The organism is Paenibacillus antibioticophila, from assembly GCF_000455265.1.
GTDB lineage: Bacteria > Bacillota > Bacilli > Paenibacillales > Paenibacillaceae > Fontibacillus > Fontibacillus antibioticophila.
In genome coordinates this window covers 460,167-517,837 of the sequence record NZ_HG005142.1, presented here as the reverse complement: position 1 = coordinate 517,837, position 57,671 = coordinate 460,167, and the positions used below count along the sequence as shown (strand labels likewise).

General features: G+C 41.5%; 48 protein-coding genes and 2 pseudogenes (2 of these 50 cut by a window edge). 29 read left to right on the top strand and 21 right to left on the bottom strand.

Annotation, left to right across the window (positions count from 1 at the left end; genetic code table 11):
• Both TX85_RS22715 and TX85_RS27850 read right to left on the bottom strand, forming a co-directional pair.
• Positions 1-97, bottom strand: partial view of a site-specific integrase gene (locus tag TX85_RS22715; protein ID WP_044482126.1) — the 5' portion only. 1,121 nt of this gene lie to the left of the window's left edge; 97 of the gene's 1,218 nt are visible here — the first part of the coding sequence; it begins with the start codon at positions 95-97; the stop codon falls past the left edge of the window.
• Between the two features lie 76 nt (positions 98-173).
• Entirely contained in the window at positions 174-392 is a 219-nt protein-coding gene (locus TX85_RS27850; RefSeq protein WP_262362718.1) for a helix-turn-helix domain-containing protein, read from the bottom strand.
• Positions 393-1,378: 986 nt separating this feature from the next.
• On the opposite strand from TX85_RS27850, the gene TX85_RS27845 reads away from it, so the two are divergent.
• The 5 genes from TX85_RS27845 (at position 1,379) to TX85_RS27090 (ending at position 3,688) form a co-directional block, all read left to right on the top strand.
• The gene (locus TX85_RS27845; RefSeq protein ID WP_233500834.1) at positions 1,379-1,564 is read left to right on the top strand and encodes an NAD(P)/FAD-dependent oxidoreductase; all 186 of its coding nucleotides are present in this window, start codon (positions 1,379-1,381) and stop codon (positions 1,562-1,564) included.
• Positions 1,565-1,620: 56 nt separating this feature from the next.
• The gene (locus TX85_RS27840) at positions 1,621-1,704 is read left to right on the top strand and encodes an NAD-binding protein (RefSeq protein ID WP_233500842.1); all 84 of its coding nucleotides are present in this window, start codon (positions 1,621-1,623) and stop codon (positions 1,702-1,704) included.
• 475 nt (positions 1,705-2,179) lie between these two features.
• Positions 2,180-2,818 carry a phosphatase PAP2 family protein gene (locus TX85_RS22705; protein WP_049895191.1) on the top strand — a complete coding sequence of 213 codons (639 nt, stop codon included), beginning with the start codon at positions 2,180-2,182 and terminating at the stop codon, positions 2,816-2,818.
• A 420-nt stretch (positions 2,819-3,238) separates the two neighbouring features.
• Positions 3,239-3,319, top strand: a complete 81-nt coding sequence (locus TX85_RS28255; protein WP_392391860.1) for a hypothetical protein — start codon at positions 3,239-3,241, stop codon at positions 3,317-3,319.
• Positions 3,320-3,550: 231 nt separating this feature from the next.
• Complete coding sequence (locus tag TX85_RS27090; protein ID WP_187375188.1) at positions 3,551-3,688, top strand: hypothetical protein; 138 nt, start codon at positions 3,551-3,553, stop codon at positions 3,686-3,688.
• Positions 3,689-3,936: 248 nt separating this feature from the next.
• Here the strand turns inward: TX85_RS27090 and TX85_RS22695 are convergent, their stop codons facing one another.
• Complete coding sequence (locus TX85_RS22695; RefSeq protein WP_044482124.1) at positions 3,937-4,509, bottom strand: class I SAM-dependent methyltransferase; 573 nt, start codon at positions 4,507-4,509, stop codon at positions 3,937-3,939.
• Between the two features lie 344 nt (positions 4,510-4,853).
• On the opposite strand from TX85_RS22695, the gene TX85_RS22690 reads away from it, so the two are divergent.
• A complete protein-coding gene (locus TX85_RS22690) occupies positions 4,854-5,048 on the top strand; it encodes a hypothetical protein (RefSeq protein ID WP_044482123.1) in 195 nt (64 codons plus the stop codon).
• A 264-nt stretch (positions 5,049-5,312) separates the two neighbouring features.
• Here TX85_RS22690 and mprF read toward each other — a convergent pair whose 3' ends face one another.
• Positions 5,313-7,961: a bifunctional lysylphosphatidylglycerol flippase/synthetase MprF gene (mprF, locus tag TX85_RS22685; protein ID WP_044482122.1), complete on the bottom strand. Its 2,649-nt coding sequence runs from the start codon at positions 7,959-7,961 to the stop codon at positions 5,313-5,315.
• Positions 7,962-8,730: 769 nt separating this feature from the next.
• Here mprF and TX85_RS22680 point away from each other — a divergent pair.
• Complete coding sequence (locus TX85_RS22680) at positions 8,731-9,036, top strand: hypothetical protein (protein ID WP_049895190.1); 306 nt, start codon at positions 8,731-8,733, stop codon at positions 9,034-9,036.
• A gap of 572 nt (positions 9,037-9,608) precedes the next feature.
• Here the strand turns inward: TX85_RS22680 and TX85_RS26900 are convergent.
• The 5 genes from TX85_RS26900 to TX85_RS26105 all read right to left on the bottom strand — a co-directional run bounded on the left by TX85_RS26900 (position 9,609) and on the right by TX85_RS26105 (position 12,709).
• Positions 9,609-9,758, bottom strand: coding sequence for a hypothetical protein (locus TX85_RS26900; RefSeq protein ID WP_158297369.1), 150 nt, complete (start codon positions 9,756-9,758; stop codon positions 9,609-9,611).
• An 86-nt stretch (positions 9,759-9,844) separates the two neighbouring features.
• Positions 9,845-10,933: a sensor histidine kinase gene (locus TX85_RS22670; protein ID WP_044482120.1), complete on the bottom strand. Its 1,089-nt coding sequence runs from the start codon at positions 10,931-10,933 to the stop codon at positions 9,845-9,847.
• Positions 10,926-11,606 carry a response regulator transcription factor gene (locus tag TX85_RS22665; RefSeq protein ID WP_044482119.1) on the bottom strand — a complete coding sequence of 227 codons (681 nt, stop codon included), beginning with the start codon at positions 11,604-11,606 and terminating at the stop codon, positions 10,926-10,928. The genes TX85_RS22670 and TX85_RS22665 overlap by 8 nt, the downstream gene beginning before the upstream one ends.
• Positions 11,607-11,658: 52 nt before the next feature.
• Positions 11,659-12,210, bottom strand: a complete 552-nt coding sequence (locus tag TX85_RS22660) for a class I SAM-dependent methyltransferase (RefSeq protein ID WP_044482118.1) — start codon at positions 12,208-12,210, stop codon at positions 11,659-11,661.
• 25 nt (positions 12,211-12,235) lie between these two features.
• Complete coding sequence (locus TX85_RS26105) at positions 12,236-12,709, bottom strand: DedA family protein (RefSeq protein ID WP_233500833.1); 474 nt, start codon at positions 12,707-12,709, stop codon at positions 12,236-12,238.
• 208 nt (positions 12,710-12,917) lie between these two features.
• On the opposite strand from TX85_RS26105, the gene TX85_RS22655 reads away from it, so the two are divergent.
• On the top strand, positions 12,918-13,208 hold the full coding sequence (locus TX85_RS22655) for a glycoside hydrolase N-terminal domain-containing protein (RefSeq protein ID WP_233500841.1): 291 nt from the start codon (positions 12,918-12,920) through the stop codon (positions 13,206-13,208).
• Between the two features lie 117 nt (positions 13,209-13,325).
• Positions 13,326-13,511, top strand: a complete 186-nt coding sequence (locus tag TX85_RS25570; protein ID WP_049895189.1) for a hypothetical protein — start codon at positions 13,326-13,328, stop codon at positions 13,509-13,511.
• A gap of 1,106 nt (positions 13,512-14,617) precedes the next feature.
• Here the strand turns inward: TX85_RS25570 and TX85_RS27835 are convergent.
• The 5 genes from TX85_RS27835 to TX85_RS22620 form a co-directional block, all read right to left on the bottom strand.
• Positions 14,618-15,637 carry a hypothetical protein gene (locus TX85_RS27835; protein WP_233500832.1) on the bottom strand — a complete coding sequence of 340 codons (1,020 nt, stop codon included), beginning with the start codon at positions 15,635-15,637 and terminating at the stop codon, positions 14,618-14,620.
• A gap of 185 nt (positions 15,638-15,822) precedes the next feature.
• Positions 15,823-16,836, bottom strand: a complete 1,014-nt coding sequence (locus TX85_RS22640; protein ID WP_044482115.1) for a zinc-dependent alcohol dehydrogenase — start codon at positions 16,834-16,836, stop codon at positions 15,823-15,825.
• Between the two features lie 154 nt (positions 16,837-16,990).
• The gene (locus TX85_RS22635) at positions 16,991-17,575 is read right to left on the bottom strand and encodes a TetR/AcrR family transcriptional regulator (RefSeq protein WP_044482114.1); all 585 of its coding nucleotides are present in this window, start codon (positions 17,573-17,575) and stop codon (positions 16,991-16,993) included.
• Positions 17,576-18,004: 429 nt separating this feature from the next.
• Positions 18,005-18,205, bottom strand: a complete 201-nt coding sequence (locus tag TX85_RS22625) for a helix-turn-helix domain-containing protein (protein WP_044482111.1) — start codon at positions 18,203-18,205, stop codon at positions 18,005-18,007.
• 72 nt (positions 18,206-18,277) lie between these two features.
• A complete protein-coding gene (locus tag TX85_RS22620; RefSeq protein WP_044482110.1) occupies positions 18,278-18,658 on the bottom strand; it encodes a sigma-70 family RNA polymerase sigma factor in 381 nt (126 codons plus the stop codon).
• Positions 18,659-19,776: 1,118 nt separating this feature from the next.
• On the opposite strand from TX85_RS22620, the gene TX85_RS22615 reads away from it, so the two are divergent.
• Complete coding sequence (locus TX85_RS22615; RefSeq protein WP_233500831.1) at positions 19,777-21,066, top strand: glycoside hydrolase family 1 protein; 1,290 nt, start codon at positions 19,777-19,779, stop codon at positions 21,064-21,066.
• A gap of 27 nt (positions 21,067-21,093) precedes the next feature.
• On the opposite strand, the gene TX85_RS22610 is transcribed toward TX85_RS22615, so the two are convergent.
• Positions 21,094-22,779, bottom strand: coding sequence for a sensor histidine kinase (locus tag TX85_RS22610; protein WP_044482108.1), 1,686 nt, complete (start codon positions 22,777-22,779; stop codon positions 21,094-21,096).
• Positions 22,780-22,881: 102 nt separating this feature from the next.
• On the opposite strand from TX85_RS22610, the gene TX85_RS22605 reads away from it, so the two are divergent.
• On the top strand, positions 22,882-24,486 hold the full coding sequence (locus tag TX85_RS22605) for a response regulator transcription factor (RefSeq protein ID WP_044482107.1): 1,605 nt from the start codon (positions 22,882-22,884) through the stop codon (positions 24,484-24,486).
• Positions 24,487-24,700: 214 nt separating this feature from the next.
• On the opposite strand, the gene TX85_RS22600 is transcribed toward TX85_RS22605, so the two are convergent.
• A complete protein-coding gene (locus TX85_RS22600) occupies positions 24,701-25,936 on the bottom strand; it encodes a helix-turn-helix domain-containing protein (RefSeq protein WP_044482105.1) in 1,236 nt (411 codons plus the stop codon).
• Between the two features lie 111 nt (positions 25,937-26,047).
• On the opposite strand from TX85_RS22600, the gene TX85_RS22595 reads away from it, so the two are divergent.
• The 18 genes and pseudogenes from TX85_RS22595 to TX85_RS22510 all read left to right on the top strand — a co-directional run bounded on the left by TX85_RS22595 (position 26,048) and on the right by TX85_RS22510 (position 52,959).
• Entirely contained in the window at positions 26,048-28,441 is a 2,394-nt protein-coding gene (locus TX85_RS22595; protein WP_199558853.1) for a glycoside hydrolase family 3 N-terminal domain-containing protein, read from the top strand.
• A gap of 73 nt (positions 28,442-28,514) precedes the next feature.
• A complete protein-coding gene (locus tag TX85_RS22590) occupies positions 28,515-29,474 on the top strand; it encodes an alpha/beta hydrolase (RefSeq protein ID WP_199558852.1) in 960 nt (319 codons plus the stop codon).
• A gap of 530 nt (positions 29,475-30,004) precedes the next feature.
• Complete coding sequence (locus TX85_RS22585; protein ID WP_148444400.1) at positions 30,005-30,292, top strand: hypothetical protein; 288 nt, start codon at positions 30,005-30,007, stop codon at positions 30,290-30,292.
• A 423-nt stretch (positions 30,293-30,715) separates the two neighbouring features.
• Entirely contained in the window at positions 30,716-33,160 is a 2,445-nt protein-coding gene (locus TX85_RS22580; protein ID WP_044482102.1) for a glycoside hydrolase family 2 TIM barrel-domain containing protein, read from the top strand.
• A 467-nt stretch (positions 33,161-33,627) separates the two neighbouring features.
• The gene (locus TX85_RS22575) at positions 33,628-36,102 is read left to right on the top strand and encodes a glycoside hydrolase family 3 N-terminal domain-containing protein (RefSeq protein WP_044482101.1); all 2,475 of its coding nucleotides are present in this window, start codon (positions 33,628-33,630) and stop codon (positions 36,100-36,102) included.
• 397 nt (positions 36,103-36,499) lie between these two features.
• Positions 36,500-38,038, top strand: a complete 1,539-nt coding sequence (locus TX85_RS22570; protein WP_044482100.1) for an ABC transporter substrate-binding protein — start codon at positions 36,500-36,502, stop codon at positions 38,036-38,038.
• A 209-nt stretch (positions 38,039-38,247) separates the two neighbouring features.
• Positions 38,248-39,198, top strand: coding sequence for an ABC transporter permease (locus TX85_RS22565; protein ID WP_044482099.1), 951 nt, complete (start codon positions 38,248-38,250; stop codon positions 39,196-39,198).
• 17 nt (positions 39,199-39,215) lie between these two features.
• Entirely contained in the window at positions 39,216-40,103 is an 888-nt protein-coding gene (locus TX85_RS22560; RefSeq protein WP_044482098.1) for a carbohydrate ABC transporter permease, read from the top strand.
• A 5-nt stretch (positions 40,104-40,108) separates the two neighbouring features.
• Entirely contained in the window at positions 40,109-42,361 is a 2,253-nt protein-coding gene (locus TX85_RS22555; protein ID WP_044482199.1) for a glycoside hydrolase family 3 C-terminal domain-containing protein, read from the top strand.
• A gap of 56 nt (positions 42,362-42,417) precedes the next feature.
• Complete coding sequence (gene bglX / locus TX85_RS22550; RefSeq protein WP_049895187.1) at positions 42,418-44,943, top strand: beta-glucosidase BglX; 2,526 nt, start codon at positions 42,418-42,420, stop codon at positions 44,941-44,943.
• A 151-nt stretch (positions 44,944-45,094) separates the two neighbouring features.
• The gene (locus TX85_RS22545) at positions 45,095-46,252 is read left to right on the top strand and encodes a YhgE/Pip domain-containing protein (protein WP_044482097.1); all 1,158 of its coding nucleotides are present in this window, start codon (positions 45,095-45,097) and stop codon (positions 46,250-46,252) included.
• A 128-nt stretch (positions 46,253-46,380) separates the two neighbouring features.
• Positions 46,381-46,619: pseudogene (locus TX85_RS22540) on the top strand (IS110 family transposase); the annotation flags it as partial.
• Entirely contained in the window at positions 46,616-46,831 is a 216-nt protein-coding gene (locus TX85_RS22535; RefSeq protein ID WP_044482096.1) for a hypothetical protein, read from the top strand. The pseudogene TX85_RS22540 and the gene TX85_RS22535, both read left to right, overlap by 4 nt.
• A gap of 82 nt (positions 46,832-46,913) precedes the next feature.
• Positions 46,914-47,449, top strand: a pseudogene (locus TX85_RS22530) (Gfo/Idh/MocA family protein); the annotation flags it as partial.
• Positions 47,450-48,071: 622 nt separating this feature from the next.
• A complete protein-coding gene (locus tag TX85_RS22525; RefSeq protein ID WP_222860724.1) occupies positions 48,072-49,580 on the top strand; it encodes an ABC transporter substrate-binding protein in 1,509 nt (502 codons plus the stop codon).
• Between the two features lie 317 nt (positions 49,581-49,897).
• Complete coding sequence (locus TX85_RS22520; protein WP_044482094.1) at positions 49,898-51,058, top strand: Gfo/Idh/MocA family protein; 1,161 nt, start codon at positions 49,898-49,900, stop codon at positions 51,056-51,058.
• Between the two features lie 33 nt (positions 51,059-51,091).
• Positions 51,092-52,105: a Gfo/Idh/MocA family protein gene (locus TX85_RS22515; protein ID WP_044482093.1), complete on the top strand. Its 1,014-nt coding sequence runs from the start codon at positions 51,092-51,094 to the stop codon at positions 52,103-52,105.
• The gene (locus TX85_RS22510; protein WP_044482092.1) at positions 52,102-52,959 is read left to right on the top strand and encodes a sugar phosphate isomerase/epimerase family protein; all 858 of its coding nucleotides are present in this window, start codon (positions 52,102-52,104) and stop codon (positions 52,957-52,959) included. The genes TX85_RS22515 and TX85_RS22510 overlap by 4 nt, the downstream gene beginning before the upstream one ends.
• Before the next feature lie 368 nt (positions 52,960-53,327).
• Here TX85_RS22510 and TX85_RS22505 read toward each other — a convergent pair whose 3' ends face one another.
• From TX85_RS22505 to TX85_RS22485, 5 genes are all read right to left on the bottom strand, one after another.
• The gene (locus TX85_RS22505) at positions 53,328-53,594 is read right to left on the bottom strand and encodes a hypothetical protein (protein ID WP_044482091.1); all 267 of its coding nucleotides are present in this window, start codon (positions 53,592-53,594) and stop codon (positions 53,328-53,330) included.
• Positions 53,595-53,689: 95 nt separating this feature from the next.
• Positions 53,690-55,504, bottom strand: coding sequence for a VirB4 family type IV secretion system protein (locus TX85_RS22500; protein WP_044482090.1), 1,815 nt, complete (start codon positions 55,502-55,504; stop codon positions 53,690-53,692).
• Between the two features lie 16 nt (positions 55,505-55,520).
• Positions 55,521-56,342 (bottom strand): C39 family peptidase, encoded by an 822-nt coding sequence (locus TX85_RS22495; RefSeq protein WP_044482089.1) that lies wholly within the window; start codon positions 56,340-56,342, stop codon positions 55,521-55,523.
• 2 nt (positions 56,343-56,344) lie between these two features.
• Positions 56,345-57,016 (bottom strand): hypothetical protein, encoded by a 672-nt coding sequence (locus TX85_RS22490; RefSeq protein ID WP_044482088.1) that lies wholly within the window; start codon positions 57,014-57,016, stop codon positions 56,345-56,347.
• Positions 57,017-57,034: 18 nt separating this feature from the next.
• Positions 57,035-57,671 carry the 3' end of a hypothetical protein gene (locus TX85_RS22485; protein WP_044482087.1) on the bottom strand. The gene runs 1,103 nt beyond the window's last position, so the window shows 637 of its 1,740 coding nt (coding positions 1,104-1,740); its start codon lies beyond the right edge, outside the window; the stop codon is at positions 57,035-57,037.

Genomic DNA, 57,671 nt, shown 5'->3' with positions numbered 1-57,671 from the left:
TAGGAATCCATTTAGGCTTACGTTTACCTTTCTCGTCTTTACAGTTTAATACAATATAAAATAAACCTTTCTTCTCCTGTAGGTGGCCTGCTATCAATCTTTTCCCTCCTTAATTTAGAGGCCCAATTGCCTACCATTGACACTTTTTATTGTAGCATAGTATAATAAATGATTCAATGCGTTAAAGTGTGAAAGTGACATTTTGCTTCTTGGCATATCAGGTTTTGTAAGTAAGAAATAATATGGATTTTAGAGATTTTGTACGCTCGTCCAATCTTAAAATGCTGAATATGATTTGCCTTTAGAAGCTTGTAGGCAGTTTTGGTACTTATGCCACCCAACATATCGCACAGTTGCTTAATATCAACTATATCCGGGTATTCCTGAAACATAAGTTCTAGCAGGGGCAGAGTATGAAGATTATTTAATGAGCTGCTATCCATATGATTGTCTCCTTTCTTAAATTATGTAGAAAGGAAAAGGGGGGCCGTGTGCATAATAGGTTATTTTTATCATGCTTCATCTCCGTTAAATAAAGTAAAATCTGTTTCAAGCTGCCGCGGGTTAAGCGACATCATAGCTTTGGTTGTCCAAAGCTCCCCCTTATCCGAGCGGGCTGCCCCCAATGCGGTGAAGCTGGCCGGGCAGAAGTATCATAATCCCTTTAGCTGGTTATGGCGATTCATCCCACCACAAGATGATCCTAGCCGGATAGTTGATCGCTCTAGCCTTATGATAAGGCTGTCATGGCGCTTCCGCTATGTCGCTTTTGTTTTCACAGCAGAAAAAGGAAAGTGCCTGAAACAGGTAATATTAAGTTTTCAAAGGTCAAAATGAGTCAGGAGTAGTTAGAAATAGAATTAATTATCTCCTGTAATATAAATGGGGAATGGGAGAGAAAAAGGCAACCATTTTGAGTTCAATGTCATTAAGTTATTGCGCTGAGCCCAAGATCATTGAAAAAGAGCAGGTTATCGAAAAGATAGCCCGCTCTTTTTTCATGAAAATAACTTGACAAGCAGTTGGAAGTATATAGTGAAGCCCCTTGAACAACGAGGAGGTCACGCCAATGAATGAGTGAGTATACAATTTCGCTAAAAAATAAGCTGACATCCCTTATACGAGAAACGTCAGCTGCACCAGCCATTATGCCAAAAACCCCACAAGACGATACAATATGTAATCCAGCTAGCAGCAGTGCCTCATGGCTTCTCTGTTAATTTAGCTGCAGAAATTAAAAAGTAGTGTCCATTCCAGTTATAACTGTAGGGAGAATTAACGATCCACTGTTAGTAGAATTGGCACTTCTCGCAGATAAAGCAGACATGATAGCAATGGGAGAGCATCACTGGCGGATCCGGAACTTCCTAACAAAACAATGGCTGGTAAAATAGAAGATATAATTCATTGTATTGGTTGTATGCAGGGCTGCATAGGCGATATCACACTGCATCATATTACAGAAATAAACGAAGCAACTATAAAGAAAGAGAATCCAGATGCAGTTATTGTTGCAACAGGAGCTACTCCTTTTGCACCTAACATTCCTGCTATAAACTCATAAAGTGTATAGCCCAGGATGTATTATCAGGGACGGTAGAAGTAGGTGAGTCAGTTGTAGTGATAGGCGGAGGACTAGTAGGGGCTGAGACAGCGGCTCATCTAGCCAAATATGGGAATAAAGTGAAAATAGTTGAAATGTAAGCTGCTATTGTTTTGAATGGCGAAGTTTGCATCAATCATTTTCTTTTAAGAGATTTGAAGGAACATAATGTAGAAGTACTTGTGTCCACTACTGTAAAGATTATTGCAATTGGCTTTAGGCCTGCTAACCAGCTAAACGAGAAACTCGAAGGTAAGGTATCTGAAGTATAACAATTGGGGATGCTTTGAAAGTTAGAAAAGCTTTAGAGGTTATAGAGGAGGGATTCTAAGCCGGATTGGCTGTATAATTGGCTAATAGGCTGATGCAATAATAATTTATCTTTGTTGTTAGCATTTATTAAATTCCCTTAATATAATAATTCAAGTGAAGACTTCCCTAAGGCATATAAATTAGGGGAGTCTTCGCTATTTTAGGCAAGAAAATAATCAGAATTTCTTAAGAGATTTCCTAAGATTTTCTTTAGAATTCATCTTTACACTAAATGAATTGATTATTTTATTTAGGAGTGAGAACTTGAGCTTGCCTGATAAACCATCCTTGCGTTCAACAATGCTATCTTTGTTATGGCTTTTAATTGTTCCGGTAATTAATGTTTTTTACGGCATATTGAATCATCCGGGAAACCATGTTTATAGTCTTAAGATAAAACTGGATCTGCTGGTGCCTTTTATCCCTTCATTTATCATTCCTTACTTGCTTTGGTATCCATTTATTACGTTTGTACTGATTACTCTTGCTTTTAAGAACAGGCATATTTATTTTCAAACCTTACTTGCATTATGCGTCGGTTTAGTCACTTCATATATATTTTTTGCTCTGTTTCAAACTGGGATTGAACGTCCCATACCTACAGAATCAAACTTCATCCACCATCTTGTTAGGTTTGTGTATAGCCATGACCAGCCATATAATTGTTTTCCAAGTATTCATGTACTAACAAGCTATCTAATGATAAAAGGCGCACGTATTTTAAAAAAAACGATTTGGGTAATGATTTCTGTAATGTCTATATTTATTATTGTGTCTACTGTATTTGTCAAACAACATGTATTGGCGGATGTCATAGGCGGTGTTTTAGTTGCAGAGATAAGCTATCGATTGTGTGGCATTACAATTTCTTTTGTACAAGAAAAGAAACAACGCTCTTGTTAGTTGGGAAGATCTAAGAATTATGGGTATTTCTCTATTGTATGCTGTCATGACATTACAATTTTGGAATAGAATACAATGGAGAAGTCAAAAGTAGCTTGACAGTATTCATTGGTGGAATTACCGATAAAAGCGGCGGGTTGCATGATTTATCAGCAATATAAAATATATCAAAAGGCCGCTATTTAGCGGTTTTTTGTGTGTGCATACCCTACGAATGTATAACTTAATTATAGAAGTTCTTCACAATCCACAAAGATTGATGTAAATATTGGGTTATTCTAATAGTGCAAAAAAAGATAAGGGATAATTGGAGAGGAACGGGAAGATTGACGCTTGTACTACAGGGATAGAAAAAAACTGTGGGGATAAAGAAGTTCTGACCGGAGCTGAATTTCGTTTGAGAAAGGCAGAATTTACGGATTGCTAGGACGCAACGGAGCCAGGAAGACGACATTGTTTAATTGCTTAGGCAGCGAACTGCAGACAGACGATGTCGGTTAAGTTTATTCACTGCAGGTTTTACAGGAGTTTTTAACAGGATATGAGTCACCTGTTTCTTCATTGATGTTAATCAGGTCTTCATCGCAGGCCCGGGAGATGACATGGATAAGCTGATTAAACATTATTCGCACGGTATGAAAACAAACTGCAAATGCTGCTATTTTTACTGTTGAAGCCTCCTGTGATTTTGCTGGATGAGCCGCTGCTTCATTCGATGTGATTGTTTTAGAGATGAAGAAGCAGCTGCGTGAGATGAAATCGGATGATATACTGAACTTCTCGACCCATATTCTCCAGCTGGCAGCTGATTTGTGCGATGAGTTAGTCTCCTTAATGGCAGGAAGCTATCGCGGATTTCAAGTGACTTAATAATCTTCGAGAAAGTGTAACCGGCGTAGGCTACAGTCAGGTGTGGAGTGATTGGCGTGAGCTGGACAATATTCGGGTTACAAAAACTCTATTTCATACAGGATGGAGAAGGTTAGCTGGAAATTGGTGACATAGAATTCGCTCCAACGCCAGAGCAGCGAAAGAATGCATAGCCATATAAAGGTTGGAAAGGGTAGTTGATTTATACTTTACAGTTTACAAGAAATCAAGGATCGAATAAGTATGGTTCAATTCTTATGGAAATAGCTCTTTCGACAAACATACACAAAAGTTGGTGGGAAGCTATAAGGTATAAACTCAATTTTTTCAATGATTAGATGATTAGCATATTTTTTCTTCATTTGAAGTGAATATTGATATGCCACTAAGATCCCTCCTGGTTTAAGGGCCTTCACTATTTGATCAAGTATGTGCGTTCGCATTTTACTTGAGAAATTGAAAAATGGTAATCCGCAAATAATACAATCGAGTTGATTAATATTCTCTTGCTTCATTTTTTTTATTAAGTAAGACGCATTTGAATGAAACATATAGTCCGGATATTTCACTTTCAAACTTTCCCTCAACTTTTTATCCCGTTCAAACAAAAATACATTATTAGAATCAGTTAACTGTGTCTTAATAAGTTGTGTAATGACACCTGTACCTGATCCAAGCTCTGCAACTGACTTAACCTCATCCCAAGGTACAAACTGAACAATTTTAGTTGCTAGATATCGCGAACTGGGTAGAAGGCTACCTACTCTTTTCGGATTATTTAGGAATGCTTGTAGAAAAAGAAGGTGCTCATGAATATTCATTTATTTATCCTCCCATTTTGAAGAATTGCGCATGTCAAGTAACACAACAAGAAAACACGCTATGGCTCATAGTTGTCTCATTTATAATCGTAATTTCTTTTGGGAGTAGGATTCCAAAAAAGCCTAGTGAGAAGGCTAAAAAATTACAGATTGATTAGTTCTAAAGTTGCATTACTGACCAGCTGTTACCACCTTATCTTGCTTGATGCAGAAATAATAATGAAAAAATCTGAAGAAATTACGAGTAAGTTTCTAAAGATAATCTAAAGATTTGGTCTGTAAAAGTCTAATAATACATTTCTTATAACAAGAAAAGTCGTACCAACAAGGAGTCAGTCGGTAAGGTGAAAACAATGAATACATGGTCAAGAAATGGAGCCCTGTCAAAAATAAGGGATAACTATATAAGTGTTTTTGTTGAAATGGAGAATCTGGAAATTCAAAAAAACACAGCTAGAGACATGGAGGGATGGTATCGAAAAAGCGAAGTACATCCCCTGGGTATCCTGTGGGTAAGCAATATAGCTGCGGAAAGATAACACTACTCAGCAAAAACAAAGGCGGAGAGTCGGTTCCTGAAGCAGTAATTGCACTTGTTACCATTGGAAGGCCGCAGCTGAGACCGAACCGTGGGAAAGTCTGCTAAGCACATCATAGGGATTTGGAATTCTGAAAGGCTCCAACAAAATTTAAATAGTAATTAGCAGTACAAGTCGTGTGATGTCAGCCAGATAGAACCTAACAACTGAGATGATCCATCCTAAATTAAATTACTGGTTGGATTATCCTCCTGTCATTAAGTTTTACGGTAAAGATTCTTCAAATTCAGGATGACGAGATACCAGGCAAACTAGGTCCAGTGTAAGTATTGGAAGTGCCATACCTGCCGGATAAGCTAAATATCTTACTTGCCATTCAGGAGAGAACTTTTCCTTGTAACGGCGTAATCCTTCAAATCCGTACCAGTGCCCACCATATTGAAACACCAGACGAGCAAGTTTTTCTTCACGATGTGCATTTCGATTTTTACCCACATTGGAGAGCGGAGACATGCCCAAATTGAAATAAGAATAACCATGTTCTTTTGCCCATTCGATTAAATAGATGAATAGAACATCCATTGTACCATTCGGTATATCATTTAAATGGCGCATCAAATCAATTGAAATCACTTTTTTTTGATCATAAGCTGGAATTAATGTTGCAAAAGCCAATATTCGTCCTTCAGCATTACGAAGCGATATTAAGGGTGAGCGCTGAATGTAGGCTTCGTTGAACCAACCCAAAGAATAAGCTTTTTCTTTTCTGCCACCTAGCCACTCATCCGAGATCTGACGTAATTCAGACAGTAATTCTGAATTATGTGGTGGGGCAAGTACTTCAAATATCTGGCCTTGGCGCTCTGATTTGTTTTTTGCATTTCGTAAATCTTTATTTTTTTTTCCGCATAAAGTAAATGTATTTAAAGGAACTAAAGCTTCTTCACCTAGTTTGAAAAATTTGTAGCCATTCTCATGATAAAGCGATAGATATTCAGGAGTTGCCTGATAAAAAACAACGGTCAATGCATACTGATTTGCATAGCTCTGAAATTCTTGTATTGCAGCACTAACAAGACTTTTATTACCTACAGGATCGCCTAGTACAATTAATTTGCGGCGTACTCGAGAATAGGGAATCAAAATTTGATCGTTCTGCGCCCAATAAAAATTTTTGTCTCCTAGATAGAGAAGGTGAGTCAAAAGATTACCGTCTTCTTTAGCAATAAATTGATTAAATTTCTCTATATCTGCTTTATCTGGACGTTTTCCTATGTAGCGATGCGGACGCAAAGTGAGTATAGATGCGATCAGAATTAAAGCACCAATTAATCCAACAAGAGCCGTTACAGCATATTCATGCGGGTTCAAAAACCATTGCTGAGCACGTAAAGGTAGACTTCGCAAAATAGCTGGATGAAGATGTGTTCCAATAATGTAATACGATAATGATGAGATGAAGGCAAGGAATGCCCAGATCCAGACACTCCGTGATGAAATACTAGCACTTTTGCAGTTAAACTCAGCGCGGGATATCCACAGTATTAATGCAACAATAAGTAAAAAAATAGCTTCCTCATAATCAAACCCTTTGGTAAATGTGAAAATAGCACCTGCTAATAATAATGCTCCTGTCCATAGATAAGCTCGGTGAGTACGCATTGAAATACCACGTGATACGACAATAAGCATAATACCTATAGTCACAGATAATTGTTCTGAAAAACGCATAATCGGTAAAGTTAGAAGATGTTCCATAAAACGTAAGCGGTCAATTAGGCCAGGGGTAGTCGCAGAAAGAAGTAGAATGACACCACTGGCGAATACTAACTTTCCAAGCGCCCATGCTCCTAAATCACTGAGTAAGCCGAACTGAGTAGGCAAGCCCAAGAATTTGACGCATTTGTGGTGTGTAGCTTCCAGACCAGTTGTGATTGCTTTAAGCATTTGTTTACTGTTCGTACTTAACTCAAATACCGCTAGCACAAGACCAATCAACCAAGGAGTTACATAGTAAAAAATACGGAACAATAACAAAATCGTTAGCGCACGTGATGAATCAACACTTAATGTCTGAAGCCCAAGCACCGCAATTAAATCAAACGCACCTATACCACCTGGAGCCATACTAATAATTCCTGCAATTGCTGCTACAATATACACACCAAATACCGGAGCAAATGGCAAATGATTCACATTATTTATAGCGAATAGCCAAAATAATATTCCTGCAGAAGCCCACTCGAGAATAGAAGAACCTAGAGAAGCGATAATTACTTTCCAAGGTAATTTGCCAGCGCCCTTATGGAACCATTTTGCAAAGAGAGAGGATCGTTGCATTAATATGAAGAACGGTAAGTAGAGTGAAACTCCCCATACACCGACACGAAGCCAAGAATGTTGCTCCAAAATAGGTTTCACAGGGAAAATATCGACGAGTGCAAGGAAACCAAGCGAAGATAGTCCCACTAATATGATAGGCGATAAAAAAAGTACAGCAGCCCCCATCTTTTTCATAGGCACGCCGCTTCTCTTATACAACAATGTTCGTACTCCTACACCGGTAAGACCGGCGAAACCAATCATATTATTAAATGTATTGGCTATCCATGCATAACGGTAAGTCTTTCTCCAACTGATATCGAGCTTAAATTGTTTTCGTATTAAATAATCATAAGTACTCATTGTAGATACGGCTACAAAAGAAGCCGTGATTAACTGAATAAAGACATGAATAGGCATTATGCGTAATTCACGAATAATTATAGCTAAGTTAATATTCTGAACCTCGTGTCTACCATTTACATAGATTATGGCTAAAATAGCTGTAGAAATCAGTATTCTGATAATCTTAGCTCGGTAAAGAGCCATAATTAGCTGTAAAAATTTCAACTTTCGAAGCAATTCTCTCATTGTGAAGTCGACTCCAATTTCGGACGAAATAATATACTCTTTAAATAAAATGATTCGGTAAAAAGGTTTTGTGATTCAAAGTTCTTCTAGTAAGTAACCACCTTAACTTCGTCCGCAGTGGGTTTGAAGAAGCGGCTTTATAATCAATTATTTTAACTACCCACACTTCGCTTTTGCTTCGGTCGGAGACTTGGCTATCAATTCTCAATGTCCATATGCTACCCAAGAAAGACCCTTTTTTGGACGAAGTAAAAATCTCTTTCCAATATATATAACTCGTGTTTTTACACGTTTCTGTTGTGTATTATTTGCCCGTTTGAAACATTAAGTTTCTGATCCAAAATAAAGCAAAAGAATTTAAGATAGGGGCAAAAGAATATCTGCAAAATATCCCGATAATCTGAATTAGAAGATAGAATACGATAGGAAAGAGCATGGTAATGCATATGGCCGAATCTTTCCTTTTGAACTCACTGAGTCTTTAGACAATGCCTATTGTGTAGTTTAGGAATTAGAATTCCAAAAGGAGCTAAATAATAAAAACAGATATCCTTGCTGATTGATTAGTTCCAGTAATCCTATTACTGGACAATTTGACACTGTCTTCGCTCGCTTTAATATAGAAATCTTAACGAAAGATTCTGAAGAATTAGGCAGGGGGTTTCTAAAGAAATTCTGAAGAAACTCTTATTTTTAATATGTCCTTTAAAAATCACCTTACTCATCTCTCTGAGTTTTACCACTTATTCTTTGGAAAATGAATGTACTGGTGGATATTAGTGGTATTAACCCCGAGATGTACGAAGCGGTGACCGTGGATGGAGCAGGACGGTGGAGAAAGGTATATAATGTTACACTTTTTTCTATCCATGCGAACATTTTAGTCTTGCTAATCATGAGTTTGGGGAAAGTCATGGACGGCTCGTTCGAGCAGATATGGTCTCTTCTGATCAATATCACCAGAGAGTTCATGACGACCACGCCGATTTTTGTAATGTTGGGGATTGAAGGTGGAAATTTTTTCTGTGCAACAGCGGATGAACTATTTCATTCAGTCATTGATGTTTTCTTGTAATAACGGCTGTAGCCAAGAAACTTGGCGAGGATGGAATTTTATAAGAAAGGAGAGAAAGCCATCAACCGGCAACCCTGCCGCATCATCTAAAAGGCGTGTTGGCTTCTGGGATTTGCTAATCCGCTTTTTCCTAGTCATTGTTTCACTACTATGCTTCTGTCGTTTATTCATGTCGTCTCGGAATCTTGAGCCCTGACTCTTTTGTCATTGCCTATAAGGTCTTTCTTTGGCCGCAGGGATTCACAATCTAAGCGTACAAGTTAAAAACGATTTAGTTCTTTGTTATACTCAGCGCACATCAATAAGAATTTATACTGTGCACACAGGCAAAACCTAAATTGAAGCAGAACCTTATGGTTCTGAATCGATTTAGGTTTATTTTTTTATTAAATGCAAAAGGGCGAATATTACAAATGATAATCAAGCAGATTTTTAATAAAAACGTCCTTTTAAACGACATTCCGCAATATGATGCAGTAAAGCTGACTTACGCCCTCCTGATTCAGATTTTTAAAAGGGAGGAAGCATTGGAGTGGACGTGCACGATGGGAACTGCAGTTTCAGACTAGCTCTTATGTTTCGATCCCGTTGAAAAGAAACACTTTTGACCCTTCAGTTCTATTTAACTCAATAAAGTGAGTGAGCGTACCAGTGCCGAAGTCAAGCTCTGCAATGATTTGAACTTCTTGCCAAGGGATTAACTGGACGATTTTTTCAGCCAATTAAGTCGGGCTTGGTAAGATACTGCCTACCCTTAGAGGGTCTCTTATAAACGCGCGTAAAAAAAGTAGCCTCTCGTGTTGGAACCTCAAGCTTCTATTGGCAACTTGAGTTTAAAAATAAACAAGTCCTTCTCATGATTAAGTGTAAGTGATCCCCCGTGCAGTTCAGCGATGTTCCTGGCAATGGAAAGGCCCAGGCCGGCCCCGGTCTGGATACCTTCGCTGCTCCGGGAGTAGTCAACCTTATAGAAGCGTTCAAACAGCTTATCCTGCTGCTCCCTTGTTAGAGGGGTTCCCCGGTTTTCGACCTCAATTGTAACCTGCTTATGATCTGTTAGCATCCGAATGCGGATGGCTCCCGGTTTGAAGGAGTATTTCAAAGCGTTCATCAGCAGATTATCAATGGCTCTGGCGATTTTATCACTGTCCACAACTGAATACACCGGCATGCTGCCGATTTCTTTAATGATGTGAAGCTCATTTTCATAAGCGATTGGCTCAATTTCAAACAGCAACTGGTTCAAGAGCTGGCAGAGATCAATCCGGTGTGCATTTATATGTGTGTCAATCGAACTAAGCCTGGTGTATTCAAAGAGATCGTCAAGGAGCTTTTTCAGATGTGCGGCTTTATTATAGGTGTTTTGTACAAAACGATCGTATTCTTCCTGGTCCTGAAATGAATTGGATCTTAAAAGCTCAATATATCCGATGATGCTGGTGAGGGGAGTACGCAGATCATGCGAAATGCCGGTAATCAATTCCATCTTCGATTGCTCAGCTTCCCGTTCTTTTACGATTTGCCGCTCCAGGCGCTCTGTCATTTGATTGATATTAAAGGCTACCCGCCCGAGCTCATCTTGTCGCTGGACAGGAACGCGGTAACTCAGATCTCCCTCGGTAATGGTTTGAAGGCCGCTTTCCAGCGTCATAAGATCCTTAACGATGCGACGTGTCAGAATGAGAAAACTTAGAATAAATTCAATTAAAAGCATTATCATATTAAAGTAAGGAAACGACTCTAACAGCCAATCTATTTCATTTGACCATTTTGGATAAAATAACAACAAAAGCAAATTATTGAAGAGGATAGCGATGAAAAAACTAAGCAGCATGCTTAACAGAATGTTAACCTGGATCCTTTGTTTTCTTTTGGATTGCTTTGCGGGTTTAATCAATTTTATAGCCAACTCCCCAAACCGTTTTAATATACTGTGGGCTCCGGGGGTTATCTTCTAACTTCTCCCGTAGGTTTCGGATATGGACCATCACCGTGTTGTCAGAGTAACCGAAGGGTTCTTTCCAGACATTCCCATAAATATGCTCTGAACTGAACACTTGCCCCGGATAGCTGGCCAGTAGCACCAAAATTCCAAACTCCAGAGGCGTCAGCACAATATCTAGGTCTTTTAGCTTTACTGAATGCTTAGTTTTGTCAATCACCAGGTCTTTAATTAGAATGATTGAGTTATTCTCGGCCTTTCCCAGTAACGTTTGCCGCCGCATTTGGGCTTTAACACGGGCAAGTAACTCCAGCGGGTTAAATGGCTTGGTCATATAATCATCTGCACCGGTAGTAAGACCTGCAATTTTATCGATATCTTCTTCTTTGGCAGATAACATGATAATAGGCGTGTTAGAGACTTCTCTTATTTTGAGGCAGGCCGTAATTCCGTCCATCCGGGGCATCATGACATCGAGTATGACCAGGTGAACAGTAGAAGCATGGATAACTTGTAAGGCTTCCTCACCGTCAGCCGCTTCAATGACATGGTATCCTTCATTTCGTAAATATACGTGTATGATATCCCGGATCTCAGATTCGTCATCAACAACAAGGATTGTGTTCATCTGCAGTTACCCTCTCTGTATTGAAGTTAGTGCTTATTATACAGCAAATCGTTTACTTTTTTCGACAGACGTACACAAATGCAGGAGGCACATTCAAAGGCACATACTTGATATCTTCAATAATAAAGTGTTCGGAAAGCTGTTTCTTCATTTGAAGGGAGTACTGGAAGGCAATAAACATTCCGCCCGGCTTGAGTGACTTAACAATTTGGTCCACTAAAGTATCCCTTAGTTCACGTTCAAAATTAAAGAAGGGCAGTCCGCTGAATATACAATCCAGATAGATAATGTTTTTTTGATTAATGGTATTTTCTAAATGGGTAGCATTGGCGTGAGAAGAGAACTCGGGATAATTCAACCGCAGCTTTTTTCGCATGACATGATCCATTTCAAATAAAAATACATTTGCATCCCGGTTCACATTGGATTGAATGTAGCGGGTGATAGGACCTGTACCTGCTCCAAGCTCTGCAACAGCCTTAATATTATTCCAATCAACCTGTTTAACCATCTTTTTCGCCAGAAAACGGGAACTAGGTACCACACTTCCCACATTCTTCGGACTTTTCATAAACCGCTGTAAAAACAATAAATGCTGATTCATTCATTATTCCCCCTTATTTTTATTATTAAAATGAACTGAAAAAGGATAAAATATGATGTCCGAAGCTTGTACCCGCCGTGAAAAAAGTAAGTGTCCATACTAATGCGCTGGAGTAAGAAATAAGCATAAACTTTTTGAGTGATCCTCTGTTAAATCCGATAAGGAAGGGAAGGAAGTATCTGACCACAGGTATAAAAATACCGATACACATAGCCCAGTCTCCCCGTTGGCTCAAGATTTTTTCAGCTTTTTGAAAATTACGGTTGTGCTGAAATTTACGTTTTAAGTGCTGCCCAAACATTCTTCCTGCAAAATGAAACAGGGTAATGGCAGTCAAGAGACCAGAAAGAATAGATAAATAAGTCATGCCTGTATTTAAAACACCGCTGCGACTCAGAATAGCACCAGTAATCACTGTGATTTCGTTTGGAATCGGGACACCAAAGGGTCCAAGAGACAAAGCCACATAAAAAAACAAATAACCGTAATGGTCAATCAATGATAAAAGTGTGCTGCTGATGATCTGTCACCCTTTCTCTTTACTGATGTGATCATCTTAATGGAAAGAACTGAAGAAATTACGGGGAGGATTCTGAAGAACTTCTGAAGATTTAAATGTGCGTTAAAAAATATCCAACTGTTCAGTTTGTTTCTTTTTATTTGTAAGCGGTATCATTTAATATTAAAAGGAGTGTGTTAACTTGTTAATGAATCACATCAAACCAATAGCGGAACGGACAGAAGCACTGCCTGTCGGTAAAGGAAAACTTGGCGGCATGCTGTTCGGCGTAATAGAGTATAAGCATTTCCAACTGAATGAGGATACGTTGTGGTCAGGTTATTGCAAAGACTTAAATAACGCGCAGGCAGCAGAGGATTTGCCCAGAGTGGTTAAAAGGCGAATACTTGCGGGCCTACAGCTTTCGAAACAGATGCTGGGCGCATATAACCAATCCTATCTTCCGTTAGGTGATTTATATCTCCACTTCCCATGGTGATAAGGTTAAAGAGTACTCTAGATCTCTGAATCTGCAGACAGGTATTTACATAGTGAGTACTAAATTGTTTCCCATAAATGTTAAATATGAGGTAGTTATCTAGGTGGAGTGAAACTTATGGGTATGACAAACACTTGTTTTATCAATGCTACCGGTTTGAACCGGGCCGACATGCCAATATACTTACGACCCAAAGATAATGGTGAAACACTTAGGTCTGCTGCTAAGGACGTGGCAACGCTGGCGAGAAAACATATTCGTGATGACCCGGATTACTCTGAAGTTACAAGTATTCATTTTTAAAAGATGAGAAAAACCGATAATGAACCTATTGTCAATCCTAACTGGATGTTGGAGGCCGATCAAACAATTCCGGAATTGCAGAAGTATGCTTATGTCGTCCTGGATGGACTGAAGACAGGATAAACTCAAAATGCAGGATATTGCTTTACTGGAAATGCAGAAAGGAACGGAATGCGGTTAATAAGCGTTGTCATGGGAACACCATCAATTAGTAAGCGTTTTACAGAAACGGCAAAGGTACTAGACTATGGATTTAATAATTTCACTATAAAAAAATGATAGCGGTTGTCAGTCTATTGAATGGTGCGGAGACAACTTTAGTCAGGGGTGGAAAAGAACAAGAAATTTAAATATCAACAAAAAAGGGAATAATATCACCACCTAAGACCGCTTAATTTTAATCCTGGTGGACTAATTGACCCAGGGGCTGCAGGAACTAAAGACGGAACGGCGGCATTTATTTATAGTATTGACGAACAAAACCTCGTCCAAAAAAGAGTGGTTGATCTGATCACTGAATAAGAAGTAGAGGAGGCGGGCTGGTGCTTTCTGCTTCTTCAATCAATAGGGAATATCTTTAGCAAGTGGGCAGAAACTAAATTTCGAGGATTGTTTTTGTCCAACTGGCACCGCGCGTCTCAAACATTAAAGCCACCCATGTGGTGCTTCAATAATAATGTTAAGTCATGGAGCCGAGACTATTGGCTCTGTCTCTAAAATTCCACCTGTGGATTATTGCTTATCATTTATGAATTTGAAACCGGAATCTTGGAGACGATTTGAGCAGTCTCGTCACTTTGCAAAGGAAATCTGGGGAGGAGGCGAATAGTTCGGCTTCACTCTCAAATAAAAGATTAGCATATATACTATAAGAGTAAGGTAATCAAACTTTAACAGCTGTTAAAAGTGAAAGGTCATCTACAGTATCCACGCTGATAAATGGAGCTTCCTAATTTCTCGCTAAGTAAGAAGCAATATTGGCCGCATCCGCCTTCAGGAAAAGTACTTTATTTTGTTCTAATCCTCCAGTCGAAGCACATAAATATAGTTGGTTCATAGTTTTTTTCCAAATCTCTTTTATGAAAGCTTATTCACTTGGGTGTTGTTTAGTTTTCCATAAATACCTCTAGCACTTTCTTATGAAAATGCCCATTTACATTTGGATCAAATAAGTCATGAGAGTTATTGCCGAAAAGGATATCTTTACTGATGCTCTGCACTAAATATGGTTTTAAATCTTCAGGGACAAATAGTCCTAATGCTTGAGTAGAAAGTTCTTTGCAGCGGTCCATCGCTTTATAAAATACCGGCAGTTCATAAGGCATAGCCGAACCGCAAAGTATTCGAACGTCTGCGTTTACAAAGGAATCTTTCAAAGTGCGTTCGCTTAACGTACCACAATCAATCACAATGAAGTTATAGGTTTGGTTTAATTCAGGCGTGAAATATAAATCAATATGATCCATAACATAGGCATTTCCTCGTTTATCAGGCTTGAACAATTGGATAATATGAGCCAAGTGCTTACCGGTGTTTGCCTCCAAATAACAAGCCGTCCCACCATGAGCATTGATCCAGCAGGTCAAATTGAAGGCTGTGGTTGTAACGCCTACTCGTCGGTCACACCCTGCAATCGCTATTGTTATATTGGTGCAGCCGAAGCGGTACTGCTCATCATCCAATGGGAGGGAGGGCTTCACTTCTTGAAGAGGAATGCTCTTAAAGAGTGGTTTAAATCGCTGCATGCCATCCTCAGAAAAGCAAGCTCGAAGCTCCGTCTGAATCTCCTCAATTTCCGTAGCCGTAACAATATTCAGTAATCCGGCTAACGTCAATCGTTGCATAAAAGGACTGCTCATCGGCAGTCCTTCTGCTATGAGTATCACGCGCATATCATAAATGGTGAGATACGAGAGCAGGGCTTGGACTAATTCATCATCTGGCTCAGTAATCGCCGCACGGTCTAAGGCCACATAGCGGACATGAGAGAAATGCCGCATGTCTCTGACAACAAAGGATAAAAGCGAGAACTGCCCGACCAGTTTTTTTACGGGCAATTCCAATTCATCATCCAGAAAATCCAGTAGATTGACCCGAGCATTACTGGTTAGATATAAAATCAACATTCATCCCTCTTTCATTAGCAGTAGAATGAACCCGACGATCACTAGAGCCACGTAAAAGAAAAGTAAATCAAGGGTTCTGTATGTTTATTTTTTACAGCCACTTTATAAACCATGGGACGATAAATTAGGGTGGTTTCTCTAATAACAAAGACCCGCTGCAAAACGGGTCTCGTTGCATTACTTTCTTATTTTGTCAAATCCACCACAACCTTAATAGTCTCTTTGGCAGCAATGGCAGTTTCGAAGGCTTGCGGAAGTTCGTCTAGCGAATAACGATGGGTTACGATCGTCGCGATCGGCGTTTTCTTTCTCTCGATATGGTCGACGACTTTAGCAATGTCTTCGTGTGAATAACCACAAGCTCCAATAATTTTTATTTCTCTGCTCATAATATCGGCGAAGCTGACGGGAACGAGTTGCTTATAAACTGCAATTATTGAAAATCGAGCGTTCGGTTTGGCAAGCTGAAATGCCTGTAGGAAGAGGGGCTGTGCACCGGCGGCATCAATGAAGGCATCAACGTTGGGGACAGAGTGCCCGTAACAATCTGTTGTTCCGAAATACTCGATTAGCTTGGTGGCCAAGTCCTGCTTGCTCGTATTGATCGTCCTAGTTCCGAGCTCCTCCGCTTTGGACAAACGCCAGTCGTCAATGTCCACAACTACAACGTGCTTAATTCCTTCTCCGATCAAACCGGCTGCAGCGGATAACCCAATCGGTCCTGCTCCGAGAACGACGAAGTTCTCATGAGGCTGCGGATCCGTCGAAAACGCCCCGTGGAAGCCTACGCTCATAGGCTCCATAAGCACCGCTTCCTCCGCGCTGACCCCATCTGAGAACTCATATAAATTGTAGTTTAACTCCGCATCTTCTATGGCAACAAACTGGGAGAATCCCCCGATCTCGAGGGAATGCATTCTGCCGACTCTTTTCCCCGTTATCGGATTTACTCCCACGCGCATGCCGACTTTGACATCCTTGACCTCCGAGCCCGTTTCGACGACTTCTCCGAACAGTTCATGCCCGAACTCCTTGCCAAAACGAATGCCCATCTCCGTTCCGGCATTAACAATGTTGATATCCGTCCCGCAAATCCCACCCATGAGATTGCGGAGCAGTACGTCCTTCGGACCGATCTTCGGCATAGGCAATTCTTCTACTCTAACATCCTTAAGTCCGTGATAGATTCCAGCTCTCATATGTTACTTTCCTCCAATGGATAGGTTACACCTCTATCTTAGAGGACAGAAACTAACCTTGCAATTTACAGATTCCAACAATTTGTAAAATAAACGACAGTTAAGTGTAACTGTAAACTATCGTTCGAAACTTAGACGGTTTTAGCTAATTTTTTCACGTAAGGTTACGCAAAGGATTTAAACGAACGATTTTGTCAGCTAGATAATTTGGGGAATACGGGAGATCCTGTTCCAGCCAGAAAGTAATCGTACCGAACATCGCCGAGATGGCATACCATGAAGCGACTTCCTTCGGCATCTCATAGTCGGAAAGGGACCGCCTGTACTCATGGATGTGATTTACTGTCTTAGATTTCAGTGAATGGATAACTCGTTGATCGAATTGCGGCAATGCTTTCTGCACAAACAACAAATGATATACCACTCTGTTCTCTTGAATATAGGTTAATAAATACTCGAAAATTCGCTTCTCACGTTCTTCCCTCGGCAAAGCTTCATCGTAATAACGAAACACGACTTCCTGTATTTTCATGACGTATTCCTCTAAAAAATGCTCAATGAATTCTTCCATGTTTTTGTAGTGTAAATAAAAAGTCACTCGGTTTATTCCGGCTCTCGTTGTCAGGTTGTTGACGGATATCTTGAAGAAGGGCTTCTCTTGAAGCAGAATAACAAAAGCATCGTGCAGCAATTGTTTCGTTCGTTGGATTCGAAGATCAATTTTTTTCGTGTTTGACATCAAGGCACCTCGATTTTATGCAGAGCAGGTTTTCATCACGTTATAGTTTACATGGACAATGATCGGAAAACAACAGCATCGAAATAACGATATTTATTTAAATACCGAGCAGCTTAGGCATGGAAAGAACGTCGTCAATCGTATGGTTAAATTGGGAAACATATACTCCGAAACTGAGAATTATTTTTTTGAAAATTATACGATACGTTTCTGTACCAACATTTTCTTAGAAATACAAGAAACGATGAAGGAGTTTTATAAAAAGTGGCACTACAAAAAATCAAGCTGTCTTGTTTACTGACAAGATGGCTTGATTTTTTGTTTTGTCATTAATTACTCTTCTTATTCTTAGAAGGCATATTTTATCAATAAAATAGGGGAGCGAAATATCAAAAACAAGCTCCATTTACCTTTACGGGGGCACTATTTTTAATGATAATATCGCTTGAGATCAAAGCGACGTACAGCAAGAATAAACTCCAAAATTAATTGTTGCTTGCAATCTTCATTAAGTCTCCCATTTTGTCTAGAGTACTTATTAATTAGCGGCTCGTAACGATGAATAAGCTCTGCTTCAGCCTGTGTATCACCGTTTTGAGCGAGTTGAATCAGATGTATAACTTCACGCATATGAAAGGTCCTCCTTTGATCAATGTTGTCACCATTATTATCGAAGGAGGAGCACGTATGCGATAGTAAAAATTATGATTGAACTTCCAGGTGACTTTTAAGCTTCACCAATACATTCGATTTTGATTTAGTGATTGCCTGTCTCGTTACACCAATAAACTGAGCGACTTCCTTATCTGTTTTGTCTTGAAAAAATTTTAGATATAACACCTTTTTTTCTGAGGAGCTCAAAGTCTCAATGGCTTGTGAGAGTGCAGCATAATCCTCAAAAGTTATTGTAGTGCTTGTCCGGATATTAATGGCGATCTTTGGTTCACATTCATCAAACGGTACAAGAACAGAATCTCGATATAGCTTCTTGAAATAATCTCTGCTAGCGTGTTTAAGACATACTTTAGTATAGTTGCTAAACCCTTTTTCAACTGCTTTACAATCCCCATGTCTTGAGCCCATCTTTACCTCTCCTTTCATTATCTCTTATTTGGTAAATAGGAACTAGGTGGCAAAAAGGCAACTCAAAAGATATAAAAATATCCCTCAGAACAACTAGAGACCATATTTGATCTCTAGAAATTGGAGGGATATGTTATAGATAACGATGCGATTCTTTCATATGAAAAAGTTATTTATTGTTCGAGTATACGCAGATGAAAGATTTGAATGCAGGGAGGACACTGCAAACAACGAACCTTCCCTCCGTCAGTAAATCCGTGTCCTTTAGGTGATTCAAATTGCGCTACCATTGGTACTTAACGACTCCAATGACTTTTTTAAAAAATAACAAATAATCTTTGGTTTTCCAAATATTTGGTAGGTCTCTATGAGTCAATACTTGGGATATTATGGTGGTTTTATTGATCTGTTATTTATGCCTAACTCCGACGCTCTAACAGCGGAAGAAAAACAAATTACTTCTTTTTTTCTCGTAGATCGCTGGCTAAGAGGATCCCAATCATAAGAGACTTTTCCGGACCATATCCGTTCCATACCTGCTCCTAGTCCGTCTTGTAATATTTCGTTGGTTATGGATTTCTTATCAAAGGGATATTTATGAAAAAGTTCCTGGAAGCCGGAATGATTCCCATGAAGCAGGGGCAACCGTAAGCGCCATACTGGCTTGCCAGACCTTCTTCGTTAAGAAGACCTCCATTCCGATATTGGACAAAGACATGCGCTGTGCGAGTGTGGAGTGATAAGTTCAGCTGGATAAACAGTATTTGGGACAACAATTCGTTACGGATATCCTTTTGAATTCTTAAAGAGTAGCACATTTTCTAACGTGCAGGATATGCAATAGCTGCGATCTGTTACCAACACAATATAAAAATACTAAAAATGCAAAGTCAAGGGAATCTACAATGGCTTATTATCTATAGCAATTTTGTTTTGCTTCTCCATTACTACCTGCGCTTAACAATATTTATGAAGGAATGAATATGCTCGGTTTCCTGCCAAGGTCGTCGGAAAAAGAAATCAATTTGGTCGCATTATGTATACCGTCAGAATGCTAACGCTATATAAAATAATATATATTCGACGTTTTAGTCGTGATCGGCATAAATTGATAACTCTTGAGAGGAGAAATACCAAACATGATACGTAAATTTCCAGAACATTTTTTATGGGGAGCTTCCACTGCGGCTCATCAAGTAGAGGGAAATAATGTTCACTCTGATTTTTGGCTTATGGAAAATATAAACGGAAGTTCATTTACTGAGCCTTCTGGTGAGGCGGTAGACCATTTCCGGCTCTATAGAGGAGATATAGGGTTATTAACGGGACTCGGGTTGAATACGTATCGATTCTCTATCGAATGGGCTCGAATCGAACCCGAGGAAGGGAAGTTCGACGAAACAGCCATCCAGCACTATAAAGATGTACTGGAAGCTTGTAAAGAATACAATGTTACTCCGATTGTGACGTTGCATCACTTTACCTCTCCGCAATGGCTCATCCAGGCGGGAGGTTGGGAGTCGGAGGAGACGCCGGAACGATTTGCCCGCTATTGCGAATATGTCATGTCCAAGCTTGGGGATGCGATTCCTTATGTCTGTACGATTAATGAAGCGAACATTGCAATCGGCATCAAAAAAATCATGGAAAAACATCAGTCCGGGGGGAACGCCCAAGTCGGAATCAACACAGGAATGATGACTCGAATGCAAAATTATTACGCCGAATTGGGCAAAGCCTTCGGCATTTCTCCCCAAGAAATAAACACTTTTTTGGCTCCGCGCTCTGATCAAGGAATGGAAATTATCTTTCGGGCCCATACGAAAGCGAGAGATGCAATTAGACAAGTGTGTCCGACAGCTTCGATCGGTATCACTTTATCTTTGTATGACTTTCAATCTGTTCCAGGGGGAGAGGATCATGCTGCAAATGAACTGTATGAGGAGTTTCTACAGTTTCTTCCCTATCTTCAGAACGATGATTTCTTTGGCCTGCAAAATTATACGCGATCGGTTTTCGGTCCTGATGGCATGCTACCTGTTCCGGAAGATGCAGAGACTACCCAGATGGGCTATGAATATTATCCGCAAGGATTGGAATCAGTTATTCGCAAAGCCTTTGAGCATCTGAATAAGCCGATAATAGTGACGGAAAATGGAGTGGCGACGGACGATGACGAGAAGCGAATAGCTTTTATCAATCGCGCTCTGGAGGGGGTACACGCTTGCATTTCTGATGGAATTCCTGTTCTTGGTTATATGCACTGGTCATTACTGGACAACTTCGAATGGCAGCTGGGCTATTCTAAACGATTCGGGTTAATTGAAGTAGATCGATCCACGCAAAAGAGGATACCGAAAAGAAGTGCATACCATTTCGGAAGTATTGCAAAAAATCGAACCATCTAGCGGTGATAAGCCATTCTTCTGAATGGCTTATTCTTCATCTTCAGGCATAACTTCCGAATGGTCTGAAAAAAGAGCGGGTAGAATGAGTTCGCTCACGGCGCCGTTATTATTATAAAAATGCCATCTTGCTTTTTCTTCAAACAGCAAAGAGAGACGCTGTACGCTATTGCGTATACCAATATGCTCGCCGTTTTGGTCCTCAATAATCTGACCATGATTTAGCCGATCGAGTAGGTGAGTCGGATAACCGTTCCCCGTGTCAGAAATTATGATCTTGGCAAACGGGTAGAAGTCGATCTCGAATGTGTCTACTTTAATCGATATGTGGATACATCTATCTGCCTGGATAGCATATTTGATGGAATTTTCCACAAAATTTTGGATCAGCATGGGGGGCACTAGCATGTCTTCTACCATTTTATTAGTATTAATGGAATAGGTGAATTTGTTATTGTAGCGTATCGATTGGATCTGAAGGTAAGTTTTTACATGTTTGATTTCTTCATATAGCGGGACTAGGTCGATATCCACTTTGGTCATGTATCGATAAAAATCAACTGAATGAATAATCAGTCTCCTGGCTGTCTGGGAATCACCATTCTCAAGCAGATTATAAACCATGTTCAAAGAGTTAATAATAAAATGTGGTCGTACTTGCAATTGAAGATTGCGAAGCTGAGACTTCTGAGCCTTGAGTTCTTCTTCGTAGACACTTATTTTTAAATATTGGACCTCGTCCATCATCTGGTTAAACGTTTGGTTTACGATGGCGATTTCATTGGATACGCGGTAGGGAGGAATTCGGTATTGCAGATCTCCGCGTTGGATATGTTTCATTGCTTTATTTAATTGTTGTAAAGGTTGAACCACGATCTGCCTCAGCAATAAAAAAATGAACGGCAGCAGTAATGCGACCATGACAGAAATAGCTAGTATATACTTTTGCATAAAGGGGAATGTTTCCATGATCGTTTTTAACTGGATGATCTCTACGAATGAGATCGGTGCTGCAGAGGAGGACGCTGTAACGATCAGGCTATTTTTAGGATGTATAAAATTGGAGCTTGCCACGTCATCATTTGACAATAATAATAGGGAAGCGCTCTCATCTTTAGGCGCATACTGGCCTACAAGTCTGTCCAAATTGATATATACCCCGGTCAAAACGGCGTTGTCACCTTTACTAATATAGAGCATACTGCTATGGCCGTCTATCTTTACGAGATTCCAGTTCGCATTCAATCTGTCCATTTCTAAACTGTGAGCAGTCTCCAAGACAAGGGATTTGATGGCATCTCGTTCTTCCGATTTTAAGCTAGTCTTGTTGGCCGAGATAAAATCATTATCGGTATAGACAAAAAGCGTATCGATGATGTTGTTATAATTAATGATTTGTTCCGAGAGCTTCAGAGAAATTCTTTGCTTGGCTAACATGGACTTCGGTTCACTTTTGCTTAAGGCCAACTGGGGGTCATTTTCGAAAAAAGCGGTAGTAATTGCGAAGCTGGCAGCATTTTTCAGTTGGTTGTCAATCTGAATCCAATAGGACTCCATCATGTTCAAATGAGTACTTTTAATCTGTTCAACGAGGGTGGATCGGGATTGGTAATTATTGTAGATAAACAAAACGATCAAGGGAATAAGAATAGTGAAAACGGCGAGAATCTTAAAGAGAATCGAATTGGGAAAACCTGTATAATAAAAGTGCTTCATGATCATGCAACTCCTCGATGTTAGGTTTACACTAATCTTGCTAAAACAATTATACTTTTGGATGGAATAAAGTCAAACCGTAACAGGAGGTTTATTTTCACCATGAATGTAATGATCGTTGACGATGAATTAAGTGCGATCGAGGCTGTTCGGAACGGAATTCAATGGGAAACATTGGGGATCGGGAAAGTGTACACTGCCACGAATGTGCAGGATGCCATTCGTCAATTCCAAAAAAGATCGATAGATATTTTGCTTAGCGATATAGAAATGCCGATGGGGTCAGGGCTTGAGTTATTAAAATGGACTAATGAGCATTACCCCAATGTAAAATGCATTTTTATGACATGTCATGCTGATTTTCACTTTTTGCAAGAAGCCATGCAATTAGGCAGTGTCGACTACATTCTGAAACCATTGGAATTTTCTAAAGTAGAACTCGTCCTAAAAAAAACAATGGAAAAGATCTTAACAAATAGAATCTTGAAAGAGAATAGTAATTCTTGGATCCAGAACAAGGAAACAGTGATCAGGCAGTTTTGGAAAGATTTCTTCCTTGGCGAAATATCGCCAAACAAGGAGAGTTTGATGAACTACTTCCGTCAGAAGAGACTGGATATCCGTCTCGAGAGTTACTACCTTCCCATCCTTGTCGTTACGAAGAAATGGACTGAGCCTGTTAATAAAGTGGATCAAAAACTGCTTCAATATGCATTGAGAAACATAGCCAACGAAATTTTAGTAATTCCGGAAATCGAAAGGGAAGTGCTTCCGTTTTCGGAAATGTCCGTTCTGATAATGCTACGATTGGATACAGAACTGGAAGAACATCGTCTAAATAACATTATCGAGGATTGCTGTAGACAATTAATTGCTGCTGCATCGAAGTATATCAAGGAGATCATTTGTTGTTATGTTGGAATCAAAGATTCCATTTATGAAATGCCATCAAGCATAGAAGCTCTACAAGAGAGAGATTTTAATAATGTAATTCACGAGTCCGAAGTATTTTTCCTTTATCAGGAACAACAATTTGATACCGTAATTTATTCGGACAATCCTATCGGTGAATGGAGAGAATGGCTAAAACAAGGCAGATATGAGGAGATACTGAGTGATATTAGAGATCGATTGACACACACAAAAAAATCCATTATTAATCGCGATTTTCTAAATCACTTCACTAGAGATTTTTATTATCTTATCTTTGAATTTGCCAATGATCGTAGCATTTTTGTCAATGAACTATTGGGAGATCCACAGTCTAATCTCTTGTTAAAAAACTCCTTGGAATCCTTGGAAGGCCTGTTGGATTGGGTGAGCCATACTTTGAACATCATGCGAAATTTCGATAAGACGAATGCGAATCGCAGCAATCCAGTGGAAAGGACGAAGAACTATATCCAACTTCATCTATCGGAAGAAATTTCAATGGAACATATTGCAAACAATGTATATCTAAATGCGGATTACCTAACTAGAATTTTCAAAAAAGAGGTTGGCGTATCCATTAGCAGGTACATCATTAACAAGAAAATGGAAGTAGCAAAAGAACTTCTTATTCATACAGACAAAAGCATAGGGGATGTTGCTATGTTAGTCGGTTATTACAATTATTCCAGTTTCAATCGTATATTTACCAAAGAAATAGGAACCTCTCCTCAAGAATTCAAAAACAGCAACATAAAAAAATCATCTACGGATTAGTCGAAAATTAGAACCCATATAGTGGAATAATATGGGTTATCTCCTGTCTCAAATAATGAAGGCAAATTAGATAGCTGAGCCATCCCCCTGGATCATTCTTTTATCAGGAGGGACGGCTCTTTTTTTACTTACTATTCGAATGCTGTTCAGTGACCTCACCTTTTTCAGAATTGAATAGTTCGATAGGAACACAGGATATTTTACTTGGAGCATTTCACTCTGGCTTTATCCGATATTGCTTCGGCGTCATCCGTTCTATGCGGCTGAAGGTCTTGATAAAGTGGCTCTGATCATGGAATTGAAGCTGAGTCGCGATTTCCGAAATCGATAGTTTCGAGAAAGTCAGCCACTTTTTAGCCTCATGTACCTTTTCTCTATGGATGTATTCTGTAATAGTCATGCCGACCTCTTTTTTAAATAACCTCGATAGATAACTTCCATTCAAATGAACATGATCGGCAAGCTGTTGCAGTTCAATCTTCTGATAGAGATGGTTGTGAATATATTGCTGCGCGTTCAATACCCCTGGGGAATAATTATGCTTTAGAGCTTCCTTCACGCGTCTAGCGTATTCCAAATAAGCTTCCCTAATCGTTCCAAACAGATCAGGGAAATCCGGCTTCGATTCGATGCGATCGATAAACATCTCGCTGAGCGAATAAGAAATTTTGGAGTCTAGCCCCCCCTCGATGGCCGCACGGCACGCAATGGTAATCGCGGTAATTGCCAAATTTTTGTCATTGCGGACTTTGTTGTTTTTAGTCACCGTTGGCATTTCTTCCGCAGGAGGTGGAAAGGACAGCGATTTTGCGATTTCCTCGTGCCGCCCTTCTTTAATCAAACGCATTGTATTCTTTTCATAAATATAATCAAAGTGAGTCGTATCCATTACTCTTTGATTCAATAAATACAATTCCAGATTCATTTGGTTCGAGGACGGCAGAGGGAACCAACTACTCAGGCGGACCACCAGTGCATCATCTATGGAGTCATTAAAAATTAAGAAATAAGCTAGCTGAGCAAAATGAATGACTCTTTGTTTGCTATACACCGGAAGAGATACATAATACCCATTCAATGTGTCCTTAAGCTGCATCGGTACTTGGTATTGGATGAGTAGTTCATAAATCGAACTTGCGGTTACTTTAAGCGTAGCGCTTGGTCCCATTACGAAGAAGTAGGGTGTTCTTTCTTGATCTTGGAGTTTGATACCTATATAACATTCATAATCGTTAGTTGCACGGATGAAAGGGACTCCGTATTTGTCTGACTCAAAGAAGAGTTGTGAAAACAGTTTTTCTCGATTAGGGAAAAGAGGGTGCCCTAAAATATAGGAATAGTATGAATCGCGAAGGCTACCGTCTAAATTGATCGTAAAGACAGGCATTCCTGTATTCTGCAGCAGAAGCTGCGAGATAGCAGCGAGTTTCTCTTCCTGGATAACAAACATAAAGTTCACCTCTAATGGAAGTAAAATATATACAACTAACATCAACATTATACTATAAAAAGGAACAATAACCGCTTACAATTTCGTTATAAGATCTTAAGGAGGTTGAGTGTGGAAAAACACAAGAATACAGCACTTTCTAACGAAGAGCGTGTTGAGGATTTGCTCTCTCACATGACATTGGAGCAAAAAGTTTCGCAGCTTCAGTGCATAATGCTGACAACGGAGCCTGTACAGGCTCTGCAAAGATTCCCTGACGGCATCGGCGAAGCGACCGTATTCGGTGGCGGCGGACAGACAGTAGAGGAAAATGCGGACTTTGTTAACACTGTACAAGATACCGTGATTGGAAAGAATGATCTCGAAATTCCAACTTTATTTCATGCAGAAGCCGTTACGGGGCTAAATGCGGTTGGCGCAACAATTTTCCCATCGGCCATCGGACTCGGTGCGACGTTCCAACCTGATACGGTAGAACGGATGGCTGATATTATACGCAAGCAGATGCTAGCGGTTGGCGTACGCCAAGCACTTTCACCAGTAATGGATGTTGCTCGAGATCCACGTTGGGGGAGAGTCGGCGAGACATACGGAGAAGATCCCACGTTATGTGCGGTGATGAGCGTCGCCTTTACCAAAGGGCTACAGGGAGATGATTTAAAGGAAGGAGTTGTGGCTACCGGTAAGCATTTTCTCGGATATAGCTACGGCGAGGGGGGCTTAAACATGGCCTCGAATCCGATCCCTCCGCGTGAGCTGCGAGAGGTGTATGCCAAGCCATTTCAGGCTGCAATCTCGGAGGCAGGGTTGCAATCCGTCATGAACTCTTACGGTACGATTGATGGAGAGTTAGTGATTAAGTCCAAGCATATATTAACGGAAATGCTACGCGATGAGATGGGCTTCGATGGCTTGCTTGTTTCTGATTATATGTCAATTAACAGAGCGGTGGATTTGAAGGTCAGTCAGAATCCTAAAAGTGGCGGCATCGAAGCATTGCAGGCGGGTTTAGATAGCGAATTGCCGACACCTTACGGTTTTACGAATGCACTAATCGAAGGGGTACATGAGGGACTTATTGATGATGAGATTATTAATCGTTCGGTTCGCCGGGTGATGATGGCGAAAGTGGCTCTTGGGCTGTTCGAAAATCCTTATGCAAGAACGGATTTGATAGAGGAGGCATACAATCAAGAGTTCACAAGGAGTCAGAGCTTAAAGGCAGCAAAAGAATCGATCGTCTTGCTTAAGAACGATGGAATTCTCCCTTTACAGAAGGACATCAAGAAGATTACCGTCATAGGTCCCCATGGCGATTCCATCCGAATGTTGTTCGGTTGTTATACGTACCCTGCGACGATCGAAATGATACTGGGCGGGGCTGCTACCGAGATGGCTGGGTTAATGGCGGATGACACAGAGCTTGCTGCAGGCGCTTCACCATTCCTGGAAGGCAGCAATGTCCGCGAAAAGTCGCCGTTGGTCACGGAGACGATTCAACAGTTGTATGGAGGTACGACGCCAACGATTCTTGCTTCAATCCAGGCTAAATGCCCTAATGCTGAGGTGGTGTACGTTCGCGGCGCTGAAGTTGCCGGGACGAATCGTAGTGGATTCGAGGCGGCGGTAGCGGCTGCAAAAGAAGCGGATGTTGTGATCTTAACGGTTGGCGGTAAGTACGGATGGGGGAGTAACTGCACAATCGGAGAGGGGGTTGATAGTGACCACATTGGTCTCCCTGGGGTACAGGAGGATCTGGCGAGGGCAATTTGTGAAACTGGGACTCCAGCAGTCTTGGTGCACATGGATGCGAAACCGCTCTCCAGCGAGTATATTACCGAACATTTCCCTGCGATCATTGAAAATTGGTTTCCAGGTATAACCGGCGGCCAGGCAATCGCAGATGTGCTGTTCGGCGATTATAATCCTGCCGGACGTCTGCCAATGACGGCCGCACGGAATACCGGACAAATTCCAATCTATGCATCGCATCGGGTGGGGAACAGTTACACTCCGGTGAAGGGGATGGTCTTGGCTAAATATGCTGAGGGTTCCAAACGACCGCTGTTCACGTTTGGTGAAGGAAAAAGCTACACGGAATTTTCGTACTCCAACCTGACGCTGGACAAGAAAAAGGTGAAAGCGGACGGTATCATTCGCCTTTCTTTTGAAGTTACCAATATCGGGGAGCGAGATGGCGAAGAAGTCGTACAAGTTTATGTCAGCGATGACTTGTCGAGCGTGGTACGTCCCGTCAAGGAGCTTGCAGGGTTTCAACGCATCGCTATTGCAGCAGGTGAAAAAAAATTAGTTGCGTTCTCCCTACGGGCGGATCAGTTTGCATTCCTCGATAGCAAAATGGATTGGATCGTTGAGGCAGGGACAATGACAGTGACAGTCGGGGGCTCCTCTGAGGATATTCGATTATCGGATACATTCGAGATAGAGAATACGGCGTATATTGTAGGAAAGGATCGAGGTTTCTACGCAAAACCAATTGCGTAAGTGTCGTTTCTTACTCAAAGTGTGAATTTATTTTCACAATTAAGCAGGGAATTGCTCTCAGGAGGTTGATCTATTGAACAATATAGTCAAGAAAAGCGCCCATTTGGTAGATCCCGATTTGAAAGCACATACCGACCTTCTTCCCGATATGATCTTAAGCCCTGAAACTCTCGCACAGGCACGTCAACAAATAAAACAGTGGATTGTACCAAATCCCGGAAATATCCCCGTCAATATGACCGTAGAATTTATTCCTGGACCTGTAGGCGCACCAGATGTAAGGATAATCATTTTTACACCCCATAACTCACCTGCTCCTAGACCAGTGTATTTACAAATTCACGGGGGAGGTATGGTTACAGGGACTGCGGATATGGGGAATGTGGCTAACGCTGCATTAGCAGCCGAAATGGGTTGTACCGTTGTTTCAGTAGATTATCGTTTAGCTCCTGAAAATCCGCATCCGGCACCGATTGAGGATTGTTACGTGGCTTTAAAATGGGTTCATTCCCATGCTCAAGAACTTGGGGTCGATAATGAAAGGATTGCCATTGGTGGAGAAAGCGCTGGTGGGGGTCTTGCAGCGTCTCTCGCCGTCCTAGCCCGCGACCGGGGTGAGGTTAAGATCATTTTTCAACGATTAGTCATTCCAATGCTTGATGATCGCACATGTGTTGGTGCCTCTCATCCCTACAACGGCGAGTATGGCTGGACCATCCAAAACAACTATTTTGGCTGGAAGTCCCTTCTTGGCCACGAACCGGGAATCGATGGAGTTTCTCCCTATGCTTCGGCGCCGCGTGCGACAGAACTTTCTGGGTTGCCCCCAACATTCATCAGTATTGGTGCAATTGAACTCTTTCTTGATGAATGTTTAGATTACGCAAAAAGATTGATTCATGCAGGTGTTCCAACCGAATTACATGTATATCCAGGAGTTCACCACCTTGCCTACATTGCACCAGACGCACGCTTTCATCAAGCTCATAATAAAGCCATGAATGATGCGCTGAGGCGTGCATTCTATGGGTAAATCACTCAGAATCAAGTACTAGGGGACGACTAACCCCCTTCTTCTCACACCACCGTACATGCGGGTCCGCATATTGCGGTTCCAAAGAAGGTTATCAAAGCTCCAAGTAACGAGAAAGCAGACATTTTCAGTCCTTTCGCCTCCAATAGGAGGTCGGAAGGGCATTGTTCAATGTTCCGGGACATTTCCCAAGGGCCTCGCCGGGATTTACCCAAGACTATACAGGCCCATTCCGGCACCTTGAGCGCCCTCAGTTCGCGGATTCGCGTTCGAACTCGCTTGCACTGCTTCCACAGGCACATGCGCAGCCGTCTGCAAATCCAGCCATCGAATTGCTCAAGATGACTCTTTGCCGTAGCCAGCCCATTGTATAGCGGTATCATGAATTTGAGCTGGCTGTAAATTTTTTCCTAGCCTTCATTGTTATTAAACTAGTTGAGGGCAGAGAGAGGAAAGATACTACTAGATTTTAATTCAATTATTACTACGGTAGCGGATCGGATAGAACATGCCGAACACCGGCATGTTTCTTGGCGAGACGGAGCAGGGGCTTTGCACCGATCTCCCTGTTGCTTCCGGTGCTGGGGCGGATTGAGGCCAGCGGAACAGAGCACCAATTTGTTGGCGCGTTCTCCCTATGGGCGGATCAGTTTGCATTCCTCGATAGCAAAATGGATTGGATCGTTGAGGCAGGGACAATGACAGTGACAGTCGGGGGCTCCTCTGAGGATATTCGATTATCGGATACATTCGAGATAGAGAATACTGGGCATATCATATGTAAGGACAGAGGGCTTCTACGCAAACCAATGGTGTAAAAGTAAGTTTTCGCTTGATACCAGGAAGTTATTCCCTTGCTTGCGGATTTCTGTAACAATGCAGTATACAGCGAATGCGTGCAAGCAGATCAACGCGCCAGTTAAACGAATACGTAGTTCAACGGAGGTTCGTCAAGAAGCGAGCCTCTTTTCCGTTCCCAAGACTGATGAGTGAAGCACTATAGCTTGAGATACCCACGGTGGTGATCGCTTTTTTCTAACAAACTATTGTCTAAAAATCTAAGTCAACAAGTCGGATTTTACAATGGATAACGTCGGATCAAGTATAACATGAAATAATTCTAGTGATTATAATTTCATATGATTGCCGCCGGAGATGGATTCTCGCAAGCTAGTATCATCCAAGAGTAACTTGGGGCTATTATCAATGATCAGAAAAATCACAAGAGAGGAAAGGTGAACATGAAACGTAATTCCTTTAATGAAAACTGGACGGTAGGCCCGAAGAAAGGATTTTTTTCCGAATCGACAGTTGCCTTAGTTCCCCCTAAGGCCATCACTTTGCCTCATGACGCGATGATCGAAAGGTATCGCAAGAAGCCCTCGGATGATGGCAGTCATCATCTTCATGGCATAGCCTTTTATCCTGAAGGAGAATATGAGTATACTAAGACGTTCTTAGTACCGGAAGAGTATCGGGAGAAAAAAGTGACCATTGAATTTGAAGGTGTTTTTAGGGATGCGATGGTATACATTAACGATGCTTTTGCCGGACAGCAGCCTAATGGCTATTCGAATTTCTATGTAAAAACAGACCGTTTCTTGAAATACGGGGAAGAAAACCACATTAAAGTGATTGCGATGAACTACAAAGATTCTCGCTGGTATTCCGGTGCCGGGATTTATCGAAACACCAACCTCATCGTTGGGAATTTGGTTCATATTGCGCTTGACGGAGTGAAAATTTCGACCCCTGATATCCAACGCAACCACGCTATGGTCAGTATAGGGACGATTATTCAAAACGAAGGTCTCCATACTCAGACGGTCAGAGTTCTGACTGAGATTGTCGACCAAGTAGGCTGCGTCGTAGCCAGTGACACGGCGACGCTAACCACGTTTGCGGGTGAGGATGCAACTTTGCGTCAACGGCTATATGTGCGGCAGCCAAAACTTTGGAGCGTAGAACAGCCTAATCTTTATTCTTGTCGAACCCGTGTGCTAAAAGATAACGAACAACTGGACGAGGAAATGAATTATTTCGGAATCCGTTCGCTTTCGCTGGACCCGGAAAAAGGACTCAGTATCAATGGCGAAGTCGTAAAGCTGCGCGGAGCATGCATTCACCATGATAATGGCGTAATTGGAGCCGCTACGATTGACAGGGCCGAAGAACGGCGAGTTGAGATTTTGAAGCAGGCAGGCTTTAATGCATTGCGCAGTGCGCATCAACCGATAAGCAAGGCACTCCTTGACGCTTGCGATCGACTCGGCATGCTCGTCATGGACGAAAGTTTCGATATGTGGACCTCAACAAAAGTCGATCACGATTATGCGCTACAATTTCCGATCTGGTGGGAGAAAGACATCCAGGCTATGGTAGATAAGGATTTCAATCATCCTTGCGTTATTATGTATTCGATCGGAAACGAAATTATGGAAACGGGAAGGTCGATTGATTCCGTATGGGGGCGCAAGTTGGCGGAGAAGATTCGATCGCTTGACAATACGCGTTTTGTGACGAACTCTATCAGCTTTATGGTATCTGTCATAGCTGAATTCATGAAAAAAACGATAACGAACCAGGGGACAGACAATAAAGGCATTAATACGATGTTGAACAACTTCGATCAGGTTATGGCTGGGATTGAAAAATCAGATCTCGCCACGGCACGAACTGCAGAATCATTTGGCTATGTTGATATTGCGGGTTACAACTATGCAGATGAGCGTTATCAATTGGACAAGGGTCTGTTTCCAAATCGGGTGATAGTTGGAAGCGAAACCTTCCCTTCGATGATCGACAAGAATTGGAAACTGGTGAAGGAGAACAGCCACGTTCTTGGTGATTTTACTTGGACGGGTTGGGACTATCTTGGCGAAGTGGGAATAGGTAGAGTCAAGTATGATCCAAACGAGGATGCTGGCTTATTAGGAACATATCCATGGCTTACGGCCTGGTGCGGAGATATTGATATCATTGGAAACCGTCGCCCGACATCTTATTACCGTGAAATCGTGTTTGGGTTCCGCAAGGATCCGTACATCGCAGTTCAGCGCCCCGAGCATTACGGCAAGAAGCTTATTCCCTCTAAGTGGAGTTGGAGCGATTCTGTATCCAGCTGGTCGTGGAATGGATACGAAGACAAGCCGATTAAAGTTGAAGTATATGCCGATGCGGACGAAGTCGAGCTATTAGTGAACGGCAAATCTGTAGGCAAAGCGGCCGTAGGCGAAGAAAATCGCTTTATGACCGAATTTGATACGACATTCGAGCCGGGCGAAATTATGGCGCTAGCTTATACGAAAGGCAAAGAGTCCGGACGGATGTCGCTTTGCTCGGCAACCGGCGACGTGCAGTTGAAAGTCGTGGCTGATAGGGCGGAGATCGCAGCATCAGACCGCGATCTGTCTTTTGTAATGATTCGGTTGGAGGATGGGCAAGGCCATTTATACAATTCCGCCGATCGTAAGGTTTCAGTTCGAGTGGACGGCCCGGGAATACTGCAAGGATTAGGAAGTGCGAATCCGGTAACTGAGGAAAACTTCTTCGATCCTGAATGTACGACCTTTGATGGGCAGGCTTTGGCAGTTGTACGTCCCACGGGTGCTGGGTCGATTACCGTGACGGTTGCCTCCGAGGATTGCGCTGCTAGTAGCGTCCAGATCAACGTGCAAGTTTCGTAAGGTTAGAATAAAGGTTTAAAGAGAAACGGGACCAAAAGTAATTTAATTCTACGTGGAAGTCTCGGTTAAGCATGGAACTCATGGTCGTACAAGTTCATGTCAGCGATGACTTTTCGAGCAGGTTTTGCCCCGTTAAAGAGCTTGCAGGGGTTTAACGCATAGCGATTGCAGTAGAGGGAACAATTTCGGTTGCATTCTCTCACAAACGGATCAACAAGCACAGGTAAACGAATAAGTAGCTAACGGAAGCTCGTCAAGAAGCGAGCCTCTTTTCCGTTCTAAGACTGTTGAGTGAAGCACTTGAGAAACCAACGGTCGTGATCGCGTTATCTAACAAACTATTGCCCAGGAATTTAAGTCAACAAGTCGGTTTTGGCATTGGATAACGTCGGATGAAGTATACCAGGAAATAAATCTAGTAAATTATAATTTCATATAAGTATGATAATTTGTAGGGGGGAAGAAAAGTGATTTATAAAGATCCAAATAGATCTATTCAAGAAAGAGTCGAAAATTTAATAGGAATGATGTCCCTCAAGGAAAAAGTTGCACAACTCTACTGTGCCGCTGTGTCTGATAGAGACGATGATTTTAATAAACTGAAGGAAGTTATGAAAGATGGGCTTGGTACACTGGGTTGTTTGAATGTCTCGCTAACCGGAGACAATATCAAAGATATCGATAAATTAAGGAGAATTCAGAAGTTCCTCTTGGAGGAAACGAGGTTGGGTATTCCTGTTCTTATTCATAATGAAGGTATAGCCGGAGCACAAATTCCAGGTGCTACGACGTTTCCGCAATCTCTTAATCTTGCTTCTACATGGGACCCGGAACTAGCAAGAAAGATGGGCGATGTGGTAAAAAAACAGCTTATGGCTTTCGGTATCAAGGCAGTACATTCTCCACTTTTTGATTTAGGTAGAGATCCAAGATGGGGGAGAATAGGTGAAACCTATGGAGAAGATCCTTATCTCGTTGCGCAGATGGGCACAGCCTATGTTAAAGGGGTGCAGGGCAAGAATCAGCTTATGGCCACAGCTAAGCATTTTGTAGGCTATGGAAATGCTGAAGGCGGCAGAAATGGTGGCGAGATGCAAATTGCAGAAAGGAAATTGCTGGATACTTATTGTTTTCCATTTGAAGCGGTAATTCATGAAGCCAATGTCATGGGCATTATGAATAGTTATGGAATCTTGAACGATCAAGCTGTATCTACCTCAAAATGGCTGATGACGGATATTTTAAGGGAGAAGTTAGGCTTTAGCGGTTTAGTAGTTGCGGATTATGGAAGCATAACCCATGCTAATGCTCGCTACCGTGTGTCTAAAAGTCCCAAGGAAACAGCTATATTGGCTTTGCAAGCTGGAATGGATGTTGAACAGCCAAGTAATGATTGTTACCGTTTCCTGGTAGAAGCTGTCGAATCGGGAGAGATAACAGAAAATGATATTGATCGTTCCGTGCGGCGAGTTCTTGAGACAAAATTTAAATTAGGGTTGTTTGAAAATCCATATGAAGACGGGGATTTTGTGTATGAAATTAGCAAACCGGAGAATTCAGATTTATCGCAAGAGATTGCTGAAAAATCCATTGTCTTAGTAAAGAATGAAGAAGACATACTTCCACTAAAAAAGGATATAAAAATTGCTTTGATCGGGCCGTCTTCAGACAATAAAATTAATTTCTTTGGAGGATACTCCTCGGTTGGTTCTGCTATTGCAAGAAGTAGTGATTTTGATAAATCTGAAGAAGACAAGTTTCTCCAAATGATTTATCCAGGCTTTATTGTAGAACATAAAGAGTCTATTAAAGCAGCTGGAGTTGAATATAGCGATGAACCAACACTTGAACAAAAAAATATTATTATGGGCCTAATAAGGCAACATATTGCTTCTTTTTATGCTCCAAACAAAGTGTATGAAACATATGAAGATTTTGTTCAGCAATTCTATCCGGAATGTAAAACAGTAAAGGAAGTATTGGAAGAGGAGTTTGGTGAACATAATGTATTACACGCAAGAGGCACTAATATTCTCAAGCCAATTGAGGGCGGAATAGAGGAAGTAAAAGCAATTGTTCAACAGGCAGATATAGTTATCGCTGTATTAGGCGGTAAAGAAAACATGATTGATCCTGAAGCAACATGCGGCGAAAATAAAGATAATCTAAACATACAACTTGAAGAACCGCAGTTGGAGATGATGGAAGAAGTGTTTAAGCTGGGGAAACCCGTCATTTCGATAATTGTCGATGGCAGACCACTGGCAATACCATCGATAAGCAAGCAAAGTAAAGCTCTTTTGTATTCTTGGCTACCAGCTCAATCAGGGGCAGAAGCTATCGTTAACATTTTAAAAGGTAAAAGAAATCCTAGTGGTAAATTGCCTGTGACTATTTTAAAAGAGATTGGACAAGTTCCGATGTACAACAGCAGGCTTCCTATCTTCTTGGAGATCAATGATAGAGCAGAATATATCGGTCATGATAAAAATACACCTTTGTACCCATTTGGTCATGGTTTAAGTTACACTAAATTTGATTATTTTGATTTGAGTATGAATAATACCGTTCAATCGGATAGCGAATTAAATCTTCGTTTTAAAGTAAAGAATACGGGGCTATATGCTGGAGACGAAATCGTGCAGGTATATATACGTGACTGTGTAAGCAGTGTTGTTAGACCCGTTCAACAACTTGTTGGATTTAATCGGATTAGTTTGAATTCAGGAGAAGAAAAAGAAATTTCATTTGCTGTGAATATGAGGCAATTGGCTTTTCATGATTTAAATATGGATCTCATTGTGGAGCCTGGAAAGATGGAAGTATTTGTTGGTGCGTCATCACAAGATATCAGATTGCATGGCGCCTTCGAAATTATCGGTGAAAAGATGATTATAGATAGAAAAGTTTTCTCATCAAAATCATCAATTAATAATTTGTAGAAGACAGGGTACACTTAAAGTAAGCCAATATTTAACCACTTGGTACTGATATGCTTTATTAGGCACCTCAACAACCACCATTAATGTGGGGGTTGTTGGGTGATTTTTTTTAATTTTGTTGTATAACTCACATCGATACATGATGGCATAAAAATCAAGTCGGATTACCGCAACCTTGCAGGGCTTGCCCTCATTTTTTTCTTGTCGTAGTAAGCTTTAACTGTGTACATTCATTAAAGAAGTAGGAAGTGTCCAAAATTTTAGAAAAGTAGGGGTAAAAATGAAAGTCGGAATTCTCAATCTATATAGTCGGAACTTGTATAACGATGTCCCCCTCGTTTTTTTATAATAAATACTGTCAACAAGACTTTAATTCATACTCTAAGGGGGAAATACTTTGAAAGAAAAAAAAATATTGCCTGTTTTAATGGCAACCATACTGACGGTGGCTGTAGTCGGATGTGGAAACGGTAACAATACAAATTCATCAACAGCAAACAATTCAAACCAGTCAAAAACTGAAGCGAGTGAAACGGGGAAAATTAATTTTAATGAAGAACCGTATACAATCAAGATGAACTATGCAGTTCTCGGCCAAGAACAACCTGATCTATCTAAAATTGAAGCCAAATTAAATGAAGTTACTCTCAAAGAGATTAATGCTAAAGTTGACCTTGAGGGAGTGAGCTTGTACAATACGGCAAATGTTTATGCGTTAAAAGCTTCAAGCGGGGAGAAAATGGATCTTATGATGCTTATGCCGGGTAGTAGCTATCTCTCATCATTCGCGGGCAGAAAAATGATTCGCCCGATTGATAAGGAGATAGCAGAATGGGGGCCTGCACTGAAGGAAACGGCAGGAGACCTTTTGCCTGCGGGTCAATTTAAAGGAGAACAGTATGCGGTTCCACAGATCACTAGTGGGAAGCTAACATTCGGTTTTACTCTGAATAAAAATATACTAGATAAATATAATATTGACATTACAGGAGTAAGTTCTCTAGATGATATGGATGCTATCTTTGAAAAAGTCCACAAATCTGAACCTTCATTGACGTTGCTTGCTCCAGAAGTCAGTTCATCAGATATGGCAAGTTTCTTAGTTTATTTTGATGGATTAGGCAATACGTATGGTGGACTCACAGATGATAGTGGTACAAAGGTAGTTAATTTATTTGAAACCGAGCAATGGGTCAATACAGCGAAAAAGGTTAGAGAATGGTATCAAAAAGGATACATTTCAAAAGATGTTAGTACATCACAAGATGATGGCGGTACCCTATTAGACAATGGCAAAGTATTTGCGACGGCTTCTGGCTCCATCCATTTCAATGGTGGTGCAACAGTACCAATCCCGAAAAGAACGATAGCTTTACATCCTCCAGTCCTGACTACAGCAGATTCCCAGCTTTTCTTATGGGCTGTATCGTCGTCCAGTGAGCGACCAGACAAGGCCATTCAATTCCTTAATTTGCTTAATTCAAGCAAAGAGCTATCAACATTACTGAAATACGGGATTGAAGGAGAACACTACGAACTAAATAAGGATGGAACTGTTGATACCTCTAAAAATGAAAATTATCGAAATGACTGGTTGATGTTTGGAAATTATAATCTTATGCCTTTAGATTCCTCGTTTGTCCAGTCTAGTGGAATCAGTGCTGACAAATATAGAGCAAGGGAAAAAGAGTGGAATGATAAAACTGAAAAATCTCCCGGCTATGGTTTTATGTTTGATCCTACACCTGTGAAGACGGAAGTGGCAGCTTTAGATGCTATTGTTCAACAGTATCGAAAAGTCATTGGAAATGGTTCAGTGGATACTGATGAGTTGTTAAAGAAGTTCAATGATAGTCTATACGCAGCAGGTCTACAAAAGGTTATGGATGAGAAGCAACGTCAATTTGATGAGTGGCTCGCAACTAAAGGAAAATAGTACTCGGTGAAATTTCGCTAAGAAAGAACTGTCTTCCACTAAGGATAGGCAGTTCTTTTTATTTTTCTATACCAATGGTCGGAAAATGAAATCTCATTTGTCGTTCTATGTATAACGATCTGCCCTTCTCTTTTTGTAAAATTATTAATGAAGGGATAGGTAAATGATCTTTTACTTCAGAGAAAACCATACTAGGAGGCGGAAAAAAAGTGAAGGCAACATCGAGTTTAAGATTAGAGAATAAGCCAAGGAAGAAGATCCATTGGAAATCATATATTCCATTGTATCTCTTGGCTTTACCTGCATTAATTTATTTACTTATTAATAACTACTTGCCACTTTACGGCATGCAAATTGCATTTAGAGAACTTGATTTTTCAGGGAGCATTTTTAGTGGTAAGTTCGTGTGGTTTGATAACTTTAAGTTTTTATTTGCAACTGATAATGCATGGATCATGACTCGTAACACCGTTCTTTATAATCTATTGTTTATTGTGGTAGGAACTGTTTTCTCAGTTGCTGTAACAATTCTTTTTAATGAAATAATGAGTAAAAAGATTGCAAAGTTTTACCAGTCAGCTGTTCTTATTCCATACTTTATTTCAATGGTAATTGTAGGTTACTTGGTATTCGCATTTCTAAGCAGCGATAATGGCTTTATTAATCACTCTATCTTAAAACCGTTAGGAATTGATCCGATATCTTGGTACTCTGAACCTAAATATTGGCCGTTCATTTTACTGTTTATTCATACCTGGAAAGCTATGGGATACAATCTGATGTTTTATACTGCAAGAATTATTACCATAAGTAAAGATTACTATGAGGCAGCAAAAATTGATGGAGCAACAAAGTGGCAGCAAATTAGACATATTACTTTGCCACTCCTTAAACCAGTAATTATTTTAACGACAATTCTTGCTATTGGGAGAATCTTCTATTCTGATTTCGGCTTGTTTTATCAAGTTCCTATGAACTCGGGTGCACTATATGACGTTACTACAACGATTGACACCTATTCATTCCGGGCACTTATGAACCTGGGAGATATCACAATGTCAACTGCAACAGGCGTGTACCAATCAGTTGTTGGTTTTATATTGATTTTGATCGCAAATGCGGTAATTAAAAAAATAAGCAAAGAAGACTCACTATTCTGAAAACGGAGCGATAGATAATGATAGAAAATAAAGATAAACGTTGGTCAGTGGCTGGACACTTCATAATGATAATTTTATCCGTCCTTGCAATTGCTCCTTTTATACTACTGTTAATGTCTTCTATAACAGACGAAGGGACAGCACTACAAAACGGATATAGCTTTTTTCCACAAAAATTTTCCTTAGATGCTTATTCTTATATTGCAACTCAGTGGGGACTCATTGGAAGAGGATATTTGGTTTCTATATTTGTTACTATTGTCGGCACTTTTGTTGGAGTAAGTATATCTGCTATGCTCGCGTATACTCTTAGCAAGCATGATCTTCCTGGACGAGGTTTGCTAATGTTCCTGTTAACCTTTACGATGCTTTTTAATGGAGGATTAACTTCAACATACATTGTGTATACGCAAATTTTCCATATTAAAGATACAATTTTTGGTCTGCTTTTACCGAATTTATTGATGAACGCATATTTCGTAATTATGTTTAAAAATTATTTTGAGCATACTCTACCAGGAGCACTCGTTGAATCTGCACGGATTGACGGCGCAACAGAATTTAAAATCTTTTACAAAATCGCCGTGCCTTTGTCCGTACCAATGTTCGTTACTGTAGGCATGACTTCGGCGTTGAGTTATTGGAATGACTGGACTAATGGAATGTATTATCTCTCAACGAACAGTAATATCCAAAGTATACAAACTCTATTAAATAATATTAACGAAAACATTAAATTCCTACAGCAAAATAATGTTGGCACCACGGTAACCACAGCAGATTTACCCTCAGTTACCGTGAGAATGGCAATTGCTGTAGTTGGCGTTTTACCAATGCTTCTGTTGTTTCCTTTATTCCAGAGATGGTTCGTTAATGGGGCAACTGAGGGGGCAGTTAAGGAGTGAATACTTTGAAAAGAAGACTCAATAAAATTATCTCAAGTATGACTTTGGAAGAAAAAGTGAGTTTATGCTCTGGAGTAGGTGCATGGAATACTATTGCTTTACCTGCTCATGAAATTCCATCAATTATGCTGACCGATGGGCCCCATGGTTTGAGAAAACAAATGGGCGCCCAGGATCATATGGGAATGAACCAAAGTGTACCAGCGACCTGTTTTCCGACTGCTGCAGGACTTGCTTGTTCCTGGAACAGAGATCTAGTTGAAAGGGTCGGTGTTGCTCTTGGTGAAGAGTGTCAAGCAGAAGGAGTTCAAATTTTACTTGGGCCCGGAACAAATATTAAACGATCACCTCTTTGTGGAAGAAATTTCGAGTACTTTTCAGAAGACCCATATCTATCATCTGAACTGACAGCAAAACATATAAAAGGTGTTCAAAGTCAAGGGGTAGGTGCTTCTTTAAAACATTTTGCCGTAAATAATCAGGAGACGAGACGATTTAACTTAAACGTTGTCCTTGATGAACGCACCCTACGTGAAATTTACCTTGCTAGCTTTGAAGGTGCAATCAAACAGGCACAACCATGGACAGTAATGGCTGCTTATAACAAGATAAATGGTGAGTATTGTTCTGAGAATCAAACATTGTTAAATGATATTTTAAGAGAAGAATGGGGCTTTGAAGGATTTGTCGTTTCTGACTGGGGAGCAGTAAGTGAACGGGATGTAGCTTTAAGTGCAGGAATGGATTTGGAGATGCCAGGAAGTAATGGAGTGGGCAGTGAAAAAATTTTGAATGCCATAAATAATGGAGATTTGTCTGAAGAAACATTAGATAGTGCTGTCGAAAGAATTCTTACTGTTATCTTTAAAGCTCAGGAGAATATAAAGCATCAAGCAGCCTATGATCCGGATGCCCATCATCGACTTGCCAGGGAAGCTGCAGCGGAAAGTATGGTGTTATTAAAAAATGAAGATCAGATCCTCCCACTTAGAAAACAGGGAAAAATTGCCTTGATAGGCGCGTTCACAAAAAATCCAAGATATCAAGGAGCAGGTAGCTCGCGAGTAAACCCTACGAAATTGGATAATCCCTATTTAGAGATAACGCAGAAGGCAAAGGAAGCTCAGTTTAAGTATGCCAAAGGTTATTCGTTGGAAACCGACCAAATTAACGTTGATTTGATTTTGGAAGCTCAAAAAGTTGCTAAGGAGTCAGAGGTTGCAATAATATTTGTCGGTTTGCCAGAAAAATATGATGCTGAAGGTGTCGACCGTAAGCATCTTGAACTTCCAAATAATCAAAACCTATTAATTGAGGCGGTTGCCGAAGTTCAAAAGAATATCGTAATAGTTATTTTGAACGGATCGGCTGTGGAAATGCCATGGTTAAATAAAGCGAAGGGAATACTTGAAGCTTATTTGGGAGGCCAAGCTATGGCAGGTGCCATAGCCGATATTTTGTTTGGCGACAAAAACCCTTCGGGTAAGCTTGCAGAGACCTTTCCGATGAAACTAAGTCATACACCATCTTATATTAATTTTCCTGGTGAAAGCGATAAAGTTGAATATAGAGAGGGTGTTTTTGTCGGTTACCGTCACTACGATAAAGTTGAAATTGAACCATTGTTCCCGTTTGGATACGGTCTTTCCTATACAACTTATGAATACTCGGATCTTAGTTTTAATCATAAAGAGATTTCTGACTCGCAAGAAGTTATTGTAACGCTAAAGGTTAAAAATATGGGGAATAGAGCGGGGAAAGAAATTGTACAACTCTATGTACGGGATAATGAAAGTAGTGTTATCAGACCCGTGAAGGAATTAAAAGGATTTGAAAAAATCGAGTTAGACCCCGGTGAAGAAAAACTGGTTACCTTTACGGTGGGGAAACGTGCGTTTGCATATTATAACGTTGATTTAATGGATTGGTATGTGGAGACCGGAGAATTTGAAATACTCATTGGAAAGTCTTCAAGAGAAATTATACTGAAAGATACGATTGTGGTGAACTCAACAGTTGAATTGAAAAAAAAATACACGTTAGATTCAACCTTAGGAGACATCAAGACTCATCCGATTGCTGTTCCATTCATTTCTAATCTATTAGCAGGAATGGGGTTAGATGATTCCTCAAATGGAGGACCATTCGGAATGGACAAAGATTCGCTATTAAACAGCATTAAATTAAGGAATTTTGAATCGCAACGTACTATGCCAAAGGACATGTTAAACGAACTACTTAAGGGCTTGAATGAATAATTTTAACTGTGAAAAAATGTATCTGATTGGTGAGGACAAATTTAAGGAGGCCCTAAATGTTTGGAATTTGGAACAGCACAATAAATGTAAGTGAAACTGCTACAATGAAATTTATCTTTCAAATTGAGGAATTAAATGATATACAACTTCGTATCTGGACAGAACCTGTTCCAATGATTGAGATTGAAGAGACAATTGTTGAAAATAATCATCTTTTTGCCAAAGGGCATAATAAGTATATGCCTGGCGAGATAACGTTTAATCTCTATTTTAACGAAACCTCCTTTTCGGGAGAAATCAACATGATGAATCGAAGTTTTCAGATCATCGGAGAAAAAGGCAGAGGAACAGTTCAATCCAAAGAATATATTGCCGCCCATGTGAAGAATAAACGAAAATCCAATTTGTCTCCTCGCGGTGATAAGGAAATAGAGATGGAAGTGGAAAAGATTCTGAACAAAATGTCCTTGGATGATAAAATAGGACAAATGAGCCAATGTTTGGCCTCTAATCACTCATTCGGTGGTGCTGTGAATTCAGCCCCACCTGAACAACTGATCTCCGAAGGGAAGGCGGGCTCTGTACTCGGAGCCTTTGATATTAATCGTATATACGAGCTTCAGAAAATTGCAGTAGAGCAATCACCTCACAAAATTCCATTGTTTTTTAATGCAGATATTATCCATGGTTTCCAAACTATATTTCCCGTTCCTCTTGCATGGTCATGCAGTTGGGATATGGAATTGATCAAACAGGCTTGTGCTATTGCGGCTAAAGAAGCGACTGCTTCCGGCAACACGTTTAACCATGGACCAATGGTAGATCTGACTCGGGATCCGCGTTGGGGACGAGTTGTGGAGGGCTCAGGGGAGGATCCATATCTTGGGGCCCAAATCGCCAAAGCTCAGGTAGGAGGGTTCCAAGGAGAAAGCTTATTTGATGAGGAAACTTTAATTGCCTGCCTGAAGCATTTTATAGGTTATGGTGGCGCTGAGGGTGGACGTGATTACAACACTGTAGATATGTCTGAGTGGACTTTGCGTAATTTTCATTTGCCCGCATTTCAGGCGGGTATTGAAGCAGGTGCTGGTTCCGTTATGAATGCCTTTAATTTCTATCAAGGTGTTCCAGTAGCTGGAAATGGATATTTGCTTCGTGAATTGTTGCGCAAAGAACTTGGGTTCAAGGGAATGTTAATTTCGGATTATGGCTCTATTGAAGAAATTCAGATTCACGGAGCGGCCAGAGATAAAGGAGAAGCAGCTAAAATGGCAATTGACGCTACAATGGATATTGAAATGGTAACCAGTGTCTATGCCGATGAACTCCCTAGTTTGGTCGAAAAAGGAACTGTGAAACAAAAACAACTGGATGATGCCGTACGCCGCATATTGACTTATAAATTTAAAATTGGAATTATGGATGACCCATATCGTTATATTCAACCGGAAAAGGAAGAACTGGTTCACCTTCATCCGGAGCACTTAAATAAAAGTAGAGAATTAGCCCGCAAGTCAGTGGTTTTGCTCAAAAATAGTGGAGTCTTACCACTTTCGAAGGATCGCAAAATTGCTGTTATAGGGCCTTTTGGTGCAAGCCGAGACCTGCTTGGACCATGGCAATTCACCAAATATGCCTATGAAACTATAACCTTACTTCAAGGCATATCATCTAAGGGTGTAGAAAAGAGCCAAATAGTATACTCTCAAGGATGTGACGTAGAGGCTTATATCGAAAATGGTATCGAAGATGCGGTAAAAGCGTCTGAGGAGTCAGATATTGTAATTCTGGCACTAGGTGAATCCAGTGATATGAGTGGTGAAGCGGCATCACGCACCAATATTTCGCTTCCGGAAGTACAGATGAGATTGGCGAAAGCTGTTGTTGCAGTAGGGAAACCGGTTGTTCTTGTATTAACGAATGGTAGACCAATTTTGCTCGATTGGTTTGAACAACATACTGATGCAATTGTGGAGACTTGGTTTCTAGGTACACAGGCTGGTTACGCAATAGCCGATGTCTTATTTGGGGATTACAATCCTTCAGGAAAGCTTACTATGAGCTTTCCTCATAATGTAGGGCAAATTCCTGTGTACTATAATCACTTCAGAACAGGACGTCCATTGACAGATAATCAGGATCAAAAGTATTTGTCAAAATACATCGATTCTCCGAATGAGCCTTTGTATCCTTTTGGATACGGATTGAGCTACTCTTTCTTTGAATATGCTAATCTCCGATTAGACAGGCAGAAGATAATGCACAAGGATATTCTTCATGCGAGTGTAACGGTTACAAATACAGGCCGTTATGCAGGAGAGGAAATTGTGCAGCTGTACATTCAAGATTCGTATGGCAGCACAGTCCGCCCGGTCAAAGAACTTAAGGGATTCTGTAAGGTGTGGTTGGAATCAGGAGAGAGCCAAGAAGTTATATTTCAAATCGGAGAAAAGGATTTGGTTTATTACACTGGCAATCAACGCTATGAAGCGGAATCCGGAGAGTTCAAGATTTTCATTGGCTCAAATTCCCGTGATGTATTGGAAGCTGGATTCGAGCTGTTAGAAGCAGAGGTTTCTTGATTCACATGCCCTTTTTTCCGAATTAAAAAATACGTAATAACACTTGATGGCTTATGTACTAGAACGAAAGATAGAACATAACAAAGGCGCTGCATGCGCCTTTGTTATGTTTTTATGAGATTAATCTAATTTCCTAAAGGCGGGATCGACATTGAAAGCATATTTCAAAAACAAAGCCGTTGTCGGTGGTATTTTCATGATGATTTTCTATCAAATTGTTATGATTGGGATCACTATGTCTGGTTACAGTGCAATACCAAAAAATGTTGATCGTTTGACGATGGCTATTGTGAATGAAGATCAACAGTCAGGTGCACAATTTGTAGAGCAGTTAAAGACACAATTACCGCTGCGTGTCGTCACTAATGAACCCCTTGAGCAGGCACAGAAGAAACTAGACAATCGCGATATACAGTTCATTATGCATATTCCGGAAGACTTTTCGAAAAATCTGGCTGCCCAGGGCGAACAGGTGAGGCTGGATTTTTTCATCAACGAGTCGAATCCAGCCGCAATTAATAGCACGATGCAAAGCATAGCAACAAAGGTTTCATCGCAGATAAGCGCTCAGATCCAGAAGGGAAGTATAGAGACTCTTCTTCAGGGCATGAATGTGCCTGAGGATCAATCCAAACAAGTGGCGGAAAGTTTGGTGTCGAAGGTAATGGCAAATATCGTGTCAACGAACACGCCGCCTGCCGGTATGCACAATCAGATGGCGCCGATGTTCCTGACGATTGCATCTTATGTAGGCGCGATGATTTATTCGATGATCAGTTCGGTTGCACTCAACCAGCTGAAGGCAAAAGTGGGGAAATGGAATGCATTCCTCTCACTGCAGGGCGTCCATATGGTGCTATCCTTAATTGCGCCGCTGGTCGGTTTGAGCATTTATTTTGGCTTTCACGGGTATGGGGCTGAGACGTTCCTCAAAATGTGGATGGTCCATTCCTTGGGAATGCTTGTTGCCATCGAGTTCACCAGTGTTTGTGGGCTGCTGTTCGGTCAAGCGGGCATGGTTCTAAATCTGCCTTTAATGCTATTGCAGACGATTGCGTGTGGAGCCGTGATGCCGCAAGATATGATGCCGGGATTCTTTAAAGCGTTCAGCTACATTTCCCCGATGTTCTACGCAGTTCAACTAGATTATAATATGCTCTTTGGAGGCGGCAAGACGTTTGAATATGTCCTCGGTTTGGCCTTGGTGGGTGTCGGTGCGCTAATCATAAATTTGTTCATTCACCAGTTTAAGCCAGTCAAAGCTGCCGAAGTTGAGGGGAAGCCTGCAACTGAATTACAATACATGTAAAATAAGTTTAAAAGGGCAGATAGGCAAGGTAGTCCTGTCGGCCCTTTTTCATATGTTGAGAGGGATCCCCAATTGCCAATTTGTTCTTCTCAATAAGGTTTGACAAGCAGATGAATGAGATGGCAAGGGGTCTTCCGGAGTTTGAGTTATTAAAGAGTATACAGGGAATCGGAGATAAGCTCGCAACTGTAATTGTCGCAGAGATCGGAGATGTACGGCGGTTTAAAGAACCCAAACAACTGGTAGCTTTTGCAGGTTTAGACCCTGGAATATTCAGCTCCGGCAAATTCACGGCGACCAGCTCTAAAATCTCACGAAACACGGCTTCAAGAGGCTTCGGAGGGCGTTATATCTAGCCGTACAGTGCTGAACGAATACGAACCGGCCGCCTTCTGCTTTGAATTAGACCTGTATCGGCTGCAATTGGCAGGAGCGGACCCACTCGGACGGGGCGGCGAGGTGCAGGGACGGATGCAAGTATTGCATTTAAAGGACATTGCGGTGGTGAACGGCCAAGCCTTCTCTGCGGAAGTTGGGCAAGTGGATTATCTGTTGCCAAAGGCGGTGACCTCTTCATGAGCCGCAGTGACGGTATGTCCTATGCGCCGCTGTATGAGTCGCGTCCTGTAGTTCGGCCCGGCGAATTTGTATTCGCCGCGACGGCGGCATTCTTTGTGATATTGGTAGCCACCAGATCGAGCGGTTTCTCCACTATACGGGAAGCCGCTCCGGGAGGTGTTGCACAGCAAGGTGGCGAATTACGGCAACCCGGACTACCCGGAGCTGGAGGATTTCGGTGACGCAACGCTGACGGGAGACGAGGGCACCACCGGTTATTTCCGGGTGGACTGGTTTACGCCGCAAGGGCTTGGCACCTGGGGTGACGGTAGGACCATCATCATGGGGACAGAAGGGTATATTGAGCTGCGCAAGTATACGGATCTGGCCCGGGCCAACTCGACAGACCATGTTTACTGGGCGGACCGCGAGGGCGAGCATTACGAGCATTTGGCGGGTAAGGTCGGCTTTCCGTTTTTCGGGGAATTGATTCTCGACTGTCTGAATCGCACGGAGCATGCGATGACGCAGAAGCATGCCTTCCTGGCCGCGGAGCTGTGCCTCAAGGCGCAGGAGCAAGCGGTGAACCTTACGCTGGAGTGGCTCCGCTGGCCAAACCAACAGCGGAAAGAAGAATGAATCCTGTCCATAACGTAAAAGATAGGTGTGGCGGTGATCGGCTGCAGTGCGATTTTTTCGCTGCATGTTGAGGCGCTGGGATAGCTTGACGGCGTGCGTCTCCACCGACTGATTAAAGACATCCTCGCCCATATCGCTGCCGGAAAAAGGTTTGGACTGGACGTCAAAGAAGGTATCAAAACGCTGTGCATTATCGGCGTTATCTATGAATCCTCCCACCGCTTGGGCACTGTTCGGTAGCGGCGCGGCATTAACAGTCGAACAGCTCCTTGCGCTTGAAAACCAAAGCGGGGGGCTGTTTTTTCGTTCATAGTGAGAAAGGTTCTACCGGCGCCACTTAAGTACCATTCAGGTTCATAAGCCAGAATTCATTATGTTCAGTTATAATGCATTAAACAGAGTTCACTGCAGCCGACGAGGACATGATTCAAGGCATATTTCTAGAGAAAACCGGTTTATAGGGTTGAGTATAATAGTCGGATATTGAACTATATATAGTCGGAAAGTGTATAACGAGTCAATTCCTAAAATCTTATAATTAAAGTAGATAGTAAATAATCAACTTAAAAAGAGGGGGGAGTATTTTGAAAAAAAAATTATACCTGTTGTGATAGCAGGTCTTATGACACTTGCTCTATCAGGATGTGAAAGCGGTAACATTAGTAACGACGTTAAAAACAGCACCAATTCTAATGAAACAAAACCTGTCGCAAGTGAAGGGGCTACTTCAGGAGAAATTGACTTCAATGAGGAACCGTACACAATTAAAGTGAATTATGCGGTTCTAGGACAAGAGCAACCGGATCTTCCCAAGATTGAAGCGAAGTTGAATGAGCTCACACTGAAGAAAATTAACGCAAAAGTGGATCTTGAAGGGGTAAGTTTATACAATATGGCTAATGTTTACTCGCTAAAATCGTCCAGTAGAGAAAAGATGGATCTTATGCTTATGATGCCTGGAGACACCTACCTGTCGAAATTTGCTAACAACAAGATGATTCGACCGATTGATAAAGAGCTCGCTGAATGGGGACCGGCACTTCAGAAGACAGTGGGTTATATGCTTCCCGTAGGACAGTTTAAAGGAGAACAGTATGCGATTCCGCAAAAGTTTGCAACGCTTACAAACGGCTTTAATATGAATAAAGCAATCCTTGATAAATACAAGATTGAAATTAGTAATAATATAAAAACGTTGGATGAAATGGATCTGATTTTCGCTAAGGTACACAAGAATGAGCCAAATATGACCATTCTTGCACCAGAAGTTGTGTCCAGCAGTATTGCAGGTATTTTAATGAAATTTGATGGACTTGGTAATCTATATGGCGGTTTGATGAATGGCGAAGGTACGAAAATTACAAATTTATTTGAAGAAGAGGAATTTGTCAATACTGTTAAGAAAGTTCGAGAATGGTTTGAAAAAGGATATATTTCCAAGGATGTGAGCACATCTCAAGAAGATGGTGGAACATTATTGGATAATGGCAAAGTCTTTGCAACTGCTGCAGGCTCAGTGAATTTTATTTATGGTGGCTCTATTCCGATTGCAAAAAAATCAGTAGCCCTGCATGCTCCAGTGCGATTCACTTCAAATTCACAGTTATTTTTGTGGGCAGTCGCTTCATCCAGTGAACGTCCTGACAAGGCAGTCCAACTTCTCAATCTATTTAACTCGGATGAAGAGGTTGCTACGCTGCTGCAGTATGGTATTGAAGGTGTGCATTATGAAATGAAGGCTAATGGTACAGTGGATACCTCTAAAAATTCAAATTATCAAAACTACTGGCTGATGTTTGGAGACAGAGATATTAAACCACTTGGCGCTTCAGAAGTAGATGCAAGCGGATTTACTCCAGAGGAATACCGAGCAAAAGAGAGCGAGTGGGAAAAAAGTATTAGAGCATCTGAAGGATATGGTTTCTTCTTTGATTATTCCCCCGTTAAGACAGAAGTTGCTGCTCTAGATGCAGTTGTTAATCAATATTATAAAGTGATTGGTAACGGTTCGGTTAATCCCGATGAATTGTTAAAGAAGTTTAACGACACTCTTTATGATGCGGGGTTGCAGAAGGTTATGGATGAAAAACAACGTCAATTTGATGAATGGCGTACTGCTCAAGGTAAATAAGTGAAACGATGAGAATTCATGAGTAGTCTGATTGTTGGTATACAGTCTGCCCTTATAGCGATATGGATGTAAATTGGCTTCATTGTTTTAAGAATGACCGATTTGTTGTGTATAACCTCCGTGCAGGCCCTTGGTTACTAGGGCGTTCGCTGGCCTACGGATTTTTACAAGTAATTGCGACAATCTGCAGCATTTACTGTTAGCTAAAGGTAGATGGGATGTTTGGTCTTTTATGTGAGCAAACACGGTCAGATATAAGATTAATTATGAGACTTTGCTGGGTAATCTCAAAAATTTGAAAGTGGTGAAATTATAACATGAAAACAGTGAAATTGGGTATTATCGGCGTTGGTGTACAGGGGGGAACTTATGCGGAATTTCTGGCCGCGGGACGAGTGGAACAGATGGAACTGGGGGCGATTTGTGACATTGATCCTGCCAAGAAAAAGTGGGCAGCGGAAAAATATCCGCAAATACCCTTCTATGACAGTTACATCGAAATGATGGAAAGTGGCAATGTTGATGCCATTATAACTTGCGTGCCACATTATCTTCATCCTGAGATGGGCATTGAGGCACTTAAAAGAAATATTCATGCCCTTGTAGAGAAGCCAGCAGGGGTATACACAAAGCAAGTAAAAGAATTAAATGAATTTGCGTTAACCAAGCCTGAACTGACTTTTGGTATCATGTTCAATCAACGAACAAATCCGTTATATCAAAAGTTAAAGGAGTGGATCGACAAAGGCGAGATAGGTAATATCCGCCGGACCAATTGGATCATAACAAACTGGTGGAGACCGCAGGGATATTATGATCAAAGCGAATGGAGAGCTACCTGGGGAGGCGAAGGAGGTGGCGTTCTCGTTAATCAGGCTCCCCACCAAATTGACCTATTGCAATGGATTTGTGGAATGCCCCAAAAAGTTTATTCAAATGTAAAGTATGGATACCAGAGAGATATAGCTGTGGAAGACGAAGTGACTGCTATGTTCGACTATGGCAACGGTGCAACTGGTGTTTTTATTACCTGTACACATGATGTGCTGGGAACTGATCGATTCGAAATTCTTGGTGACAAAGGTAAAATTCTGGTAGAGGATAGCAAGAAGGCAACTATCAGAAGACTGATTACGTCTGAAAATGAGATGAACAAAAATCTGGTCTGGCCTGATGGTCTAAGGATTTTCATGGGATCTGATCATTCAGAAGTTTATACAGAAGAAGTGATTGAATTTGAGAGTGCATGGGGTGACCAGCATATCGCTGTTCTTGATAACTTTGCAGCTAATATTATTGATGGAACCCCGTTACTAGCTCAGGGAAGCGAAGGCATACACGGTGTGGCACTTGCTAATGCTATCCATTTGTCGAGCTGGTTAGGTCGCGAGGTTGAATTTCCTTTGGATGAAGAATTGTTCCTGGCCGAGTTGAACCAGAGAGTCGAAGAAGAAAAGAAACAGTCTCTCATATTATAGAGCGTTCAGGATTGATAAGGGAGTGAAAGAATAATGTTAAAAGCAGCGGTAATCGGACTTGGAGATGTATCCCATATTCACATTGCAGCAATCCAAGCAAACCTCGATATTGAGCTTGTTGCCGTATGCGATACGGATGAAACCTTGGCTCGTGCGGTGTCTGGTGCCAAATTTTATACGGATTATACAAAAATGCTGGAGAATGAAGTGCTGGACTGTGTACACATTTGTTTACCCCATTACCTTCATTACTCGGTTACAAAAGCTTGCGTAGAGAAAGGAATTCATGTGTTCCAAGAGAAACCGCTCGCGTTAAATGCTGATGAGGTTAACGCATTCATTGCACTTGAAGCGGAAAACAGACATGTGAAAATCGGAATATGCTTTCAAAACCGATTCAATGAGACTTTTGAAAAACTGCAGGAAATTGTCGCACAAGGACAATACGGAGCTGTAAAGGGGATTAAAGGAATTGTTTCTTGGTCTCGGTCCCAGGAATATTATACAATCAAGCCTTGGCGGGGTCAAAAGAAGTTATCCGGCGGCGGTGTTATAATTAATCAAGCCATTCATACCCTGGATCAAATGCAATTGCTGGGTGGTAAGATTGCATCTATACGCGGTTCAGTCAGCCAGCTTTTGGATTATGGGATTGAAGTGGAGGATACGGCATCAGCCCAAATTCGGTTTACAAGTGGAGCAACAGGACTCTTTTTTGCCACCAATGCATACGTGGATAATTCAAGTACTGAAGTTGAAGTGATTCTAGAGCAAGCTACGTTTAGGATCAAAGATAATATTTTATGGAAGATAAACGAAGATGGAATAACTGAACGTTTGGTGGAGGACAGTAGAATGCCAGGGTCTAAATTCTACTATGGAGCGGGCCACATTAAGCTTATTCGTAAATTCTATCAGTGCATCCAGAATGATTCCCAAGATTACGTTCATGTCAAAGATGCTGCAATATCGATTTGGATGATTGAAGCCATCTGCAAATCTTCACAAATTAGAATGGAAATCAACTTAAAGGAGAAGAAGGAATGACACATGGGAAAATTGGTTTGCAAATGTTTAATCTAAAGAACAAGATAGCAGAAATCGGTATCTATGAAACATTTAGAAAAATAAAAGACCTCGGTTTTAGCTATGTTGAGATAAGTAACATTGAAATGAGCAATGACAATGTCACTGAACTTCGAAGAGCAAGTTCAGCATTTGGTATTACGATTGTTTCGGTAAGTGCCTTGCTTGAAACATTTCCAGGGGTGCCCGGTGAATCTTTGACTCAGGATTTTGATAAAATCGTAAATGACTGTAAGCAACTAGGTTGCAATACTATACGCATTGGTATGATGCCATTTCATCTGATAGGCCATAAAGATAAAATTATTGCCTATATTCAAGAGGCGGAAACTATAGCGGAGCAGTTGGCAGCGCATGGCATAGAACTTCACTATCATAACCATCATATTGAATTTGAAAAATATGACGGAAAATATTTGCTTGAGATCATGCTGAACAGCACTTCCAAGCTTGGGTTTGAACTAGATGTGCATTGGGTACAGCGTGGAGGTGAAAACCCTATTGAAATCATTAAAAGATTCGCAGGGAGGATTTCACTGCTGCATTTAAAAGATTTTAGAGTTGGCCGTATACAAGCAGTTGAAGAAGATTTTAAAGATATAAGCAAATTTATGTATAAATTTAATAACAACATTGAGTTTGCTGAACTGGGCTTGGGAAATTTGGATATCAAAGGTATTATGGAAACTGGGCTTGCGAGCGGCGTAAAGTATTTCCTTGTGGAGCAGGATGATACCTATGGCAAGGATCCTTTTGATTGCCTAGAAACCTCAGCTCGCTATTTGAGGCAGCTTGGCTATGCAGAGTTGTTCTAACAAGCCTCTTGCATGCTACTTTAGCTGAGAACAACGAAGACAAGATCAAGATTGAATAATCTTCTTATATTATTCAATATATTAGTGTCTTTATTTAAACGAAATAAAAATTAGAGCAGCAGTTCCCAAAAAACTTGAGAATTGCTGCTCTTCTTGATTTAGAAAACTGAGCTACTACTCACACCATATCTTAGCTTCGCACTGAACTAAACGAGCTAAAAGCCCCTTTGCTACCCTTCTGATGTTTGAGATGCTGCGGTCAATGGTCCATTAGACCAAATATTGGGGGAACAGATGCATCGTTCCTGCTGCTGAAAAAACAGCTGTTCTCCTTTTTCGATGAGGTATTTGTGTATTCACAATATGGTTCAATGGAAAATGTTTGCTATAAGCACCATGCGCATATCATAAATCGTTAGGTAAGAGAGTAGCGCTTGAATCAACTCATTATCCGAATCTGTCATCGCTGCACGGTCTAGAGCTACGTAGCGAACATGAGCGAAATGCCGCATATCTCTGACGACAATAGATAAAAAAGAAAATTGTCCGACCAGCTTTTTTACTGGTAGTTCTTGTTCCTCCTCCAGAAAATCCAATAGATTGACCCGTGCATTACTGGTTAGATATAAAATCATGATTTATCCCTCTTTCATTACCAGTAGAATGATTCCAACGATAACCAAGCCTACATAGAAGAACAGCTCAATGAGTTGCTTCTGTTTGTTCATTGTTATCGCCCTCCCGCAGTTCCCATATAGGCAAATTTGTACTCCGGAATTTCAAAATGAGCATGCAAACGCTTTGAACCAATCATTAACAAAGCGTGTTCCCTTTTCTTACTGGCCAGCAGTTCTTCCTCGGCATCAGTCAAATTGTACAGGTCTCGCGTTTCCTGCAGATTTTTCCCGTCCGTTCCCATGAGTATCTTGATGCTCGGGATATCCAGTAAGGCTTGGCCGTACATTTTAATTTCAGGGGCTAGGAAGTCCACTACGCTATGCGAGATAATGGCTAAAGCCGCTTCATACTTCCGAGCTCGTTTTTCAACATTTCTTAAAAAGACCAAGCTTTGAGGCACATTGGGGTCAATCATCAGATAACATTCATCACTGATAAGCAGCACTCGCTCATTTCGGTCTTGGGACATCTGCTCCCAGCACCAGGACAGCAAATTAAAATACTGTGTCCGCTTAATATTGTCAGAGGTATTTTGTAGTGTATGAGTATCCAGACAAATGCAGCGGCTGTTGGTGTGAATCGTGCTGTGACCATTCCATAAGAAAGAATCCCCGCCGTGTGAAATATCGTACAACAGCAGGGAAAGCTCTTTATACACGTCGTCGCCAAGTGTTTGTTCTTTACCATGAATGAGAAGGTGCAAATCTGAGAAGGTAGGGAAGTCCATATTTTGTAATTTAGTGATATCGGTAGACCAGGTAATGTGGAATTGATTGTACAATTCAATCAGGCATTGTTTGAGGACGGCCTTTTGCATCATGGACAGGTCAGGGATGTAGAGGTTAAAGAAAATCTCCAGGTTCTTGAGGTGAAGGGCCATATCGGACATGCCGTTGCCTTCGTCTTTGTACAGAGGGAATTCTTCATTCTCATCGTCGCGGGGAGCCGGACGGATCTGCAGGGGATTAATTTTGCCATTTGAACCGCCACCAGCATTGATCCAATCACCATTTAACAACAGACATAGCTCTTTATATTCCGATTCGGGATCAATAAAAATAACTTTGGTGCCCTTCATATATTCACTTAGGGCAATATGCTTAACGGCCGTTGATTTGCCTACACCCGCTACGCCCATGACAACAATATTGGAATTGGTACGATCTCCACCACGCTTCCATAGATCGACGATAACCAGGCCGCCGCTGGCATCCTTGGCCAGATAATAACCGGTTCCATCATTAAAGCCGCTGCTGGCAAAGGGGAAGCCGCCTACAAAGGTGCTCATTGGCATTATTTTATTCAAAATACTCTCCATAGTGCCTTGGGATGGATAGGTTGGGGATAAATGGCGAAAGCTCTCCTTCTGTAGATGGGCCAGCGTACGTATTTTACAGCGCATCATACTAAAGGTATTTTCCACGCGGCGGCAGGTACGGGCAAATATTTGCTCATCGTCGGCAAATGGCATCACTAGCACATTCATTAGTCCTACGGTTTCACCGTTCTGGTCAATTTGCAGCATAATACTTTCCCCATCACTGGCTGCTTTTTCGGCGCGCTGCCGTGTGAGCGGATCTTTGGCACTGTCGGCCAGACTACGGTTCTGCGTTATGGATTTGGAAATGGCGGATATCAGCGCACTGTTATCAATGGGCTGAAAGCCGATGGAGACCATTGTGGCCGGCAGATTGGTGAGCGTGGAAAGCCAACCTACATCGGCCTTTGGTGGGTACTGGATCACGCCGTACAACTTAGCGATTTGCTCTCCAATGACAAGACCATTTCGGGAAAACTCCAATCCCATGGGTGTAATTACGTTGAGAAGAGAAGCATTTACTGAGGCTCTAGTTGTGGTTTGCTTCATAAGATTACAACTCCTTCTAGCTGATAATCCAAAAAGGACCGCCAGCGGCTGCGTTTTTGCGGGCTTCATTTAGAATGATGGAAAAGTCCCAAGCTTGATCGCTGCGTTTACGGCTGGCCGGATCAGCGACTAAAATTTTGCCGTCAGCAGTTACGCCGCGCAGCACCATAAAATGGCCAGAGGAAGTAAAATGGCCTTTGCCCATAATGGCAACAACCAGTTTGCCATGGGATAGAGCATCAATCACTTTTTGCTGTTCTTGAATCTTGGCTCCTTGCACATACAGTCCAAAATGCTTCGCCCCATCAGGAATGAGACTATGGTAACTACCAGTACCTTCCGCCAAATATCCATTCTCATACGCCCACTTCGACATGGAAACGGGATCAACTGGGGTTTGGGTCAACGTTGAAACGACAATGGACAAGGAGGTCGGTCCGCAGCCGGAAACGCCGATGGTGCCGCTGGGACCGTAGGGCTTGTTCGTCCAGCGGGTGTCCATCTGATTGTAGTAGACGACTTCCCGACTGCCGTCCTGAAAAGTGACACCTTCATATTGCTGTCCTTGGCTCTCTTGATAACCTTCTTCGGTGTCGCTAAGGGATTGATCATAGCCATAGTCCATGCGCATTTCATCGACAATAGGTGCTTCATGAGTTCCCAACAGCAACTTGAGTGATTCAATGGGGGAGGTGAGCAGTTGCAGCACCATCGCGGCAAGCAGCAGAAAACCAACAACAGGGGTGAGGATCAGCATCAATAATCGCTTACGAGAATCTTCATCGACTGCGGCCTTAACTGTAAGCTTTGCCAAGAGTTTCGCAGTTGCAGGGTCCATACTTACACCTCCTGAAGAAAGGGGATGACAGCTTCCGGCTGGGTGCTTTCCAGATGGGTATAGGCTGGGTTATTGACTAAATTACATAGCTGGACAATCTCCTGTTGCTTTAACACATGAGCTTGAACCTGTCCGTCCTCGAAATGTTGGACCAAACGTTTAGCCTTCTCTTGCAAGTCTCGTTCTCCGCTTTCTTGGCGTTGCCACAAGATCAGATAAAACTGCCGTTCCACCACTTCGCCGGACAAGGCAAAGCTGTTCATCTCCAACATTTCTTGCCGCAGCAACTCCTTCTGTTTGATGTCGGCATTGGGAAGTAGTGCGCCAAGCTCGGAAATCAGCGGGGAGATATCGACAGGACGGCTCACGGCCAGAAACTTAAAGGGAAAGCGAACGGAGGAAAGCTCTGCTGTTAATTTGCTGATGAGTAGCCGCTTCTCAGAAGGACTTAACAAGTCCAAACTAATCGGGAAAATGCGTAAATAACACAGCAGCCAGCCATCCTGGGTATATAGGATGCTCTCACGAATGTCTTGAACATTGACAAACTGTTGTGCCGATTGCGCGGCAACGGATGCCTGTTCTCGGGTTATGGGTTTGCTTTTTTTCAAGTAAATCAAAACTGCTCCCCCACCGATAAGGCAGAGGAGCAGCATAAGAATAGGCAGCAGCATTAATGCGGCACAACCTTTCTATTTTGTTTTTTGTGGAGCAATGTGCCAATCTGAAAACAGATTCCCGGATATTGTAACCGTGTCTTGCAACTGTAAGGTCAGCATACCATCTGGAGTCCAGGCATCAAGGACACGTGTAATCGGTGTATAGGGACCATCGGGAAACCAGATTGGGGTAAAATGGACTCGGCTATTGTAGGTAGAAAACTCGTTAGGCTTTAGCCAGAAGCTGGCGTTATAACTCCGTTCTTTTAGATCATGGAAGCGCCAGTAGCTCTGATAACTATACTCCGGGAAATAGGTAACAGCATGCTGCGCTCCCGTAATATGATTACTTGGCGCATTGGAGGATAATGTCGTAGTGGTGTTAATCTCCAGCCCATAGCCGGATTTCATTTGTTTTGAAGAATCAACAGGAGCTTTGGAATCGGGGGAGACACTATGCTGAGCAAGAAGAGAAGCGGTATAGCCGGTCCAGGAGTAATCCCACCAACCGTTGTCCTTCCAATATCCATAATCCGTCCAATATCCGCTGCCTTTTCCGTCTCCAATCCATTGCCAATTTGAAATCCATACCCAATACTCATGCCAGCGTGCAGACCAAATGCCCCATGAGGCGGTTGTTTTGGCTGAATAAGCTGGAATGGCAGGAAGA

Excerpts from the sequence above, each read along its gene's own strand:
- TX85_RS22495 (WP_044482089.1), bottom strand. The coding sequence starts at position 56,342 with ATGGACCCTGCAACTGCGAAACTCTTGGCAAAGCTTACAGTTAAGGCC.
- TX85_RS22510 (WP_044482092.1), top strand. The coding sequence starts at position 52,102 with ATGACACATGGGAAAATTGGTTTGCAAATGTTTAATCTAAAGAACAAG.
- TX85_RS25570 (WP_049895189.1), top strand. The coding sequence starts at position 13,326 with ATGGGTATGACAAACACTTGTTTTATCAATGCTACCGGTTTGAACCGG.
- TX85_RS22560 (WP_044482098.1), top strand. The coding sequence starts at position 39,216 with ATGATAGAAAATAAAGATAAACGTTGGTCAGTGGCTGGACACTTCATA.
- TX85_RS22640 (WP_044482115.1), bottom strand. The coding sequence starts at position 16,836 with ATGAGAGCTGGAATCTATCACGGACTTAAGGATGTTAGAGTAGAAGAA.
- TX85_RS22505 (WP_044482091.1), bottom strand. The coding sequence starts at position 53,594 with ATGATTTTATATCTAACCAGTAATGCACGGGTCAATCTATTGGATTTT.
- TX85_RS22610 (WP_044482108.1), bottom strand. The coding sequence starts at position 22,779 with ATGAAGCACTTTTATTATACAGGTTTTCCCAATTCGATTCTCTTTAAG.
- TX85_RS22580 (WP_044482102.1), top strand. The coding sequence starts at position 30,716 with ATGAAACGTAATTCCTTTAATGAAAACTGGACGGTAGGCCCGAAGAAA.
- TX85_RS22695 (WP_044482124.1), bottom strand. The coding sequence starts at position 4,509 with ATGAATATTCATGAGCACCTTCTTTTTCTACAAGCATTCCTAAATAAT.
- TX85_RS22665 (WP_044482119.1), bottom strand. The coding sequence starts at position 11,606 with ATGAACACAATCCTTGTTGTTGATGACGAATCTGAGATCCGGGATATC.
- TX85_RS22600 (WP_044482105.1), bottom strand. The coding sequence starts at position 25,936 with ATGTTTGTTATCCAGGAAGAGAAACTCGCTGCTATCTCGCAGCTTCTG.
- TX85_RS22520 (WP_044482094.1), top strand. The coding sequence starts at position 49,898 with ATGAAAACAGTGAAATTGGGTATTATCGGCGTTGGTGTACAGGGGGGA.
- TX85_RS22525 (WP_222860724.1), top strand. The coding sequence starts at position 48,072 with ATGACACTTGCTCTATCAGGATGTGAAAGCGGTAACATTAGTAACGAC.
- TX85_RS22625 (WP_044482111.1), bottom strand. The coding sequence starts at position 18,205 with ATGCGTGAAGTTATACATCTGATTCAACTCGCTCAAAACGGTGATACA.
- TX85_RS22490 (WP_044482088.1), bottom strand. The coding sequence starts at position 57,016 with ATGCTGCTGCCTATTCTTATGCTGCTCCTCTGCCTTATCGGTGGGGGA.
- TX85_RS22635 (WP_044482114.1), bottom strand. The coding sequence starts at position 17,575 with ATGTCAAACACGAAAAAAATTGATCTTCGAATCCAACGAACGAAACAA.
- TX85_RS22515 (WP_044482093.1), top strand. The coding sequence starts at position 51,092 with ATGTTAAAAGCAGCGGTAATCGGACTTGGAGATGTATCCCATATTCAC.
- TX85_RS27090 (WP_187375188.1), top strand. The coding sequence starts at position 3,551 with ATGAAGAAGCAGCTGCGTGAGATGAAATCGGATGATATACTGAACTTC.
- TX85_RS27845 (WP_233500834.1), top strand. The coding sequence starts at position 1,379 with ATGGCTGGTAAAATAGAAGATATAATTCATTGTATTGGTTGTATGCAG.
- TX85_RS22500 (WP_044482090.1), bottom strand. The coding sequence starts at position 55,504 with ATGAAGCAAACCACAACTAGAGCCTCAGTAAATGCTTCTCTTCTCAAC.
- bglX (WP_049895187.1), top strand. The coding sequence starts at position 42,418 with ATGTTTGGAATTTGGAACAGCACAATAAATGTAAGTGAAACTGCTACA.
- TX85_RS22605 (WP_044482107.1), top strand. The coding sequence starts at position 22,882 with ATGAATGTAATGATCGTTGACGATGAATTAAGTGCGATCGAGGCTGTT.
- TX85_RS22655 (WP_233500841.1), top strand. The coding sequence starts at position 12,918 with ATGAATCACATCAAACCAATAGCGGAACGGACAGAAGCACTGCCTGTC.
- TX85_RS22660 (WP_044482118.1), bottom strand. The coding sequence starts at position 12,210 with ATGAATCAGCATTTATTGTTTTTACAGCGGTTTATGAAAAGTCCGAAG.
- TX85_RS27835 (WP_233500832.1), bottom strand. The coding sequence starts at position 15,637 with ATGTTGATTTTATATCTAACCAGTAATGCTCGGGTCAATCTACTGGAT.
- mprF (WP_044482122.1), bottom strand. The coding sequence starts at position 7,961 with ATGAGAGAATTGCTTCGAAAGTTGAAATTTTTACAGCTAATTATGGCT.
- TX85_RS22620 (WP_044482110.1), bottom strand. The coding sequence starts at position 18,658 with ATGGGCTCAAGACATGGGGATTGTAAAGCAGTTGAAAAAGGGTTTAGC.
- TX85_RS27850 (WP_262362718.1), bottom strand. The coding sequence starts at position 392 with ATGTTTCAGGAATACCCGGATATAGTTGATATTAAGCAACTGTGCGAT.